The organism is Paenalcaligenes sp. GW821-LYS-B07-1, assembly GCF_058803365.1.
Genome location: NZ_CM179516.1, coordinates 3,259,844 through 3,317,514 on the forward strand (window position 1 = coordinate 3,259,844; position 57,671 = coordinate 3,317,514).

Below are 57,671 nucleotides of genomic sequence, written 5' to 3' on the forward strand. Positions count from 1 at the left end.
ATGCGCCGAAACACCCAAGGCCTGACAAATCAGCAGACCGGGCGTCACAATGGGCACAATGATGGCTAATAAGTGTTGGAGTGCAGCGAAAAAACTGATCCAAGGACGGGGCTTGTCGTACGGACCGTACACAAGCTGCGTATCGTCAACCTGAGTGGATGTAGTGGGTTGCATGGCGATAGGGGCGCAAAAGCCATGATTCTACACCACACTATAGGGGTATTGGACGGCCCCACACGCGCATGGGGCCTAACCACAACAGGCTTATACGCCTAAAAACTGAAACGGCTTACTTTCTTTAAACTCAGCATTTACCATGCCGGAGTAAATCGTAGTCTGATCTGTGCCCAGCTCCAGCTTCAGCACTTTGCCGGTTTTTTCAGACAAATCGAACTTGCTCAGGTCTACCCAGAAAGTATTGGGAGTAAGGGCTGACTCAAAGAAGTAATGCAGACGTTTTTGGTCTGCTACGGTACGCCAGCGCGTAGACGAGATATTAGGTTGATCCGGTGTAGTAATACCGTAAGGCACCGACACGTTACGAATCACGCTAAACACACTAGCGATGGTTTCTCGCTGATTAGTGGTTTTAGGAATAGCATTCACATAGAACGACGCACGTGCAAAACGGTCTGCTGCACGGTTCGTACCTGGCAACATCACTGTGCCACCAATTTGCTCCCAGTATTCGTTCATCGCCAACTGCTTGTCATAGGTAGGCGAGTTAGTCATGACTTGGTATTCAGAGCCGTGGTGAATACGTTGTTTACCGTCAATGTATTCCACAATGGCGCTATCGCCGCTAGCATCAGAAATGGCCAAATGCAGTGTCGCCAAACGCTGCTCACCTGGCACGTTATCGGTAATCAGGGTGAAAGGCTCTTTTTCTAACTCAGCCACAGCTTCAGACACTGTCGCAAAGTTATCCAATACGTACTGAGCCCATGCAGCAATAGTCAGACCTGGCTTCCCGTCATCACGCACAGGGTACTCAGACTCCACCAACCACAGCACGCTGGCTGACAGGCCCGCTTCGTTCAAACCGTCAGTCGTCGAAATATCGTAGCCCGATGCGATCACGCTGCCATACTTAGACGTCCATTCCAACGAATTACTGCCCGCCTCACCAGAACGCTTCATCCCTTGAGGGAAAATCCACAAGTTAGTATCAATGGATGTTTTCCAATCCATAGAACGCGCTGTCACAATTTGATTGTCTGCACCGTGATACACCAATCGAGTACATGCGTGTGCTGCTTCAGAAAAGACAACAGGGCCAGCAACCAGAGCTGCCGTACACAGCATGGCCGATAAAGGTTTGCGTATCATGATGAAAACTCCTTGAGAAAGGTGGGATTGCGACAGATCATGCCACAATCCCCCTTCGTGTACATCAGAAAGTTACAGAGCGTTAAGCTTTACTCAATTATTGCGCGGTATAGCCGCCATCAATCACCAGCTCTGAACCGGTCATAAACTTGGACTCATCAGACGCCAAGTACAAAATACCATACGCAATATCATCTGCTTCACCCAAATGCCCAATAGGGTGCAGACTGACCAAACGCTTGTATTTTTCGGTTTGCTCACCATCCGACAAGCCTGCCACCATAGGTGTCCAGATATAGCCTGGGTGCACCGAGTTAATGCGAATGCCATAACCTGCTTGTGCGCAATGCAGCGCTGCCGATTTGGTGAAGATGCGTACCCCGCCCTTACTTGCGTTATAGGCTGCTAAACCAGGATCGCCAATCAAACCTTCGATAGACGACAGGTTCACAATCGAACCACCGCCGCTTTTGCGTAGGGCCTCAATACCGTACTTAGTACCTAAAAACACACCATCCAAATTAATTTCTTGTACTTTGCGCCATTCAGCAAGTGTAGTGTCTTCCACCGTTTTACCTAACGCAATACCCGCGTTGTTCACCACAATGTTCAACTTACCAAAGGCTTTAAAAGAAGCATCAATCGCTGCTTTCCACTGATCCTCGCTAGACGCATCGTGCTGCACAAAAATGGCCTCGCCACCTTGTGCCTTAATGCGCGCGACCACCTCTTCGCCCTCTTTCTGCTTCACATCCGTGACCACGACCTTCGCACCTTCACGAGCCAGCAATTCAGCCGTTGCACGACCAATGCCTAAAGCGCCCCCAGTTACCAATGCTACTTTTTCTGCTACGCGTCCCATAAGACTCTCCTAGAAAGGGTATTGGATAGTGATTGCTATCATGCCCCACAAACATGACAACATCTAGCGCCCTTAGAGCGCCAGCTCAGTAACGAGCTTCTACTTACACTGTAGACCATTTGAAGTTTGTAGTACTTGCTTACTATCAAGACGGTGAGCTTCTGGGGAATTCCCATGTTAGCGACTCTTCGCCTTCACTTCATCGCTTGCCATGGTCTTTGCTTTGGTCGCTGCTGGTAGGTAGCATTATTATGCTGCAGGAATGGATGCCGAGTAACGTTGTTAACACCTCTTTGCAGCGCCGCCACCCACACCAAAGCACAGCCCAAAAAGCACCACACTTTATCCACAGCCAGCTTCTAGAAACAGCACCTACAGAAAGGGCAGTAAATCCATCAACGATCAGAACCGTCGGGGGACGGAGAGGAAACTTTTTTGATTTGGTGTCTCAAATCACAAAAAGTATTCCTGCAGTCCCCAGCATGTGCGATGAATACAGCCTTTCTACGGCAACGTTCACGGCATAAATAAGTTATCAGCATTGACTGCAGAAGCTCACTGATCAACGACTATCTGCATGAGCCTGACGCCATAAACTCTGTATAACTTGCCCAAAAGAAAACCCCCAGCCAACGACTAGGGGTTTGAGAACTACTAGGTATCAGAGCCACTTAACCAGCCGCGTAAGCACCTGCTTGTTCTGCTTGCTGATCAGCATGGTAAGACGAACGCACCATCGCACCTACCGCCGCATGGGTAAAGCCCATTTCGTAGGCAGCTTCTTCAAAAGCCTTAAATTGCTCAGGTGTCACGTAGCGCATGACTGGCAAGTGGTGCTCAGACGGCTGCAAGTACTGCCCAATGGTCAACATATCAATATTGTGGGCACGCATGTCGCGCATTACTTCCAGAATTTCTTCGTCAGTCTCGCCCAAGCCCACCATCAAGCCAGATTTAGTAGGTACTGTTGGGCAACGATCTTTGAACTCTTTCAGCAGTTTCAACGAATGCAGATAGTCCGCACCAGGTCTGGCTTGTTTGTACAAACGAGGTACTGTTTCCAAGTTGTGGTTCATCACATCAGGAGGCGTCTCTTGCATGATATCCAAGGCTTTATCCAAACGGCCACGGAAGTCTGGCACCAATACCTCAATGGAGGTTTTGGGGGACTGCGTACGAATCTCGGTAATACACTCTGCAAAGTGAGCGGCACCACCATCACGCAAGTCGTCACGGTCTACCGATGTGATCACCACATACGACAAACGCATTTTGCCGATGGCGCTCGCCAAATTACGCGGCTCGTCTTGATCTAAGGGGTCTGGTCTACCGTGGCCCACATCACAAAACGGGCAACGACGGGTACATTTTTCGCCCATGATCATGAACGTCGCTGTACCTTTACCGAAGCACTCGCCAATGTTTGGACAGGTGGCTTCTTCACACACGCTAAATAGATTACTTTCGCGCAAGATTTTTTTAATATCGTGGAAGCGCGAATTAGGCGCAGCCGCTTTAACCCGAATCCACTCTGGTTTCTTCAAGCGCTCAACAGGCACGATTTTGATAGGGATACGTGATGTCTTGGCCTGTGCTGTCTGTTTAGCCGTAGGGTCGTACAGCTCTTCACGAGCACGCACCGTAGGTTTACGTTCAGCAGTGGTATCTAGGGTAGTCATAAAGCAAGCACCGCAAGGTATACAAAAGCAAAATTATGGGTTCTGCACGCACGTGCAAAACCAACTAAAAATCTAGGGTATCATGTTCGCCGCCCTCAGGCAGAGCAATACTCATGCTGCTTTGCGGCATCGGACAAGGCTTGTTGTAAAGTCGAAACGAGCAGTTCACTTACGTTGTCCGTATTCAGTTGCAAGCCACAGTGCTGTAGATCACTGGTTTGCAGCCCTTGATATCCACACGGATTAATCCCCAAAAAGGGATTCAAATCCATATTCACGTTTAAGGCTAAGCCATGGTAACTACAGCCATTGCGGATCTTCACGCCTAAAGCCGCTATTTTCACCAACTCATCTGGCAAAGCCACCACAGGGCTGACACAACTACCTGGTACATACACACCAGGAGCGCCCACTTTTCTACATGCTTGGTCCAAGCCTACCGACGTTAACACATCGATAATGGCTTGCTCCAGCATTGCTACATACGCTTTTACGTATAAGCCTATTCTGCGTAAGTCTATAAGGCAGTACACCACGACTTGCCCAGGCCCGTGATACGTCACCTGACCACCTCGGTCTGAACGCACCAACGGAATGCCTGCTGCATTTAAGACGTGGCTTTCCATACCAGCCTGCCCCAGCGTATAGACTGGGGCATGCTCTAGCACCCACAGCTCATCCGGTGTCTCTACCGTACGCTGCTCAGTAAAACGTCGCATGGCCTGCCATGTTTCGTTGTAACTGATATTCGTACCCAAATAGCGTATCACCGGCGTGAGCATATCGGCCATTACAACACCATGGAAACCAATGGATGACCGTGCAACGCACGGTACAGGTTATCCAATTGCTCACGTGATGTGGCCGTGATGCGGAAGGTCAGGCCTACGTAATTGCCATTTTTGCTAGGACGCGACTCAATGGTTGTGATATCAAACACAGGGTCGTGCTCTAGTACCAATGCTGTCAGAACCTCTGCAAACTCCGGCACGGACTTACCCATCACTTTGATGGGGAATTCGCTGGGGTATTCAATCAGTGATTCTTCAGGAGGAATGATTCCAGTCATAATATTTACTCAAACCACATGCGGACTTTATCCGCCATACGACCAAAAAAGCCTGCTTGCGGCACAGCTTCCAAGGCCACCAAATCATCCTGACGCAAAACGGTATCACCCAGCATCAATTTCACCTGGCCCACTTTAGCGTTATCTGCAACTGGCGCAATCAGGGGTTGAGCGTACTCAGCTACTGGCTGCAACTCGCCAGCACGACCACGAGGAACTGTAATCATCACTGGTTTGGTCACGCCCAAGCCTACTGACTCGGCTTCGCCTTCCCACACACGGGCACTGACTACAGGCTGTCTGGCACCGTACAACTCTACTGTTTCAAAGTTCTGGAAGCTCCAGTTCAGCAGCTTCAAGCTGTTTTCTGTACGCGCTGCGTCGTTCGCCGTACCTACTACTACCGAAATAATGCGGCGACCATCGCGCACTGCAGTAGACACCAAGCAGTAACCAGCAGAGTTGGTGTGACCTGTTTTCAGACCATCAACCGTATTGTCCAACCACAGCAAACGGTTGCGGTTAGGCTGTTTGATCTTGTTGTACTCAAATTCTTTTTGACCGTAGTAGTGCAGGTATTGTGGGAAACGTTGCACCAAATTTTGTGCCAACGTACCCAAATCACGTACAGAGGTCAGGTGCGTAACACCAGGTAAACCACTGGCGTTCTCAAAATGCGTTTGAGTCAACCCTTGTCTAGCGGCTTCCTCATTCATCAGCGTTACAAAAGCTTCTTCGCTACCTGCAACCGCTTCTGCCAATGCGACAGTCGCATCGTTACCAGATTGCACGATCACGCCTTGCAGCAGATCATTCACGCTCACTTGAGTATTAGGCTCCACAAACATGCGGGAACCCTCTGTACGCCATGCATACTCAGAGATAGGCACCAACTGATCTAAACTCAATCGCCCTTTTTCCAAGGCATCAAATACCAAGAAAGCTGTCATGAGCTTGGTCAGTGAAGCAGGCTCTACCTGATCATCCAAACCTTGTGCGGCAATGACTTGGCCGCTGTTAGCGTCCAAGCTCAGCCACGCGGTAGCGCCCAAGGTAGGAGCAGGAATAGTAGAAAGCTGGCCTACGGTCTGCACTACACCTGGCTCAATCGCAAAAACGGGCGCAACGGCAGCAGGCAAAGAAAAGCTCAGCACGCCGATCACAGCGGCTGCAACCTTTTTGCGCATAAATAGAGGAGTAATGGGCTGAGTGCGTGCACTCAGCTTGGAACGAATTCGGGACAAAAATTTCATGAGACTGGCGTAATTTCCGGATTAATTTCTGAATGGCCACGCCGGGCGGCTGCATCCCATTATAAGCAGATGACAGGAGCGCAGCACGCTTAGCGCCTGTCACGCATACAATTTTTTACACCCTGCTTTTTCTCAGGCAAATAATTGCAATTGCTGAGCGACCAACTCACGCAGTTGTACCAACTTGCCATGGAAAAAATGAGATGAGTCAGGCAGCACGGTCAAGGCCAGATCTTGGGCTCTGGCAAAGTCCATGGCTTCGGATAAGGGCACTACCTCATCCACTTCACCATGCAACAAATAGGTATGCGCAGGAATCATCAGCTCTCGGAAACGAAAGCGCTCTACAGCGGGGCCCGTCAGAATCAATGAATCCGGTACGCGCTGCTGCTCTTCAGCCAAACAGGAATACAGTTGAGCGGCTACCGAGGTACCAAACGAAAACCCCGCCAACGCCCATTTGCCTGCAGCTAATTCTGGATAGGCAGCTTGGAATTGCTGCACTAACAAACGCATATCAGCCGTTTCACCCTTGGCGTGATCAAAACTGCCTGCCGATGCACCGACTCCGCGAAAATCGGGGCGCACTACCACCAGACCATGCTGAGTACAGGCCTTGGCAATGGTAGTCACCACTTTGTTATTCCGTGCCCCACCATGCAAAGGATGCGGGTGTAACACCAGTGCCCAACCACGAGGCGTGCCTTCTGGCCAATCTACGGCACAATCAATAGCGCCCGCCTCTCCGTTAAAAACCACGTTCCTAATCTGTGTCATAGCTCACAAAATGCCATAATAGCGATACATGTATTCTGCATTCTAACGGAACTTCTACTTCTCGCTGTCATTACCATGTCCGAACATGCGCCTTCCTTAACTTCTCCCAGTCGCATGGTGTCCCAGCTACGCCAAGCTCTGCCTCAATTCCGACGTATTGAATGGGTAGACCGTACTGACTCCACCAACGCCGATTTACTGCAATGGGCCAGGGAAGATAATCCCTCGCTACGCCCATGGCTGCGTGGCGCTCACTTGCAAGATCGCGGTAGAGGGCGTGCAGGCCGTACGTGGAAGAACCGTGAAGGTGCACACCTGATGTTCTCCTGTGCTTTTGACATTTTTGTGCCGCCACCAGCCCTAGCTACCTTATCGCCTTTATGTGGAGTAGCCACGTGCGAGGCCTTGCGTAGCTTGCTGCCAGAGCGCCACCGCGTAGCACTGAAACTTAAATGGCCCAACGATTTGCTGTGGTATGACGCGAAACTAGCGGGCATTCTGACGGAAGTCACCAGAGCCAGTACGGCTCCTGAAAGCAAAGATCATCATGTGGTTGTCATTGGCATAGGGTTGAACTTGAATGATGCACAATCACTGAGCGAATCCTTACAACGCCCTGTCGCCGATTGGGAAAGCATTAGCAACGAATGTGTAGATATGCCTGCTCATCGCCCCAGTGACCTAGTCGCCGCCATGGCAGCAGGTTTGTACACAGCGATGAATGAAGCCACCGCTTACGGCTTTGCCTCACTGCCAGAACGTTTTTCACAAGTAGATGCGTTATTAGGCCAACACATCAATATCGTGCACAACGATAAAATTCTACAAACCGGTATTGCTCAAGGCGTGAACGCCCAAGGGCAATTAATGATGCGTAATGCGCTGGGTACACAGGTAGTGTCTGTGGGTGAGGTGTCGGTCAGGCCTTCTGCACCACGCTAATGGAAATAACAAACACCATGTACGTACTGATAGACATTGGCAACACACGCGTCAAACTGGGGCTACTGGATACAGGTAGCCGTGCACGGTTGCCGTTAACCTTGGCATGTCCACATACGGATCTTAGCCCTATTGCTACATGGTTAAACCAACACCTGAGTTCCCCACCAACGGGGGCCATCGGTGTTAACGTGGCCAGCGAAGCCTTGGCTGCACAAGTACAAGCGCTACTACATGCGCACCAGGTACCTACTATTCAGTGGCAAACTGGTGATACTCCCTGCCAAACCTTGCTCAATCGTTATCAGCACCCTGAACGCTTAGGTGCAGACAGATGGGTATCCGCCATAGGCTTACAGTCACAGGCACCACACTCTGCGTTCTTACACGTCAGTTTTGGCACTGCCACGACGGTTGACGCGATTGTGCCCCACCCCTGTGGACACGAATTCAAAGGCGGCCTGATTCTGCCCGGACCACAACTTATGCAGCATGCGCTAAGCCAAAACACGGCCAGACTAGATGCTATACCAGGAATGCTACAAGATTTCCCCGACCATACTACTGCTGCTATTAGTTCGGGGATCGCTGCCGCACAAGCTGGTGCAGTAGTGCGCCAATGGCTCATCACGCTCGAGGCTGTAGGGCATGCTCCATTGCTGTTATGTAGTGGTGGAGGTAGATCTTTAGTCGAAGCCGAACTAGAGCAGACACTCATGCGTATGCGTCATATAACGGCCTTATCATTGCCTGACCCTATATGGTGCGACACCCCTACCCTAGACGGCTTAGCGATTCTTGCCAATCGTCTCGCGTAGATTCATGCGATCATAAGCGCTACAATCCCCGACATTATTCATAGTCATCACTACTCTCTGATCGCCACATGAAATACATCGCCCTGCTCTGCCTGATTGCAAACGTGGCGCTGCTGGCTTACGGTCAGGGCTTTTTTGGTGTTCAGCCTAGTGAATACGGTCGCAGCATTAGCCCCGCTCCCTTTGTGAACGAGAACGCGGTGACTGTTGGTTCGGCCTTACCTCTGTCTTAACACCACATACTCTGGATGCTGTTATCTTTATGAAACCTGTACGCAAAGCTGTTTTCCCTGTCGCCGGACTTGGTACCCGTTTTCTGCCGGCCACCAAAGCGATGCCCAAAGAAATGCTTCCCGTTGTGGATAAACCGTTAATTCAATATGCGGTAGAAGAAGCGATTGCAGCGGGTGTCACAGAACTGATTTTTATTACAGGACGTAACAAACGAGCCATCGAAGATCACTTCGACAGCATGCCCGAGTTAGAGTCCGAATTAATCAGCAAAAATAAAATTGAATTGCTGGAACGTGTACAAAACATCATTCCTCCGTACGTGAGCTGTATTTACACACGTCAGCCCGCTCCGTTGGGGCTAGGGCACGCTGTATTGTGTGCTGCACCTATCGTGGGTGATGAGCCTTTCTTGGTGTTGTTGGCGGATGACTTGATCGACGCCCAAACGCCTGTAGCACGCCAGTTGGTAGAAGCTGCCCATCAATACAACGGCAGCATTGTAGCCACACAACAAGTAGACCGCCAAGACACTAGTAAATACGGAATTGTGTCTGGTACTAGCGTTGACACCAACACTACACGCTTGCACGGTATTGTGGAAAAGCCACGCCCAGAAGATGCGCCATCCACACAAGCGGTAGTAGGCCGTTACGTACTAGAGCCCGAGATTTTTGAACATTTGCGTAAAACTCAGCCCGGTGCTGGTGGTGAGATTCAACTGACCGATGGTATCGCTAGTTTATTGAAATCTCGTAATGTATTTGCACGCCAATACGAAGGCACTCGCTATGACTGCGGAAGTAAAGATGGCTTTTTTAAAGCTACCGTAGAAATTGGTCGTAAATATCACAACCTTTAAACGCTCCTAGTATTAATACCAGTAGCCTCTATTAACAATTTTATGCGTTAATAATTGTATTCGTATACGGGTTCTGCTTGACGTCAAACAATGCCCGTAATACGATTCGATTCGTAGGTTATCAAGTTAGTTGTAAGTTCGTTCAATGCGGTATCTATATACCAGTTGCCTGATTTTTACACCTTGACAATCTTTTTTTAGAGCACAAGCTCGTCATTTTTAGGGATTGCAACAATCATGCAAACAGAAACTGGTATTGTTAAATGGTTCAACAACGAAAAAGGCTTCGGCTTCATCACTCCTGAGAGCGGTGGCAAAGATCTGTTCGTTCACCACTCCGATATCATTGGTACAGGCTTCAAATCTCTGCAAGAAAACCAACGCGTTTCTTACGAGCCAGCTGAAGGCCAAAAAGGCCCACAAGCCAAATCCGTGCAAGCTCTGTAATTTAGCCTGACACGATATTCGTAAAGAATATTAAAAAAGCCCTGAATTAAATTCAGGGCTTTTTTTATTTCTTCTTAATCTATATCAATAGATTATTATTTTATTATTTATTTTCATTTTCCTGTTTGATATTCGCAACTGTTTTCTTTGCAACTCGTGTCGATACTTTACGTGCTTTAACAGTTTTAACAGGAATAGAAGTTGGGATAGATTTAGTTTCTTCTGTAACAGTTGATGTCAATTTGGCAGCTTGTTCCTGCTTTTCCAATACCGACCCCAATATCACAATGATGCGTTCCAGAGCTTTAGCTTCTGCTTTGGACAACTGGTTCTCACTACTACGCGCCAATCCCAACAAGAACTCTGCCAGCTTACGAATAGCGTCAGGGGTCGCATCTTTCAGTAGAGTAGGAATAGCTTCTATCGCTGCATTTTCATCCATGTGCAGCAACAAGGCTTGTTCGCGCAATAACTGACGAAATGCTGGCCGTTCACTGCCTTTCAGCCAACCCGCTTGATCCATCTGCTCAGCATAGTGAAAATGCCTGTCGTCCGCTTCGCCACGCTCCTTCAATACATAGAACATAGCACGTATAGCCGCTTCTGCCAGCCCACCCTCATCCATACGTTCAGACAAGTGCCGTAAGGTCGCTTCCACATACGCTTTATGCTCTGGCCAATCACCTGGGTGTGGTCGCACATCGGACGTATCGTCTAGCGCTCTCCCTGCCAACGCCTGCATCAGCGGTGAACCATATACCGAGTCAAAGAAAGCGGCATAGCCTTGGTCGCGATTATCTCTATAGTGATTCAGAAACCGAGTAATCGCATCAGACACCTGCTCTTGCCACAACAAGAAAGGATTATCAGCACGCACAGGAGCTCTATTCTCGCGTACCTGCTCGGCTTGCTCACCCAACCATGCTGCAAAAGGATGATTGCTACTCCACCACTCATAAGACGTGCGTAGTGGGTGTAATGTCTGCATCCAGTACGCCGTATAGGGTGTTGCAAATGCACGCACCCACGGCTGCAGTAGATTGCGGTACAAGGCTAAGTTAATCTCTGACACCTTAGCCGCCGCCGCGAAGCGTTTTTCAGACTCCTGATCTGGCTGCACAATGTCACGTACTTCCGCCACACTGCTACGACGCAGTTTCAGCATGTAGGGGTCATCCACAGGGCATGCTGCACGCACCTCATCACAATCCTCTACCGAAGCGTGATAAATACCTGCCGGCAGTAAATCGATAGTGTCTATATGGCTAGTGAATTCTCGGTATTCTTTGCTGCCCACCCGTGACGATACAAAAATCCCCAAATGGCCAATACTATCGTGAGTAGCATAGACAATTGTTTGGTCGTGGCTCAGTACTTCATCGTCATTTCTGTATAAATCAGTAATCCAGCCTAAGGCCTGACCCGGAGGCGTAATATTATCGCCATATGAGCAGAAGACCAGTATAGGTGAGCGGATATTACGCAAATCAATACGCAGACCATCAGAGGTCATTAAACGCGCTGTGGACAACTTATTACCGATGAACAGCTCATCGGCGATGTACTGCATTTCCACGTCATTTAAAAACACATAGCCGCCCCAATATTTCTCAAAATCCAAATATCGAGGGCCTTCAGTATCTACCTTTGCAAATAAGTTATATTGCTTATTCCACAGCGTATTGGCGGGATCTAAATTCTCAAAATTTTCTACCAACCACGCGCCATCAAAGCGGCCATCACCCAAATCGCTGGTCATGGCAGTGAGCCAACTGCCACCCAACAATCCCCCGGTATAGCGCATAGGGTTATCACCCGCCCAGTAAGAGAGCGGCGCACCTGCCACAATAATGGGGCCAAACAGTTCGGGCCATAACGCGGCGGTCATCAGAATCTGCCAACCCGCTTGGCAATTACCGATCACAGCTGGTTTGCCACCCTCACTGTGTTCATGCAGCTTACCTACATGACGTACAAACTCAGCTTCCGCGCGAATCACATCTTCTACGGTCTGGCCGGGTACAGGATCAGGCAAGAACCCCACGAAGTAGCAAGGGTGGCCCGCACTGAGCGCAGCGCCCATTTCGCTTTCCGCCTTGAAGCCGCCAATACCAGGACCGTGCCCCGCTCTGGGATCGATAATAATGAATGGTCGTTTATTCTCATCAACCTTTACACCAGCAGGCGGAATAATACGCATCAAAGAGTAGTTAACTGGGCGTGCCAAATCTTGGCCGCACAACAGCTGTTCATACTCGAACTTCAACACAGTAGGTGCATCTTCCTCCAAGTGCTCACGGTACTGATCACCGCGCTGACGTCGCACATCGGCGTACAAGACGCTACGCTGCCAGAAATCCTTGGCGTACTCCGCTCCCGCTTCGGCGGCATTCCATGCCCAAGAAAAGGGCGTGTTTTCGGAAGGTGGAGTGGGTTTACGACTAGCCATTTTTGCTCTCCCAAAGAGTAGTAAAGCAATCTGAAAAATGCCGCTGCACGAGACACCAAGGTCCTACGTTAACAACCCGCTACACCTTGCTCCCAACGGCCTTAAGCCATCTGATTGATCGTGCTTCTGAAGCGTCGCAACGACAGCAAAAACAGAACAATCCCAATTGCTAACAGGGCTAAGAATGCAGGCCACACCACGGCAAGCCCGGCGCCGCGAAAAAGAATAGCCTGTCCAATTTCTACAAAGTGCGTAGTGGGAGCCACTAACATGATTTTCTGCACCAGCAAGGGCATACTTTCACGCGGTGTCATACCACCGGACAACATTTGCAGCGGTAATAAGATCAACACCAGCAGCAAGCCGAACTGCGGCATACTGCGCGCCAATGTCGCTAAGTAAATACCTAACGATGTCATGGCAAACACACACAAGGCAGCCCCGCACAGGAATAAACCTATGGACCCCTCTATAGGTACCTTTAACAACCCCTGTACCACTAACATCAATGAGGTAAAGGTTGCTAACACCACCACCAGACCCATGGACCAAATTTTGGACACCATGATCTCTCCTGGTGTGACCGGCATAACCAGCAAGTGTTCAATGGTGCCGTGTTCACGCTCACGAATCAGTGCCGCGCCCGTCAGAATGATGGACAGCATCGTTACTGAGTTAATCACTTCTACGATACTACCAAACCAACTGCGCTCAAGCGTCGGGTTAAAACGCTGACGAATTTCTAGGTTAATAGGCAACGCCTCTGTTTTACGGTAACGCTGCAGAAATTCCTGCACCTCGCCATTCACAATCTGTTGGATGTAGTTATTGCCCGTGAAGGCTTGGCTCATACGCGTCGCATCCACGTTCAACTGCACATCTGGACTACGCCCTGCCAACACATCACGCTGGAAACCAGGAGGGATATTCAGCACAAAGGTGTAATCGCCCCTATCCATACCGGCATCCATATCACTCAGCGTAATACGTTGTGGTGTAGTGAACTGCGGTGGATAAAATGCCGAGCTAATACGTGTGGATAACGGTGATTCATCTTCATCCACAATGGCAATCACCGCATTGTGTAAGGTTTCAGGCATGGCTGTAGCACTGGTGTACACCGACACGCTGAAGATATACACAATCAACAGCAATAACATGGGGTCACGCCATAGGCTCCACAGCTCTTTACGTCCCAGCAGAAAGATATTGCGTAACTGTCGCATCTCAATGCTCCTGCTTACGTAGTAACAGCACCGACAACCCAATAATCACCGGTACCGAAATCAACAACGGCACAAATGTAGTCGCCAGATCGTGCAGATTCAGCCCTTTACCAAATACCCCTCGGCTGATGATGAACATATAGGTAGCAGGGTAAATATCCCCCACCAAACGCCCTACTCCCTCTAACGACGACACGGGGTTCAACATACCGGCGAACTGTACAGCCGGAATCAAGGTACCGATCAACGCCAAGAACAAAGCTGCAATCTGACTACGCGTGATAGCTGAAGCTAACAGCCCCATCCCTGTGGAAATAATGGTGAACAGCAAGGCCGCCAAAAACAGTGTTACAAAGCTACCTTTCATCGGCACACCAAACACCGTCACAGCCAACAAGCACATGCACAGGAAGTTCATCAACGCCAACAATACGTAAGGAATTTGCTTACCTAGTAAGAACTCTAAGCGTGTGACTGGCGTCACGTATAGGTTAATGATGGCACCCAATTCTTTCTCGCGCACTACGGCCAACGCAGTCAACATTGCTGGGAACATCAACAGCAGCAACGGAATCACGACTGGCACCATAGCGGGCAAACTGCGTACATCGGGGTTATAGCGATAGCGCGACTCTATACCCGCAGGCAGCGTGAAGTTCACCCCTGCCTGCTGAGCCTGATCCAACAACCAGTGCTGATGTATACCTTGCACATAACCTTGAATAGTTTCTGCACGTGTAGGCATAGCACCATCTATCCACACCCCTATTTCTGCATTCTGACCACGTTTAACGCTCTGCCCAAAACCGGGTGGAATCTCAATTGCCAACGACAACTCACCACTACGCATACGTTGATCTAACTCGTCATAGTCTTGTATGGGTGGTTGCTCGATGAAGTAACGCGAACCCGCCAAGCTCAGCGTGTAGTTCTGGCTGATAGAGGTTTGATCCCTATCCAACACCCCATAGCGTAAGTCCTCTACGTCTAGGCTGATCCCGTAGCCCATGATGAACATCATGATGAGTGAACCCGCCAACGCCAACGTAGCCCGTATAGGGTCACGCTGTAATTCCAGCGCTTCACGCCATGTGTAGCTCAACAAGCGCTGTAGGCTGAAGCGTTTCTGCTTATGTAGCGTGGCAGCTGCTGGCTCGGCCACAGCTTCGTGCAACGCTTCTGCTTCACTAGGCTTGCTACCCATGGTTTCGCCACTGGCTTCTAACAAATAGCCAATAAACGCTTCTTCCAGTGTTGCCGCACCACGTTTTTCTACCAGTTTCGCAGGGGCATCACTGTCCAGCACTTTACCGGCGTGCATCATGGACATGCGGTCACAACGTGCCGCTTCGTTCATGAAGTGCGTAGAAATAAAGATCGTGACTTTATCTCTACGTGACAGCTCTACCAACAACCGCCAGAAACCATCCCTAGCTACCGGGTCCACACCGGAAGTGGGCTCATCTAGTATCAAGAGTTCTGGCTTGTGTACCATCGCCACGGCCAATGAAAGACGTTGGCGTATACCCAATGGCAAACTGGACGGTAAGCTATGCCGCACTTGGCTTAAATCAAAACGCTGCACCATCTCATCAATACGCTCGTCTAGTTCCGCTTCAGGAACGTGGAACAATTGCGCATGCAGCACCAAGTTTTGCTCTACCGTCAGCTCGCTATACAGCGAGAACGCTTGGGACATATAACCCACACGACGACGCGTATCCAAATCATGAGGATCCACCTCATGACCAAACAGCCAGGCTTGACCACGTGTTGCCGGCAACAAGCCCGTCAACATTTTCATGGTGGTAGATTTCCCGCAGCCGTTCGAACCCAAGAAACCGAAAATCTCGCCGCGGCGTATACGAAAGGACACGCTATCTACCGCAACAAAGTCACCAAAACACATGGTGAGATCTTCGGCCTCAATAGCGATATCGTCATCGTCTACGTCTAACGGTGGAATTACCACCGGTGCGTGGCCTTGTTTTTTGGACTCTGGCAGCAGCTCAATAAAGGCCTCTTCCAGATTATTTTTGCCTGTACGCTCAAAAAACTCCTCGGGCGTACCCGTGGCCAGCACCTGGCCATCGTCCATTGCCACCAGCCAGTCAAAGCGCTGTGCTTCGTCCATGTAGGCAGTAGCCACAATCACGCTCATGCTGGGCCGATCTACACGAATACTGTCGATCAAATCCCAGAACTGCGCACGCGCCAACGGATCCACACCAGTGGTGGGTTCGTCCAGAATCAGGAAATCAGGATCGTGAATTAACGCGCAACACAAGCCCAGTTTTTGCTTCATCCCACCAGACAACTTACCCGCAGGACGTGACAAAAACGGAAGCAAACCCGTGGCTGCTGTCAGCTCATCAATACGGCGTCTACGCTCGGCAGCATCGTGGCCGAACAACCGGCCAAAGAACTGCAGGTTTTCTTCTACGGAGAGTGTGAAGTACAGGTTCTTACCCAAGCCTTGGGGCATATAGGCAATATTCGGGCACACATCATCACGGTGTTCTTTGCTGGCCATATCGCCGCCCAGCACATCGATACGCCCTTTTTGGATCGCCCGCGCACCCGCCAGCAACGACAGTAAGCTTGACTTACCCACCCCGTCAGGACCCAGCAACCCTACCATGCACCCGGCAGGAATATCCAGATTCAATCCCTGCAGGGCTACCGTTTCACCGTAGTGTTGCCATACATCCCGAACCTGGGCAACCACTGCAGGGCTACCTTGTTCAGCCATGGCTTACTCCGTTACTGAAACGACATTGGATAATGAGGCAGGCCAGGATGCATCAGCATCCAGCTTGATCCACGCTACACCTGGCAAGCCCACTTTGACTTGCTCCATGTATTTACGCAGCAATTCTGGTGAGATGTGCGCACGCACGCGGAACATCAATTTTTGGCGCTCATTCGCAGTTTCTACCGTTTTAGGGGTGAACTGCGCATTGCTGGCTACAAATGATACTTTGGCAGGAATCACCATGTTCGGTGCGGCATCCAACACAATACGTACGTCAGTACCAATGGCTACACGACCGGCCACCGACTCAGGCAGGAAGAAAGTCATATACACATCTTCCAAGTCCAGCAAGTTCAGCACTTTACCGCCTGCGCCCAACACTTCACCTGGTTGCGCAATACGGAACTGCACACGACCTGCACGCGGTGCTTTCAATTCGCTATCGCGTAGATCGGCATCAATACGAGCAATGGTAGCCTCAGCTGCTTTCACAGTGGACTGTGCACCAATCAGTTGTGCCTTGGCCGCTTCTACCGCCGCATCTGACGAGGCTGCTTGTGCTTTGGTCGCGGCCAGTACAGCTTCTGCGCCACGTACTCGTGCACGGTCATCGTCCAACTCTTGCACCGAGGCAGCACCTTCTCGGGACAGTGTGCGTGAACGTGCCAATCGACGTTGTGCGGCGTCTAACTCGGCTTCACGTTGAGCAATCAGGGCTCGAGCAGCCAACACATCGCTTTCACGCAGACGTACTTGAGCTTGTGCAGCGGCTACGCCGTGCTCAGCCTGCTGATAACTGGCTACTGCTTCGTCACGCTGTGCCAACAACACATCCACTTGCATGGACGCCAACGGTTGGTCTTTAGTTACAAAATCGCCTTCGCGCACCGCGATACTGTTAATACGACCGCCCAACTTGGCAGCCACATCTACTTCTGTCGCCTCAATACGCCCGTTTCCCTTTACGAAGGCATCGCCCAACCCATCATCGTTGTACCATTCCCAGCCCTTCCAGAGCAGGCCCAGGGCAATCAAAACACCAGCTACCACCACAATTTGCTTCTTCATTGTGCATTACTCTCTTTGACTCGCAACATTCTCTGAGGCAGGCGTTGCCTTAACCTCTTCCTTGGACTGCTGTGTGCCGCCACCTAAGGCGGCGTATAACCCTACCTGGCTAGCTAACAGTTCATAACGCACTTGCACCAGTTGCTGACCTGCGGCCAACAAATCGCGCTCTGCATCCAGAACTTCTAGATACGCTGCCGAACCATTGTCGTAACGTAACTGCGCCAATCGTGCTCTCTCTGCTTGAGCCTGTTCGGCTTTGCGCTGAATAATCAGCTGCTCGCTTAACCAATACTGAGCAGACAACGCATCGGACACTTCTCTAAACGCTGTCTGAATCGTTTTTTCGTATTCTGCCACCTGCATAGAATGTCGTACCTCGGCTATATCAAGGTTTGCTTGTCTACGCCCGGTATCGAAAATAGGTAATGAAATAACTGGCACAAATGTCCATGCTCTACTGCCGGATGAAAACAAATCATCTAACTCAGCACTCGCCGTACCCAAGCTGGACGTCAGCGCAATACGGGGCAAGAAAGCAGCACGTGCAGCACCAATATCGGCATTAGCAGCACGTAGCTGGTATTCTGCCGCCATGATGTCAGGACGATTCAGCAATAAATCAGATGGTAGACCAGGCGTGAGGGCCACCATTGCATTTTGTGTGTCTAAAGGTGGCAACGACCCAGGCAAACTAATGTCTGTGCCCACTAATTGATACAGAGCATGCCATTGTGCCGCACGCGCTTGTTGCAAACTTACATGCAATGCCTGAGCTTGGTGCAACAAGGTTTCTACTTGCGTCAGGTCTAGGCGTGAGGTTGCCCCCTCTTCATAGCGACGCTTAAAAATTCGGTACGACTTTTCGCGGGTTTCCACAGTGCGCTGCGCTAACGCTTCACGCTCATCCAGCCCACGCAATTGAAAATAGCCGTCAGCCACTTGCGAGATTAACGCCACACGAACGGCTTGCTGTGCGGCTTCTGTGGCTAACCAGCGTTGTAATGCTGCATCTTTTAGGTTGCGTACACGCCCCCAAAGATCGATTTCCCAACTATTAAAGCCAACTTCAGCACGGTACTCACTACCTACACGTGACCGCCCTGTTGGTGATAGGTCAGCAGGCACTCGCCCACGAGCACCTTGCCCACCGACGTTTACTGTTGGTAATTGGTCTGCACGTTGTATGCGAAAAGCAGCTTGTGCTTCTTCCATACGCAGGATAGCCAAACGTAAATCACGGTTATTTTCTAATGCAACCTGAATGAGCTGTTGCAGTTGAGGGTCCGTAAAGTAGCTTTGCCAAGGTAAACTAGCGGCTACCGAGGCGTTTAGATTCTGATCAGACTTCGTGTCTACAGGCCACTGAGCGGGTATGGGAGACGGTGGAGCTTCATAGTTAGGAGCCAGTGACATGCACCCACTTAGAGCCAAAACTGCCAACACCACTGTAGGTCGTTGCAGCCATTTAGCAGTGCCCGTACTCAACACAGGCTTTATTGTGTAAACCATGCTCTGTTTCACAGTATGAAAAGATTTGATAGAATAAAACGTCCGGTCGGTTGTTTTGTATTATACAGAAGTTCAGCATTATTATGATTACCAGCCACCATCCTTGTACGCCCAACCCTGACTCCTGTGCTACTTCGCCTACAGAAGAGGCGAAAACCACAGAGAAAAAGCCGCGTCGGCGTTATCTACCTGCTGCCAAGCGCAAGCAGGAAATTTTGGATGCTGCTCTCACTGAGTTCGCCAGCAATGGGTACTCTAGTACCACCATGGAAAGCATTGCGGCTACGGCCAAAATATCCAAGGCGGGTATTTATGCCCATTACCGCAGCAAGGAAGAAATCTTCCAAGCGCTGATGATGACGGTGCTTACGCCTGTTAAGCCTGTGGATTCTTCATGGATGCCAGAAAACGAAAATCCATCAGTTGAAGAAATTGTGGATGCCTTTCTGGCACAGCAATACGACAAACTGGAAGATCCAGCCGTACTGACTACCTTTAGATTGCTGATCTCTGAAAGTGTGCGTGTGCCTGAGTTGATTCAACACTGGCACTCTCACATCATTGATAGACGTGTTCAGCGAGATCAAGAGATTGTGGATGAATGTGTGCGTCGTGGCTTGCTACGTAAAAGCCCTATTACCGACAACTTCTTCTTGGCTGCAGCACCGTCCCTACAATGGGTAATTCTGGCCGTGCTGTTTAATGACACAGATACCGAAAGACTGCATAACCTGCGTCATGCACACCGCGAACTGCTGTTAGAGCTGTTACGACCTTTAGCAGTTTAAGGCTGTTGGCGCTGCAGGATCTCGTTAATCCCGCCAATCACACGCTGTACTGATCCCTTATGCTGCTGCACCCAGTGCAGCCCAGCATCGGACATGCTTTCTAGCTTGTGTCGGTCTTCTAGTAGCTCCATTGCCTGTTTAACCGCCATCGCTGCATTCGCTGCACGCAACGCCGCACCTTCCAAGATGGCATCGGTCACAGCTTGCTCAAAATTACGCGTATTGGAACCCACAATCACCGGCACGCCCAACGCGCATGCTTCAATGAAGTTTTGTCCGCCCAAGGGTGCAAAACTGCCCGCCACAATAGCCACTTGCGCCTGTGCATAATACCAAGGCATTTCGCCTAGGCTATCGCCCAAGACCACATCTGCCTCTTTGCACATAGTGACGGCAGAACTGCAACCATCGCCCGCTTTCAGCAAATCAGTACGACGACACACATTCAACCCTTGTGCATTCAACAAATCAAAGGCTGACTCAAAGCGCTGTGGGTGACGGGGAATTAAATAAAATAAGGTGCGCTGAGCGGGATCCAAATCCATCTGCTGCTCTTTGCGTATTTGGCGAGTAAGTTCGGGGATGAACATATCATCTTCACCCTCACGTGTACTCGCCACCAACACCACACGTCTGCCTACACTGCTTGCAAAGCTGCGACCTCGTTTGACTTGTTCCTCTGACAACTGCACATCAAACTTGAAGTTGCCTGATACCCGCACCGCATGGCCGCCTGCCTGCTCCAAACGCTGAGCATCGTGCAAGGTTTGCGCATAAATCTCAGTAAAACGTGAATACGCAACGCGCATCATGCTGCCTATACGCAAGCTTTGGCGCAATGACTGATCTGAAAAGCGTGCACTAGCCAGCACCACAGGCAAACGCGCTTTACTCGCGGCATACATCAAGTTCGGCCACACCTCACGCTCAATCATGACGGCAATGGCGGGTTGATAATGGCGTATAAACCGCTTGCACGCCCCAGGGAAATCGTAAGGCAGCCACTGCTGGAACAGACGCCCCTCTTCGATTTCCTGAGCAAACATACGCTTACCTTCGGCCCTACCTGTGTAGGTCAAATGCGTGAGCAAAATAATGTGATCCTGCTTTAGCAACGCAGCAATCAACGGCTGAGCCGCACGGATTTCACCCAAGCTAACCGCATGAATCCAAATAGGCTTGGATTGCCAGTGGGGCCCACGGTAATAGCCAAAGCGCTTAGCACCCAAGATGTCCCAACGTCCGCCTACACGCCGCGCCCGTAGCCCCATCCATCCCAACAGCAATGGTGAGAACAAACGCAGCAGTAGAGTGTAGAAAAAACGATTCACAGTTGGGTAATCATCGTGGATTTATGGCGTATAGAAGCCATCGGCTCCGGTGAGCATCTCATTTCTAGGCGAGCTTAAGGCTTGATTGATTGCACTTAAGACTGTTTCCGCAGAAGGCTCTCTGCCACGTTCGCCCAAACTTGCCGTATACGCTGATCCCTCTAGGGGAGTGCGTACTGGTGTAGACGCTTTATAAATACCAATAGTAGGGCGACCCAACCCCGCAGACAAGTGTGTTAGGCCACTATCCAAGCCTACCATTAAGGTTGCGCCTGCTAGTTGGTCCGCCACCTCAGACAACGCCATACGCGGCATTACCTGCGCATCTGGTCTGCCTTTAATGAGTGCTTCAGCTCTAGCACTTTCCGCCGGACTACCGGCCAACAAACGCAGCGATAACCCTCGGTTTTGTAAGTCGTCAAACACGCGCAACCAATTCGCGGGTGCCCACAACTTATCATCCCTACTGGCTGAAGGCATGATAATGGCATACGGCTGCACTGGCACACGTTTGCTAATGGCTTGCAACCCAAAGTCTGGGGCACCCTCGTATTGATAGCCAAATGTTGCGGCAGCCAACGTACGTTGACGTATAACCGCAGGTTGCCAGAATTCGACCCTATGCTTTACGTTATAAAACAGTGACGCTAAAGGCTCACGGGCAGATTTCCAATCCAAACCATGACGCACCCCATGCGTTTGGCGCACGATCCAAATGGATTTCATTAATGCCTGCATATCCAGCACGATGTCGTAACGCTTGTTAGCCAACTGCTGCTTCAACTGCTGACGCTCGGCGCGTACTTGAGCTGACCACCACCCTTTACGCCAGCGTCTATGCGCCACTGTGATGACATTACGCACAGCCGGATGCCAAGCAGGGATTTCGGCAAACGCCTCTTCCGCTACCCAGTCAATACGGGCGTCTGGCACATGCCTTGCTATGTCAGAGATAGCAGGCAGCATATGCACTAAGTCGCCTAGCGAAGAAGTGCGTACGATTAGAATTTCACAGGTCATCTTTGCATTATAGCGTAGGGGAAATGCAGCGATTCAACGTCCCTGCATTTCTTTTTCTCAACGTTTTTTCATCTTTTACAACATTCCCCACTCTTTTTACTAGGACCTCGGACAAGGTGTAGCAAACAAGGGATAATCATTTACATAAATAATAATTTCCACGACGAGACACCGCAGGAATCGCTTCATGGCTGCACCCAATCCCATCTTTGGCATTTTGCTTTTGATTCTTTCCTCTTGGTCGCTTTCTGGCCTTGACGCCAGTGGAAAGTGGATTATGGGGGCCGGCGCCTCGCTAATCTTACTCTGCTGGGTGCGCTATACCGTGCATTTGGGGTTGATTTTAATGATCACCCTACCCTCTAAAGGCTTGTCGGTCTTGCGTATACGCTACCCAGGGTTGCAGATGCTGCGCGGCACGGTCGCACTGGTAGGTACTTTTACCTTTTTCACTGCCTTACATTACCTGCCCCAAGCGGAAGCCACGGCTATCAATTTTCTGTCGCCATTACTGATGCTGGCGGTAGCACCGTGGGTATTAAAAGAACCTATGCGCATTTCTCGCTGGGTTGCAGCAGCAACGGGGTTTGCTGGTGTGTTGATTATTATTAGACCCAGTTCTGGCTTAGATATGGTGGGTGTAGCGTGGGGATTAACTACCGCCTGTTTGTTCGCAGTGCAGCATATCGTGACGCGTAAACTCGCCTTGGATGACGCGTTTAGCACCTTAATCTGGGGTGGTATTACAGGCTCTGTACTCAGTGCGGTGCTGGTGCCCTTTCACTGGCAAGAAATCAGCGGCATTTTGGCAGGCTTTGATCTCACCCAATGGCTGATTCTGCTCTCTACCGGTTTCTGGGGTGGGTTGGGCCACTTATTGCAAATACAGGCCTATCAACGCGCCCCCGCCTCGATGCTGGCACCGTTTTTATACCTGCAGATTGTGAGCGCTGCCACCTTAGGTTGGTTGGTGTGGGGACACTTCCCTGATGCACTAACCTGGTTGGGTATCGCCATTATTTGTAGCAGCGGCATTGTGATTGGCATCATTGAGTGGCGTCGCCAAGCACAAAGCTAAGGCTTATAGATAATGCCGCACCACCAGTTCAGGTAACGGTTCTGGGTAATCCCAGAACGCCTGATCCAACTCGTACATGAGGTCGTTATCTTCCTCTGTGATCAGCACCGGTAAATCGCTAAGCGCTACATTAGCGTCGGCTTGCCCATATGGCACCACTAATGCATACATCTGCTGCACTATGTGCAACATATCGCTAGAACCAATTACCTCCAACGCCCGGATGGCTGTTAGACAGTTTTCTTCGCCCCAATTACAAAAGAACTGCAAAAAACCACCATTATTCACGTCAGCCTCTAAACGCCACAACGCTACTAATTCCTGATCACGTTGAGGAAGTCGAGTGACATCCCACTCGTTATTGGCTACTTGCTTCAAGGCAGCATCGTACAAAGAGTCTTGCAACAGATCCCACACCGACACCATGCCCGTAGGAAAAGGCTTCCAGAGTTGCGGCCAATTCACACCATAACCGTCCTCGGTCAGCGCCCATTCTAGACGCTCTGCTGGTGATGCTTTCTCTACCCGTACATAGCGTTGTATAGGCGTACTGAGCGTACTCCCATTGTGCAAACTCAACACAATATCGCTATCTGTAATCTGAACCTCTGAAATGCCGTACGCGTCCATGCTTAGTCCTATTGCGGTATCCATACGCTGTTGGGTAGTGCCCTGATTATAAAGCGCGGTAATACGGATGCTGCTCACACTTAGGCATCGGGCATACATACACGTAATCTGTGCCCATCCAGATCCAAAGCCACAAATGTTTGGCCAAACACCGCTTGCATCAAAGGTTGCTCTATCACTACGCCCAACGCCTGCCATCGCGCAAACAGGGCTTGTACCTCTGCTTCCGTATCCACCATAAACGCCATTTCTGAGCGATGGCCTTGCCCACCCGAGACGAAATCCCTCGCACTTGTAGACCACAATCCAATGCTTACCCCATGAAACGAAAATGCTGCATACGTAGGAAACACGGCGTCTGGGGCCTGCTCAAACAGTTTTTCGTAGAACGTACTGCTACGCACTGGGTCGTTCACATACAAGATCAATAAATTTGGTATTAGCATACTGATGTCCTCAAAGACGCTGAAAACATCATGCTACTAGCTACTACTGCCAAAAAATGTCAGTATTGAATTATGCATAGATCTGAACGACTACTCGCCTTGCTGCAAGCCTTACGCCGCAGACGTCATCCAGTGAGCGGCCATGTACTAGCCCTCGAACTGGGCATTAGCCTGCGCACACTTTATAGAGACATTGCCTCACTACAAGCACAGGGTGCAGATATCCAAGGTGAAGCGGGTGTGGGCTACGTATTACGCCCCGGCTTTATGCTGCCACCGCTTATGTTTTCTCAGGCAGAGTTAGAAGCCCTATTGTTAGGGGTACGATGGACGGCCAAGTTCGCAGATGCTCAGTTGGTAGACGCCGCACACAATGCGCTTGCCAAAATATCCGCTGTACTCCCTGACAACCTTCAACACGAACTAGACAGCACGACGCTCTTGGTAGGCCCCCGCCACATCGACGATACGGAGGTTGTGGATATGGCAGCCATTAGAACTGCCATCCGGCAAGAACAAAAAGCGGTACTGCACTACCAAGACGCCGCTGGCATTCGTAGTAGCAGAATCGTCTGGCCCTTTGCGCTTGGCTATTTTCCCACCACTAGGGTGCTGGTAGCCTGGTGCGAAAAACAAAACGATTTCCGCCATTTTTCTACCCACAAAATTCTGAGCTTTGAAGCAATAGAGCTTCGTTTTCCTCAACATCGCTCAGCCCTGCTTAAACAATGGAGACAACGCGGCCTAGATGTGCGCCGCTCTCCGTAATCTCGCCGGTCATCACGCTATGAACCCTGTTTCGTACTTTGAAATCCCCGTACTGGATCTACATCGAGCCATGCAGTTTTACAGCACTGTTTTTGGCTCGCAATTCGAACAAGCCTCGGTAGACGGCAATGAAATGGCCTTCTTCATGTATGACGATGCGCTACCCGGCGCAAGCGGAGCATTAGCTCAGGGTGACAGTTATGTGCCCAGCCAATCGGGGGTGCGCCTCTATTTCAATGTCTCTGACATACAGCAAACCGTAGAACGTGCTCTCTCTGTAGGTAGCACATTGCTGTATCCCATTACGCCTGTAGGTGAGTTTGGTAGCGTCGCGGAAATTACAGACTCTGAGGGTAACTGCATAGGCCTACACGCTGCACCATAAAAAATAGCCCGTTTAACGGGCTATTTTCTTCTGCGAGTCTATGCGCTTACGCTCTGGACCAGCCTTGTACAAAGCTGCTCACTGGCTGACGCTTGCTGCCAGGACGCTGTAGTTCGGTAATACGCAAAACACCCTCTGCGGTGGCTACATCAATGCCGTCTGCTGTCGCCGCAAGAATCTGACCTGGTTCAGCAGCACCGTTAGCCACGGCAGGCAATGCTTGAGCACGCCACACCTTAACCAAGCCCTCTATGCCATCCAAGGCCATGGTAGAACCCAGCATAGGATCAAAAGCTCGTATGCGACGCTCCAATGCCACAGCAGATTGCGTGAAGTCCAAAGGCGCTTCGGTTTTCAGCAGTTTTTCGGCGTAGGTAACGCCCTCTTCAGGCTGCTTCACCGCTGTAGGTGCTGTGCCATCTGCCAGTTGCTGCAGTATTTCTACGATGCATTCCGCGCCCATCTGGGTAAGCTCGTCTTGCAAGCTCGCACCTGAGTGATCGGGGCGTATATCCATAGCGCGCACCAGCAACATGTCGCCTGTATCTAGCCCGGCATCCATTTGCATGATGGTGATACCAGTTTGCGCATCACCCACTTCAATCGCACGCTGAATAGGTGCAGCACCACGCCAACGCGGCAGCAAGCTCGCATGAATGTTCAAACACCCATACTTAGGCAAGTCCAACACCCATTGCGGCAAGATCAGGCCATAGGCAGCCACAACCATGACATCGGGCTGAACAGCTTGCAGCGTACGTAAAGCAGCTTCGGCGTCTTCGGGATATTTACCATCCAAACGCAAACTTTGCGGCTGGGCGACCTCTATGCCATGTGCCAATGCTGCTTCTTTCACAGGGCTTGGGCGCAGTTTCATGCCACGCCCAGACGGGCGATCGGGCTGCGTCATCACCAGAGGAACCTCGTGGCCTGCAGCCAAAATAGCCTCTAGCGCCTGACGCGCAAACTCGGGGGTGCCCGCAAATACAACGCGCATACTGATTTATACCTTCTCTGCTTCGCGTTTCTGCTTGCGTAGACGGGTACGAATGCGGTCTTGCTTCAGGTTAGACAAATATTCCACGAACACCTTGCCCAGCAAGTGATCCAGTTCGTGCTGCACACATACAGCCAGCAAACCATCGGCCTCGAACTCGTAGCTTTCACCTTTTTCGTTCAGAGCACGTACACGCACTTGTGCGGCACGTTCTACTTTGTCGTAAACGCCAGGCACAGATAAACAACCCTCTTCGTACACGCGACCTTCGTCGCTGCTCCAGATAATTTCAGGGTTAATCAGTACGTGTAAGTCATTACCCTCTTCGGATACGTCAATGACTACCACGCGCTCGTGCACGTCTACTTGGGTCGCCGCCAAGCCCACGCCAGGAGCATCGTACATGGTTTCAGCCATGTCCTTCACCAATTGGCGAATGCGATCATCCACTTGCGCAACAGGTTTTGCCACGGTGTGCAAACGAGCATCAGGATATTGGAGTATAGGAAGTAAAGCCATTTAGTCGGTACACAAAAACGATACTTAAAAAGGTATTTTAAGCCATCATGCGTTATGTAGACAGTCATTGCGTAGGTAACAGGCGCTACATCCTTACAAATACATGGATAATGGCAACACTTATGGCCATTTTTTGTGCTGATTTCATGGCACACTTCGCTACATGATGTCCACCACCGACCTTTCAAATTCCGAACTGTATTACTGGCTGCGTCTCAGTTTTGAGCCGTCTATAGGCCCAGCACAAGCACGTGCATTGCTGGCCCATTTTGGACTACCGCCCGATATTTACAGCCAGCCAATAGGTATGCTGAGCAAGCTACTGCCCAGCAATCTGGCCGCACAATTGAAAGCCTCGGCCAGTGCTGAAATAGAAGATCACATTCAACACGCCTTGGAATGGGCTACCACCACGCCCAATCACATCATCACCTTGGCTGACCCTGACTACCCACAAGCCTTGCTGGAAAGTCATGACCCACCGCTATTGATTTACGCCAAAGGTAACAAGCAACTGTTGAACGTGCCTAGCTTGGCCATTGTGGGCGCTCGCAGCGCCACACAAGCAGGCAATGAAAACGCCTATGCCTTTGCCAAACACCTCACGGAACTAGGCTGGAGCATTGTCAGTGGTTTGGCCAGCGGCATTGATGCCGCCGCCCACGCAGGCAGCTTGGATGCTGCTAACCCGCACGCCAGCACCATCGCCGTACTAGGCACTGGGCTAGATATTATTTACCCGGCACGCAATCGTGATCTGGCGCATCGTATTGCCCAACACGGCGTGCTACTCAGTGAGTTTCCATTGGGTACGCGCGCACTTCCCTACCATTTTCCACAACGCAATCGCATTGTGGCAGGGCTAGCCGCAGGTGTGTTAGTGGTAGAGGCAGCCTTAAAAAGCGGCTCATTAATCACTGCCAGACAAGCTCTGGAAATAGGTCGCGAAGTCTTTGCTATCCCCGGCTCTATACACTCCCCCTTAGCCAGAGGGTGCCACCAGTTGATACGCCAAGGAGCAAAGCTGGTGGAATCTGCCGAACATATACAAGAAGAAATCGCGCATAAAAACCCTAGCCTTTCCCAATACGCCATGCCGATTAAACCTCGCGCTCCTGCTCCTGTTCTACCCTCAGCACAACAGCAGATTCTGGATGTCATGGGCTTTGACCCCATCAGCCCAGAAGCCATCCAACAACTTACTAGTATGGACCTGGCTACGCTCGCCACCCATTTACTGGAACTAGAGCTGGCAGGTAATATTGCCCTGTCGCAAAGCGGCCATTACCAACGTATCACCGCTGATTAATCCCACTACACCTTTTTAGCTTTTTGCCTGAGCCGCCTCATGACCTCTCCTATTCCCGCTACCTTACTCGCTGAACTGGGCCCGTTACCCATACAAGGCAGAGCATGGCCCAAAGCCATCGCTTGGTTGGCATGTTTAGTTGTTATCGGGATTGGTGTACGGTTGGTGCTGACGGCATCTGGCCCACACGGCCAAGGTGTTAGCCCTATGATCATCGCAGCGATTGTGATGGCGTATGCGGGGATTATTGTGATGGCCTGGTACATGTACCATGGTCAGACACGCATCACTGAAGAAGGAATTAGCCAAAGCTGGCTATTCAAACGCCACATTGCATGGCAAGACATTCGACACGCCAAATTCGTGCCTATGCTGTTCTCTAAACGATTGATCTGCTTTCCTGTACGCGGCAGACCCGTCACATTTCAAGGCAGTGACCAGGACGTGCAAATCGCTTTTGCTCGCATCGCCCTGGCCTACCGACATAAGGCTTAGCGCACAGGCAAGCCGTACATCAAACCACCGTCAGTCCACAACGCGTTCAAACCGCGTTTGATCTGCAATGGGCTACCTTCACCTACAGTGCGGTTAAAGCTTTCGCCGTAGTTACCCACTTGTTTGATGATGTTGTATGCCCAGGTTTCGTCCAGACCCAAGTTTTTACCTGAACCTGCTGTCACGCCCAACAAACGTTGAATATTTGGGTTTTTGCTGTCCAAATGTGCATCTACGTTTGCGGAAGTTAGGCCCAGCTCTTCAGCATTCAGCATCGCTTGCAGTGACCATTTCACAATGTTCAGCCATGGATCGTCGCCTTGGCGTACGAAAGGACCCAGAGGCTCTTTGGAAATGATTTCTGGCAATACCACGTACTCTGCAGGGTTAGCTGTGCGTGAAATACGGATGGACGCCAAGCCGGATGCATCGGTCGTGAACACATCACAACGGCCAGATACGAACGCGTTAACCACTTCGTTGAACTGGTCGTACACCACTGGTGTGTACTCTACGTTGTGAGCACGAGCCCAGTCAGCCATGGTGTTTTCGTTAGACGTACCAGTCTGCATACATACTGTGGCACCGTTCAAATCTTTAGCGCTCTCTACACCTAAAGATACAGGCACCAAGAAGCCCTGACCGTCGTAGAAGTTAATACCAGCGCTGATCGCACCTACAGACGTATCACGTTGCTGTGTCACGGTTGTATTACGCGCCAGCACATCAATCTCGCCGGACTGCAATGCTGTAAAGCGCTGTTGCGCGTTCAATGGCACTGCTTTAAATTTTTCCGCATCACCCAAGGTTGCCGCAGCCACGGCACGACATACATCAATGTCTAGACCTTCCCATTCGCCCTTGTCGTTAGGAGCAGAAAAACCAGCAAACCCTGTGGTCACACCGCATGCTACGTAGCCGCGTGCTTTCACCACATCCAGTGTTCCTGCCTGTGCTGCCGACATCCCCACAACTGCTGTGGCTACTGCTGCCACAATCTGTTTTAAATGCATCTCTGATCTCCTTTCTTACCATAATGGTGTGCAAGCAAAATAGTACCGCAGCCTATGCGTCATTGCGGAAGTATTAGTTTATGGCTAACGGGTATTTATACGTAGTCACGATGCCCGAATAACGCCGATCCAATACGTAGCTCGGTACTGCCTTCCTCTATAGCCAGCACGTAGTCTTGACTCATGCCCATAGACAGCCTGTGCACGGCGTACCCTGCATCTAAGGCCAACTGTTGCGCCAACCTAGCGGCTCTAAAACAACGACGCACTTCCGCTTCATCATCGGTTTGCGTAGCCATGGTCATTAGACCCTTCACCTGCAAACATGGATAGTCTGTTTTCAGCTTCTGCAAAAAAGCGATTAACTCTGCGGGTTCCAAACCTGTCTTGCTCGCTTCGGCAGCCGTTTTAAGTTGCACCAGCACATCTAGCGTGCGCCCTTCTTGTTCCAAACGTTTATCTAGCGCCTCGGCTAAAGATTCTCTGTCCAGCGACTGCAACTCACTGACGTAGCGAGCTACATCGCGTGCTTTGTTACTTTGCGCGTGCCCAATCATTACCCATTCAAACTGCTGATCGGGCATGTTTTCACAACGTTGGCGTATATCCGGCAAACGATTTTCACCAAAGCGACGCAAGCCCAGCGCGGCTGCCTCTAGTACTTTAGTGTCATCAAAGGTTTTGCTGACCGGCAATAACGTCACTTCAGACGCATCACGACCAACGTTATGACAAGCTTGCTCAATATTGTGCCTAATGGCGGCAAGACGTTGCTGCATAGTGCTTTACCAAGAATATGTGTAATCAAATAACAGGACTGACCATGACTATTGAATCATAGGTCTGGGGTGTACGTATCTTGTACAGGGTTGCGACACACCACAAATGGCGTAAAAATGAAGCACTGCCCAAAGAGGCAGATCACAATCTTTACAACAACACTATTTATAGCACCGTAATGTCGCAACTTCCTTCTTACTTATCGCCAGATAATCCCGGCCCTTGGGCTGTGTATCTGGAACAGGTAGAGCGTGTCACGCCCTACCTAGGCAAACTATCCCGCTGGGTAGACACTCTAAAACACCCTAAACGCATTCTGACGGTAGATATTCCTGTCGAGTTGGACAATGGCACCATTGCCCACTTCGAAGGCTATCGCGTACAGCACAACATGGCACGCGGCCCTGGCAAAGGCGGCATACGCTTTCACCAAGACGTAACCTTGTCTGAAGTGATGGCACTGTCGGCGTGGATGTCCGTGAAATGCGCGGCCGTTAACGTACCATTCGGTGGCGCCAAAGGTGGGATTCGCATCGACCCACGCAACTACTCCAAACGCGAGCTGGAGCGTGTCACGCGCCGCTACACCAGCGAAATCACTGACATTCTTGGCCCTAACCAAGACATTCCTGCACCAGATGTCAACACCAATGCCCAGACCATGGCCTGGATTCTGGACACTTACGCCCAGAAAACCGGCCAGCTCAGCACCGGCGTCGTAACGGGTAAACCGCTGGCATTGGGTGGTAGCCTAGGCCGCGTAGACGCTACTGGCCGTGGTGTGTTCACTGTTGCCGCCGAAGCCGCACGCGATCTGGGCATCAACCTAGAAGGCGCACGTATTGTTGTGCAAGGCATGGGTAACGTGGGTGGTACCGCCGCTAAACTATTCGCCGAAGCGGGCGCTAAAGTGATTGCAGCACAGGATCACACAGGTACTATCTACAACGCTGCTGGCTTAAACGTCACCGCCGTTTTAGAACATGTACGTAGCACGGGGGGTGTCGCCAATGCGCCCGGCAGCGAAGCCTTAGCCAATGACGACTTCTGGACACTGGAAAGCGAGATATTAGTGCCTGCCGCTCTGGAAGGCCAAATCACCGCTAAAAATGCTGCCTCTATTCGCACACGTATCGTCGTGGAAGGCGCTAACGGCCCTACAACTCCTGAAGCCGATGACATACTCACCCAGAATGGTGTGTTTGTAATCCCTGACGTGCTGGCCAATGCGGGGGGTGTCACCGTGAGCTATTTTGAGTGGGTACAGAACTTCTCCAGCTTTTTCTGGGATGAAGAGCTGATTAATCGCCGCTTAGAAAGCATGATGCGCAATGCCTACAAAGATATCTCTACTATTGCCCGTCAACATGCCATCAACCTGCGTACAGCCTCATTCATTATGGCCTGTTCACGCATCTTGGAAGCCCAAGAGTTACGTGGTCTATATCCCTAAATAGCCACTGCAAAAGCGGTGCTTTCGCTGCATCTGAGCATGAAAGCACCGTAATTTCGGCAATAATGCCCCAGACTCTTTATAATTATCTGTTTGGCATTTATTTTCCGCCCGAGATTATCACGTGAGTACCCCTTCTAGCCCCTATGCCGTACAGGTTCATGATGTGCATAAAGCCTTTCAAGACAATGAAGTCCTGAAAGGAATTTCGTTTACTGCACAAAAAGGTGAAGTGGTTTCCATCATCGGTGCATCGGGTTCCGGAAAAAGCACGTTGCTACGTTGCATTAACCATTTGGTGGTCCCCGATCAAGGCGACATCCACATTGGAAATGACGTATTGCGTAGCAAACGTTTGCGCAACGGCACTATGGTGAGCGCGGACCCCAAACTGTTGGAGCAAGTACGCCGCCGCTTGGGCATGGTGTTCCAAAACTTCAATCTATGGTCACACCGTACTGTGCTGCAAAACGTGATAGAAGGCCCTGTGCATGTAAAAAGCATGCCCAAAGCCCAAGCACAGCGCTACGCCATGGAGTTACTCGACAAAGTAGGCCTTGCCGACAAAGCGGCGTCCTACCCAGCACAATTGTCTGGCGGTCAGCAGCAACGCGTAGCCATTGCCCGCGCGCTGGCAATGGACCCTGAAGTCATGCTGTTTGATGAACCCACTTCGGCCCTAGACCCAGAAATGGTGGGTGAAGTGCTGCGCGTCATCAACGATTTAGCACGCGAAGGCCGCACCATGATTCTGGTCACACATGAAATGCAATTTGCGCGCAATGTGTCTGGCCATGTCATCTTTATGCACAACGGTCGTATTGAAGAATACGCGCCGCCAGAGGAACTGTTTGAGAACCCGAAATCCGAGCGTTTACGTCAGTTTCTAACACCATCGCACTAAACAGTGGGTGCGATGGCATTCACCCTTTACAATGCCTTTTCGCCGTGGACGTCCCACTGCGCCTTTCAAGGGAGACTACACTCATGAAAATTCTGAAAAAAGCGGCCGTTTGCGCCAGCTTTGCCCTTTTGGGTCTGGGCAGCGTCAACGCCGCCACCATGAAAATCGGTACAGAAGGTGGTTACCCACCATGGAGCATGGTTGATGCTACTGGTACCGTAACGGGTTTTGATGCAGACGTGGGCGCAGCCCTCTGCGCACAGTTGGGTAACGACTGTCAATTTGTGGTTCAAGCTTTCGACAGTTTGATTCCATCCCTGAACGCTAACCGTTTTGATTTGATCATCTCGGGTATGTCTTACACCCCTGAGCGTGCAAAACGTGTGAACTTCAGTATCCCTTACGCTGTAGAAGACGCGATTTTCGTTTTGCCAGCTAACAGCGACCTGATCAAAGCCACTGACAGTGAAAGCATTTTCAAAGGCTTGGACGGTAAAACCATCGGCGTACAAGGCGGCACAACACACGGTGCGTACCTGAACAAAGTGGCTCCTAAAACCACCGTTCGCAACTACGAAACACTGGATCAGATGCAAATCGATTTGGACGCTGGTCGTCTAGACGGTACGTTTGCTGATCTGACATCGCAATCTCGTTTCCTGCACAAAATGGATAACAACGAGTACGCGCTAACTGAATACGTTATCAAAGGCTCTTCCGATCCTGAAACACTGGGCTACGGTATTGCGGTGGGTATTCACCCTGACAACGCAGAGCTGAAAGCTAAAGTCGACACCGCACTGTGCGAACTGATCAATAACGGCACCATGAAGACCGCAAGCGAAAAATGGTTCGATATTGATATCGCTAACTACGACGTCTGCAAAAAGTAGGTCTGAATTACCATGCTGGACACCATGCTGCGCATTTTGCAGGAAGGCTGGGGCACTATGCTAGTACGCGGTGCCATCATGACTGTATTCATTGCCTTTTTTGGCATGTTGTTGGGTACAGTGATAGGCATAGCGGGTGCCAGCATCAAAGTTCGAGGGCCACGGTGGTTAAGTTGGCTGATTAGCCTGTACACCACCGTGGTACGCAGCATTCCTGAGCTGCTGATTATCTACCTACTGTTCTTTGGTAGTATTCAAGCCGTTTCTGATTTGGCTGCTTTCCTACACTGGCAAGAAACCGTTAATAAGTGGTTCCCTGCCTTAGTAGGTATCTTGGCCATAGGCTTAATTGCCGGTTCCTATAGCGTTGAGGTCTTTAGGGGTGCGTTACAAGCCATTCCTGAAGGTCAGCTCGAAGCAGCACGCGCCATAGGCATGTCGGCCCGCAAACGCCTATTTCGCATTACCTTGCCGCAAATGTTCTGGTATGCCCTACCGGGCGCCAACAACGTGTGGCAAACCGCTCTCAAAGATACTGCATTGATCTCCCTAGTGGGATTGATCGAGTTGATGCGTGCCGCCGTATTAGGTGCTGCCGCCACACGCGAACCCTTAGCCTTATACCTAATGGCCGCTGTACTGTATTTCTTCATTGGTGCCGCAAGCCAAGGTATGTTTGTCTGGGCTGAGCGCCACTTTGGCCGTGGTATGAGGACAGTCGCATGATAGACATGGAACTGTTTGACTACACCGTCACCAATCTGCTGAAAGGCTTTGGTACCACCCTGCAAATTGGGTTACTTGGTATTGCCTTATCGCTATTAGTGGGTATGGCTCTGGCATTAATGCGTGTGTCTGGTAACAAGCTTGCCGTGGGTTTTGCCTTTGGCTACAGCACCGTATTCCGTGGCACCCCCTTGTTGGTGCAGCTGTTTATTCTCTATTACGGTTTGGGCACGCTGGGCTTCATCCGCCACACCCCTGCCCTATGGTGGATATTCAGTGATGGTACGCGTTGTGCCATCTTAGCGATTGCACTAAACAGTGGCGCCTATATTGGTGAAGTGTTTAGGGGCGGCTTTCAGTCCATCCCTAATGGCCAAATTGAAGCCGCCAAAGCCATAGGTATGCGCCCGTTCAAACGCTTCTGCCGGGTGAGCTTCCCTTTGGCCATACGCCAAGCGCTGCCTGCTTACAGTAATGAAATCATCTTGGTCATCAAGGGCACAAGCTTAGCATCCACCATCGCCGTGATGGATTTAACCGGTCACGCCAAACGCTTGATGAACCAAAGCTATGCCATCATCGAAACCTTCATGATTGCTGGTTTGCTGTATTTGGCCATCAACTTCACCCTGCTCGCCATTGTGCATGTCATCGAACGTTGGCTACACATTGCCAAGCGTTAAGCACACTTAACGCTTAGGTAACGCCTCTAACTGTCGCTGACTACGGAATTCCCTGTATTCACCATCCACAGGGTCTACAAACGCGATGCGACGTGCCAGTAACTGCAACGGCAGACTGTAATCGTCTATAGGTCTGGATTGATCCCAATACGGGTAGTAGCTGTCATTCAAAATAGGACTACCTAGACTACTCATGTGCATACGCAATTGGTGCTTACGCCCTGTAGTGGGCTGCAAACGGTAATGGCACCACCACGACCCATCTTCCATCTGCCAGCGTGATAACTCCTCTATGTAGGTCTCGCTGTTTGCCTCTAAGTCATCACGCTCACGCACTAGGAACACCCCTTTCAAGGCCTCTATATGGCTGCAATAGTGGCTGGGTAAACTAAGCTTTAGCCCTGCTGGTGCAATAGCCTCGTATTCTTTCTGTACATCACGGCTCTGAAATAAGCTTTGGTACAACCCTCGATACTCCGGCTGCACACAAAACAGCAGCACCCCTGCCGTATCCCTATCCAGACGATGTAGCGGCGTAATATCGGGGTTATCAAATTGTGCACGCAAACGCACCAAGGCTGTTTCTTTCAGGTAGCTACCAGACGGTGTAGTCGCCAAGAAATGCGGCTTATCGACAGCGATTAAGCGGTCATCCGCATACAGTATAGGCATCTCGAAAGGCACGATCGCCTCATCCGCCACCTCGCGGTAGTACCACAACCATTGACCCGGCATATAAGGCGCATCTAGTGCTTGCGGCTCGCCGCTATCGTTCACCACATCGCCACGTTCAATACGCTGCTGTAAGGCGTCGGGATCCAAGTATTCAAAACGCTGCAGCAAAAACTCACCCAAGGTGAGCCATGCACCTTCAGGCAACCACACTCGACTTGGAGAAACGCCTTCTTTAGTAGGTAAAGGCGCAATAGGCGCACGACGTCGTGGCCCATCGCGCGTAGTGTTCAGGTCCTGCATAACTTAGTTCTTCACCCAGCCTTGTTCGCGGAAATAACGTAATGCACCAGGATGCAAAGGCATGGACAAACCATCTTTAGTCATACGTTGCTTATCCAAATATTCTAAAGAGGGGTGCAGGCGTTTGAAATTATCCAAACCACCAAAGATCGCTTTGGTCATATCATAGACGCGCTGTTCCTCTACATCGGCACGTGTGACCACCGTCGATAACACACCGTATGTAGGTATATTGGCGGGGTTATTGGCATAAAGACCGCCCGGAATATCTACCTTGGCGTAGTAGGCGAAAGTATCCACCAATGTGTCTACCACCTCGCCTGTCACTGGTACCACTTGCGCACCACACAACGCAGCCGGGTCTTGTACCGAAGCAGAGGGATGACCCACACTCAAAATGAAAGCATCAATTCTGCCGCTACATAAGGACTCTGTCAGTTCGTCAGCACGCAGTTCAGTGGTTCTAGCAAAGAACCCATAATCTGTGCCCATAGCACCCAGCAGTTGGTCCACCGCAGCACGTGCCACCGACCCAGGGTGACCGATGTTGACACGCTGACCTTGTAAGTCTTCGAAGCTCTTAGCTTCTAACTCCTTACGCGCCACAATCGTGACTGACTCGGGGTGCAGCGAAAACATGGCGCGCAATGGCTCATAGGGCCCAACGGCCACAAACTGTGCATCGCCCACATAAGCGTGGTTCGCAATATCTGACTGCACCATCGCAAAGTCTAACTCGCCGGTTTTCAGGGCATTCATGTTAAATACCGAGCCGCCCGTCGCGTCCACTTTGCAGATGTATGGTGTTTCTAGTATGGCCCGGCTCAACATTCTGCACATTGCACCGCCCACAGCGTAATATACGCCCCCAACACCACCCGCACCTATACTCACCACTACCGCGGGTGTGGGCTGTGATGTAGCCTGCGAAATCACTGCTATGCCACTCAGAATGATGGCGAGTCCAAACCTTAAAAAACCGCTACTAAATCGTTGCACCATGATCTTTATCGTATTTGAAAATGCTGGTATCGTCTGTCATCGTATGAACGTATAACCTGTACATGCTCTACTCGCGCGTGCTCTGGGCCTTGGTACAGCCATGACAGTAACCTATCAATTTTGTCCGTCCCACCTTGTAACAGTAACTCCACTGAACCGTTCGGAGCATTACGAACCCAGCCAGTCAATTTGTGTAAATGTGCATGTCGCGCAGTGGCGGCACGAAAGCCTACGCCTTGCACCTTGCCCGTTACCACTACCTCTACTGTTTCACTATCCAGATCCGACTCAGACATTATCTCTACCCTTTTACTGCGCTTACGGTGATCGCTATTCCTACCACCATTAAATCCATACTTTACAGCGTATTATTATGCTTTAGTAGCGCATCCTGGGCCACTGCAGGCGATGCAGCGCACTCACATGTCTGGCTCTGGGGAGCCTGCCTAGTTTTAGGGGCTCTCTTTGTAGTCAGTACGTTTTTACTGCTGCTACAACACCGTACCTTACGCTGGGCACAAGCCGAGTCCAATAGCAATCTACAGCTAAAAGGCATTCTGGATAACATCGACGCCCTGATCACCATCAAAGACGCCAACCTGGAATATCTGCATGTAAATAAAAAAGCCTGCGACTTTTTTAACATTACTGCGACACAAGCCCTAGGTAAACGCTTTGATGATATTTATGCTTCGACGCAAGAGCAAACTAAAAACCGTAAAAGTGATCTACAGGTGTTGCTACACGGTGATCACCTGAGCATGGAAGAGCAGTTCATTAATGCACACGACAAGCGTATTAGTACCTTCTTGTCGGTGAAATTCCCGCTACGCGATAAGCACGAACATATTACTGCTGTCTGCAGTATTTCGACAGACATTACCGCTTACAAAGCCATACGTGATATCAATCATCAGCTGATTTTCTATGATCTGCTGACTGAATTACCAAATAGACGCCTGCTCTTGAACCGTTTGGAAAATCTCTTACTTACCGCTCGCAGAGATCAACAAACCAGTGCTATTTTGTTCATTGACTTGGATAATTTCAAACACATCAACGACGCCCGTGGTCACCATATAGGTGACGAACTGCTGAAAAAAGTGGCGCGACGCTTGATGCGCATGATGCGCCAAGATGACTCCGTCGCCCGCATTGGCAGTGATGAGTTTGTGGTAGTGCTCACCAAGCTTTCGGCAGACCCCGATGCCTATTACAGTACCACCGAAGAAGTCAGCACCCGCATACGTAGCGCGTTGGAAGCACCCTATTTTATTAATGGCCAAGCCTACCTACTAAGCGCTTCTATAGGGGTGGCATTTCTGACGACTCACAGTGTAGGTACGGAAGACGTATTGCGTGAAGCTAACGTTGCCATGCACCGCGCCAAAGATAACGGTAGAAATCAGGTCACTTTTTACGAACCCACCATGACGCAAGAAGCTGAATACCGAGTCAGCATAGGCCGTGACCTCAGCTACGCCATTGGCTCTGATCAGCTAAAAGCCTATGTGCAACCTCAATTCAATGCACAACAAGAAACCGTCGGTGTAGAACTACTGCTGCGTTGGCATCACCCTGAGCGTGGCTGGATTACACCTGAGCGCTTTATTCCCTTAGCAGAAGAAAGCCAGTTGATCTCTAAATTAGGCGACTGGTTACTGGAACAAGCTTGCGCATTACTGTTGGCGTACCCCACACACCATTTCACTGTCTCGGTGAATATCAGCCCATCGCAGTTTCGTGATCCCAGCTTATTGCAACGCATAGAACGCACGTTGGATGCGCGCAAAGCACCTGCCCATAGACTGATCTTTGAAATCACCGAAGGCATGTTAATGCAGGATCCCTACCAAACCACCACCTTGATGAATAGGCTGGTACAACGTGGGATTCGTTTTGCTATTGATGACTTTGGTACTGGCTATTCCAATTTGGCCGCCCTAAAACGCCTGCCATTGTACGAGTTGAAAATAGACCGCAGCCTCATTCATGATGTGGACACTGACCCTGATAGCGCCGCCATCGTTAGGGCCGTCTTAGCCCTAGGCCAACAACTGCGTTTGCATATTGTGGCCGAAGGGGTAGAGACCCAAGCACAAGCAGATTTCTTAGTTCAGCATCAGTGTTCGGCTTTACAAGGCCACTTATACGCAGAAGCCATGCCTCAAGAACAATGGCGTGAACTCTTATCTAGTAAACCGCAACCCTAACCCTGCACTATTACGCCCTATCATCGCCTTCTGGTGCACCAGGCTCTGGCTCAATACTGTCTAAACGGTAAAGCTCCACATCATGCTGTTGGCTATCTAACGCTGGCAGCATCTTGGTGCTACGCGCTGATAACTCTTTGAATCGCTGCAGCTTGCCATACACCCCTTGCTGCCCAGACAACGCCGTCACGGTACTGTTGAAATGGCCATTCATTTGGCGCAGACTTTCGCCCATACGCTTGAACCTATCTGCCAACAACACCACTTGGTCGTGCAAATCAGCAGCACGTAACCCTAGCTCATGCGCTTGTTCATTGCTACGCACAATCATCCACAAGTTCGCCACCGTACGCAGCACCGGTAGCAACGTGGCATGCGATACCAACATCACATGGCGTTTCATACCATACTCAAATAGCTCAGGCTGATGACGCATAGCCTCTATGTACGCCCCTTCAACAGGCACGAACATAAAAACAAAATCAGGGCTACTCAAGCCTGGCAACTGGTCATAGCGCTTGCCAGACAAATCATCCATGTGATGACGCATCGCCCGCAGCAAGTTATCCATATGCTGTCCACGCTCTGCATCGTCTTCAGCACGTACGGCACGCTCGTAGTCCACCAACGAGGTTTTGCTATCTAAAACCATATGACGATTTTCAGGCAGCTTGATCAAGAAATCAGGGAAGCGCTTATGCCCATATTCTGTTTGCAAAGCAGCTTGGCTAAGAAAATGCTCACCACGCACCAAACCTGCAGCTTCTAAGGTACGTTCTAACTGTAACTCGCCCCAAATACCGCTCAGCTTTTTATCCCCTTTTAAGGCTTTGGATAAATGCTTTGCCTCAGACGACATCTGTAAGCCTATATCCAGCACACGCCGAATTTCCGCTTCCAGATTTACCTGTCCTTTAAGTGACTGATCGTGCAGTTGGTTAACCCGCTGCTGAAACGACGAAATTTGTTCCCTGAAAGGTTGCAAAAGTGCCTGCAATGCTTGCTGGTTGCTCTGCTGAAAACGTTGGCCTTTTTCTTCCAGAATCGTGTTCGCCAGATTCTGGAACTCGGTTTGCATCAGTTGCTTGGATTGCTCCAAGTTGTGCTCCAACCGTTGATAGGCCTGTTCTTTTTCATCATGTCTAACTTGCAGCTCAGCGAGCTGCTTGTCTAACTGTCGCGCATCTGACTGGCTTTGCTGCCACTGCGCTTCCAGATACGCCGCCCTATCTAGGCTTTCATCCAGTCTATCTTGTACATGCTGAGTTTGTTGTCTGGCCAAGCGCAGGGCTGTGTGTCGTCCATACAGTAACAACAGTGCTATCACCAGCCCCACGCCTAGCAATGGAGTCCAAAAAGGGGCTAATGTCGCCAACCAACTACTCACGCTTATTCACTCACTGATAATTCAGGAAACGGATCATGTTCCTGCGGCAACCCACTATCATCACCAATAATAAAGCGCGGCACGCTTTCCACCACAAACTGGCGTAAGGCCTCGATCAATACAGGCGCTTCCGCATGTAAGGGCCTATCAATATGACTGATCACCCCTATCATGGCAGGAATGTAGTTTTGTATTTCTCGCACCACCACGCCATCCATGGGGTAGCAGGCAGCCAAATAGGGGTCCAATATACCAACACCCAGCCCCACCCGTACCATGCTCAATACGTTGACCGAACTTGCAGTTTCTATACGGCGCAGTTCGTTAGGATTCGCATGAGCACGCATCAATGCGGTAGCTTGTCGGTAACGCATACGATAACGATGGAACACTGACACCACCATCTGATCTTCAATGGTGGATAAATCAATCACTTCGTGATCCGCCAGCACATGCCCCTCTGGCAACGCCAGCATATATGGTGCTTGCCCTGACCAATGCAAACGGTTGGTGCCCAAATCTACTGGTAGGCTGGTCAACCCTATATCGACTTTGCCTTCGCTTACCTGTTTAATCACCTCATCAGGCAACAAACTATCTATAAACAGTTTCTGCTGGAAGAAAGGTTGTTGTTGCTCTAACAAAGCAATCACCTGAGGCAACACACTCAGAGACAGGGACGGTGTAGCCGCCACCCGTAACGGACGGCTTAACCCTTGTGCAATATCTCGTGCCCTAGCGTCCAACACTTCCAGACCTGCTAGGATTGGCCTTACTTCCTCATAGAACTCCCTGCCCTTTTCCGTCAGTTTGACGTGGGGACGGGTACGATGAAACAAGGTAAAACCCAGTCTTTGCTCTAAGTCTTGAATCTGACGGCTGACTACCGGCTGCGAACGCTCTAAGAGACGTCCCGCAGCCGTGACACTACCCGCCGTCAAAACCGCAGCAAAAGCCTCCAGTTGACGTATTTCCATGCGTTGATTGTCTCACCCTGACGGGTGATCATAGTTATTCAGCGTTACGTTTCACGCCAAAGCAATTTTCCAGCCCAGGGAAGCTGCCATTACGTACAGAATCTGCGTAGGCTGCTGCTGCACCACGAATTACCGCACCCGCATCAGCGAATGTTTTGGCAAAACGTGGAATATGCCCATCACCTAAGCCCAGAATATCTTCCGTTACCAGAATCTGACCATCACATGCTGGTGATGCGCCAATCCCAATAGTAGGAATGCGTAGATCTTCTGTCAGGCGACGCCCCAATGCTTCGGCCACCCCTTCCAACACTACTGCAAAAGCACCTGCTGATTGATGGGCCAACGCATCGTTATAAATACGCTGCGCAGCTGTATCGCTCATACCTTGAGCCTTGAAACCACCCATGGTGTTGACGTACTGCGGCATCAAGCCTACGTGCGACAACACGGGAACACCACGCTCCACTAAAAAGCGAGTGGTTTCTGCCAATGCTTCTCCACCTTCCATTTTAACGGCGGATGCGCCGCTATGTGCCAACATATATGCCGCGTTACGGAATGCCTGCTCTGGCGACTCTTGGTACGAGCCGAAAGGCATGTCTACCACCACACATGCATGTGAAGTGGAACGTACCACCGCACGTGCATGGGCAGTCATCTGCTCAACGGTAATGCTTAGGGTGTCATCCATGGCGTAGCCAACCATCGCTGTGGAATCCCCCACTAGGATCATATCCATGTAAGGGTCTAGCTGTCGGGCTATAGGCGCAATATAAGCCGTTAATGAAACTAGCTTCTGGCCTCCTTTGCAAGCCATTAGTTCGGGAACTGTACGACGCTTAATTTGGCTGTGTACACTCATGAATAACTCCTGTTGACTACATGTTTCTTGTTAATAGTGCCGATGCAAACCAGCTTCTGGTTTCGGCAAACAGTGCCATATTTCCGAAGAAATATGGCACTGCACAATACAAACCATAGCACCAAATTTGCAATACGACACGCACTCTCTACATCATGGGTGCCATGGTTAATCTCAGTCGCTCATATCCAACATTCACAGCAGGCTGCGCAATACAAACTGCATAATGCCTCCGTGGCGGTAGTAGTCTGCCTCGGTAGGCGTATCAATACGTACCACCGCCTCAAAAGAAACCTTGCCCGCTTGTACGTGCACTGTTTTAGGGATACGGCCCTCGTTCAATGCCCCTACACCGGTGATGCTAAATACTTCTTCACCAGTCAGACCTAGCGATGCAGCATTTTGTCCGTCAGGGAACTGCAGCGGCAACACGCCCATACCAATCAGGTTGGAACGGTGAATACGCTCGTAGGATTCGGCAATCACAGCACGCACACCCAACAATGCCGTACCTTTGGCTGCCCAGTCACGTGAAGAACCTGAACCATACTCTTTACCTGCCAAAATCACCAATGGTGTATTGGCAGCCAAGTAATGCTCAGAGGCTTCGTAAATGGTACTGACCGGCCCGCCAGCTAAAGTGAAATCACGCGTAAAGCCGCCTTCGGTACCCGGAGCCAGTTGGTTACGCAAACGTACGTTAGCAAACGTGCCCCGAATCATAACTTCATGGTTGCCTCGGCGGGAACCATACGAGTTGAAATCCTGCTGTGTCACGCCATGCGCCAACAAGTACTCACCTGCTGGAGACACTTTGCTGATGTTACCGGCTGGACTTATGTGGTCAGTCGTTACCGAATCGCCCAACAAAGCCAATACGCGTGCGCCCTGAATTTCTTGCACCGGAGACGGTGTCTTAGGCATATTCTCGAAATAAGGCGGATTACGTACGTATGTTGAAGCAGGGCCCCACTCAAACTGTTTGGTTTTTGGCGTAGGCAGATCACGCCAGCGCTCATCACCAGCAAACACATCGGCATAGCCTTTGCGGTACATGTCGGTCGCGATGACAGCACTTACCACCTCTTGAATCTCAGCAGTGCTAGGCCAGATGTCTTTGAGGTACACCGGATTCCCTGATTTATCCACAGCCAGAACGTCGTTCATCAAGTCGATGTTCATGGTACCAGCAATGGCATAAGCCACCACCAGCGGTGGAGACATCAGGTAGTTCATTTTCACCTCGGGGTGGATACGACCCTCGAAGTTACGGTTACCCGACAATACCGATACCACGGTGAGATCGTGCTCATTCACGGCTGCACTAACTTCTGGAATCAGCGGACCAGAGTTACCAATACATGTAGTACAGCCGTAACCCACCAAGTTAAAGCCCAACGCGTCCAGCGAATCGGTAAGTTTGGCTTTATCTAGGTAATCAGTCACCACTCTGGAGCCAGGTGCCAAACTGGTTTTCACCCATGGCTTACGTGTAATACCCAGCGCGTGCGCTTTTTTCGCAACCAAACCAGCTGCCACCATCACACTAGGGTTAGAGGTATTGGTACACGAGGTAATCGCCGCAATCACTACTGCGCCGTCATCCAGCTGGAAGGACTGACCATCTGCCAATTTCACAGGTGCATGACGAACCTCAACAGCCTGATTACGTGACTGATACAGTGCAGTCAGATCTTTGTGGAACGCAGGTTTTACGTTGCTCAACACAATACGGTCTTGCGGACGTTTAGGGCCTGCAATAGATGGCACTACTGTGGACAAGTCTAGCTCCAGACGCTCGGAATAACGTGGCTCGTGCTGAGGGTCGTGCCACAGACCTTGAGCCTTAGCATAGGCTTTCACCAGCTCAATTTGCTCGGCTGAACGCCCTGTCAGCGCCAGGTATTGCAGTGTGACGTCATCAATAGGGAACATAGAAACGGTAGAGCCGTATTCGGGGCTCATGTTCCCGATGGTGGCACGGTTAGCCAACGGCACCGCTCCCACGCCAGAACCATAAAACTCTACAAACTTACCCACCACACCATGTTGACGCAGCATATCAGTGATGGTCAGTACCAAGTCGGTAGCAGTCACACCATCTTGCAGTTGGCCCGTTAACTTAAAGCCCACTACTCGAGGAATCAGCATAGAAATAGGCTGGCCCAACATGGCTGCTTCAGCCTCAATACCACCAACACCCCACGCCAATACACCCAGACCGTTCACCATAGGGGTGTGCGAGTCTGTACCCACACAGGTGTCTGGATAGGCTTCTTGTATGCCATCTTCGGTACGGCTAAACACCACACGCGACAAGTACTCCAAGTTCACTTGGTGGACGATACCGGTACCTGGGGGAACAACACGGAAGTTATCAAAAGCACTTTGGCCCCAGCGCAAGAACTCGTAGCGCTCAAGGTTGCGATGGTATTCAATTTCTACATTACGACGGAAAGAATCATTGTGGGCAAAGTCATCCACAATCACCGAGTGGTCAATCACCAGTTCTACTGGTACCAGTGGATTAATACGCGTCGCACTACCGCCCAAGGCCGACATGGCTTCGCGCATTGCGGCCAAATCCACTACAGCAGGCACACCAGTGAAATCCTGCAGCACCACACGGGCAGGACTAAACGCAATTTCCTTATCGGGTTCGGCACTAGGATCCCAGGAGGCCAATGCTCGTATGTCTTCTGCTCGTACGTTCACACCATCTTCGGTACGCAACAGGTTTTCCAGCAATACCTTCAAACCGTATGGCAGGGTTTTGACGTCCAAACCGTCGCCCTTTACGGCATCAAGTCGGTATATACGATAATCCTGATCATTCACACGCAACGAGGCTTGCGCGCCAAAGCTGTTCACGTTACTCATACCGCATCTCCAATTTCTGGTTACACACTACTGGAAACCCTGAAATGTTCTGCTGCATAACACCACAACCGTGGTCGCTCAGGGCATGGTGATACCCAGAACTTGCAGGGCCAGCCTATGGCCACCGTTACTGCCGTAAGAACAACTGCATACTGTACGCACGTAATGCCACATCATGCTTGTTCAGACATAACAGAATCATCGCCACACGCTACAAAGTCTGGCTTGGACTACACCTCATCAACACGACTGTTACCCTACAGCCGTTTGTGGGTACATAACACCAAGCTATTCCTATATAGTTTATAGAAAAAACGGAGTTCTGCCCAAATGCCATACGCAAATATATGGGTTCTACCTGAGAGCTAACATGGAAATTATTACTTTTTAATACAATAAGTTAGTGCACCCCACCTAAAAACAAACGCCATACCCTTGCCACTGTCAGGGTATAGCGCTTGCTCTGCCATTTCCTACTCAGGTTCCGTCACACTGAACAAGGTATGCAAAGTCTGTAAAGTTACTCAAATGACAGCTTCGCTACGCTTTCGTTGCTACCTTTGCCTGCTTGCTCACCGTTTTTAATACTGACGTATACCGCACCAGTTTGAGGGTCCAACCGTGGTGTATTCGGGAAATCTGGCACAGCCACACTGTGTAGCTCCCTATCATTGTCGTTACGGTCGTATACCGTCACCGTGCCAGACACGCGGTTAGTCACGAACAGGCGTCCACGCTCTTCATCCAGCACCAAGTTCACTGGACCAGTACCTGTAGGAATGCTTTTCTCAACTTCACCCGTAGTTGGGTTAATCACCACCACACGGTTGCCCGTGCCACGCGGTTTGTAATCCAGCTTAGCAAGATTCGTACGCACACCATCTACGTTAGAACCGCCTTGGTCAATCGCCAAAATACGGCCTGCCTTGTTATCAAACACCATGTTCAACAACTGGTCGGCTTGTACTTCCATCACACGATCCAGCTCCAAGGTTTTGGCATCCACCACAAAGACTTGGCCTTGCATGTTGGCGACATAAACTTTGCCCAGTTTAGGGTCCATCGTCACGCCTGCTGCACCAAAGCCAAAGCCTGGCATCACTTTTTCTACTGCCAAGGTTTTGAGGTTCACCACGTACAGCGAGCTGTCATCAATCCAAATACCCGGTGCGAACAAACGACCTGTGGTGTTATCTACCAGCAGTTCACGCAGGTTGTGTGGATAACGTACGGTAGGTTTGCCATCAAAGCCCAGCGCACTCACTTTTTCAGCCAACTTGGCCACACCCACTACATGGTTAGTACGTGTATCAATCACCGTTACGGCAGCATCAAAGGCATTGCCTACGTATAAGCGGTTATTGTCATCATCCAGGGTGACGCCCAAACCGGGGAAATCCAACGCAATTTCAGCCTCTACCGCCAACGTATCCGGATTCAAACGGAAAATCTTCGGGGTGGCTGCACCTTCGCCCTGACCGCCCACCGATGCCACAAACACAGCACGCTGTTTAGGCGAGTAGGCCAATTCGTATAACGCTGGTGCAATGGCTGCACGCACCACTTTAGGAGCTGCTACTTCTGCCGTCATGGCACTTCCTTGTACTGAGGTGGCACGAAAATCTTTAGACCCCGCGCATCCTGCTATTAATGCTGCTACCACTACGGTAGAAATCATTGCTACTTTCATGTTTACCTCGATGTTTTGTTATGTCACCAACTGATCAACGCCTTTTCAGGCGTTCAATCAGAACAAAAAAATACAGAACCAACCCCGCCGCTACACTGGTATGCCCGCTATACGCCGCCAAACCTTTTCCCCATCCCAACTGCTGCACAGCCACTACCGCCGCTACGATCAACAGCAACCACCCCACACTGCGTAATGTACGCGTCACGCTAATGGGCATTTCGCGCTCAAATACGTCTTCTTGATGTCTGACCATGGTAAAACCCAAGCACAAAAATCCCAGCCAAGACGTCAGCAATAACACCACATGCGTACCCCACCATGCCTGACTCATCATGACTCCTGCGTGGTTAGTGCTGGCGCGGCAACAGGCGACCGTTTTTTCGCCACGGGACGCGGGCGAGGCGGTTGATGCTTGGCTACCCGCCATGCCATCGCCGCATGCACAATCGCCAATAGCCACAGGCTTAAATCAAAGCTTAAGAACAGCCAACCTGCTTGAGCCAAACTGGATTGCATGCCCTGCCCCAACCCCAACATATTCGCGATAGGAAGCAAAAAGCACAGCCCTGCAGCCATCGCTAGCAACTCAACCCAAGCTCGCTTAGCTGGCCGCACTAAGGCCCAGACCAAGGTTGCTAGCCACACTAAGAAGAAGCCATGTATTTCCCACTGCGCTCGTTCTAGCATCTCTACAGGCAACCAACGGTTGAGCCAGAAAAAAGCCACCATGGCGACCGATAACCCTGCAATGGAGGCAATATTGAGCCGCTCTACCAACCTAAAGCCAAAATATGGTTTTTCTGGATCAGGCAATTTGCTGCGACGTTTTACTGTCCACAACACGAGTCCCGACCCCACCATCGCAGTACCCACCAACCCCACAATGAAATACAACCATCGTGTTTCTATGTCAGCAAAACGCCCCAAATGCAGCCCGTAGAGCACGCCCTGTGTTGTCGCCACCGCGCCGGAGCCATCTTTGGCGTGCAATAGCTCACCCGTTACGCCATCAAAGACCACGTATTTAGGTGTTGTAGACACTTGTGCTGTCTGGCTTTGCACCATAGCCACGCGAGCATTGGCATCATTAATATTGCTCACTTGCACGCTACCAATGGTGGATTGCCCCCATCGTTGTTCAGCTTGCTCAACTAATGGTGCTAGTGCCACTAAGGTAGCGGGTACGCCAGCAGGCTTCGGTGCGGCCGGCTGCATAAAACGCATCTCACTAGTCACCGCTGCTTTATCGGCTGGAGTAGGTAAGCTTTGCAGCCCCCACGGCATATACAGCACCATTAGGGTGACCAAGCCACTCCACGTAATCATGAAATGAAATGGCAGCCCGAATACTGATAATGCGGCATGCGCATCCAACCACGAACGCTGCCCTTTTCTACGTCTAAAGGTGAAGAAATCCGTGAATATTTTCTTGTGTGTGATCACTCCACTAATGATGGCCACCAGCATGAACATGGCACAAAAGCCAATAATCCATCTGGCCCATAAGCCCGACATATAGTGAAAGTTGAAGTGAAAGGCGTAGAAGAAATCCCCACCACGCGTTGCCCTCGCACTGACTTCTTGCCCACTAACGGGGTCCAGCGTGACGCTTTTGAACCCTCGCCCACCGGCATTAGGGTCCCGCCACGATGCTGTGATCGTAGGCTTACGCTCTGTGGGCAACTGAATGCTGACTTGGGTTAACGCAGGCTGTTGTTCGCGTATGCTATCTACCGTACGCTGCACCAACGCAGACACATCACCAGAGTGATGCGGCACGGCCAACTCTGGCCGCATATATTGCGAGATTTCTTCCCGAAAAAATGAGGCTGTACCAGTTAGAAACACGGCATAGAGCACCCACCCCACTAACAGCCCTGTCCAAATGTGCAGGTCAGACATGGTTTGGCGAATACCACGAGGTTTGGGCGGTGCTTTCTTGATGACATCACTCATAGCATTGCCCCCAGATCAGGCCAATTTGCCATAGGCCATAGCACCACCACAGGAACAATTACCCCCAACCATGCGCGTTTTGCCGAACGTACAGCAAACACCCAAATCACTACCGCCGCATACACTAAAAAGCTATACAACATACCAAACATGGCCGCCTCGGCAGGCTCTTGTGGCAAGCGCAACATGGCAATAGAAAAGAAGGCAGCCACCACGTACCCTCCTACGATAGCTGCCACACACCGCGACATCAGCGGCAAATAACGCAATGCTTGCATGCCGCTTAGAAGTCCACGCTAGCCGAGAACATAATGGTACGAGGTGCGCCTAAACCGCTGCCCAATGAACTGGCCCAGTATGCTTTATTGCCTACGTTCAACACTTGCGCACGCAAAGTCACATCCCTACCCGCAATCACAGTGTTGTAGCGCGCACCCACGTCAAAAATGGTACGACCTGCCACAGACATCGAGTTATCTGCATTGATATATTGCTTGGACGTTGCCACTGCATTCGCCGTTAACGTCAAACCATTGAGGTAAGGGATATCCCATTCCACACCTGCTTTGGCCTGCCATCTTGGCGTAGAAGTTGCATAACGCCCTTGGTTCACGCCACCTGCTGTGCGTGTCAGTTTGGCTTGGGTATATGCCACGCCCCCTAACAAACGTACACCCTCACTTGGTTCACCCATAAAACCAAACTCTAAGCCTCGGTTACGCTGCTCACCATCAAACGAAAAAACATTCGTGACAGGGTCTGTATAGCTGCTGGGGCGTTTAATTTCAAAGGCACTCAGTGTCGTAATCAAGCTGCCACTGTCCCACTTCACACCCACTTCGTGCTGTTTGGTTTTGTACGGTGCAAAGACCTCGCCCGCGTTGGCCGCAGTCACTGGGGCAGTAGCGCCTTGGCTTAAACCTTGGATGTAGTTACCGTAAATCGAAACCTGATCCGTGACTTTAAACAATGCCGCTACCGTCGGCGTAAATGCCCCTTCGTCGTAGCGATTCGTGCGTCGTCCGCTATTAGCATCAAAAGTATCACTCACAATATTCTGATGACGCACGCCTACGGTTAGCTGTAAGCGATCATCAAAAAACGACAGCATGTCAGCCACACCAAAACTGGTGATTTTGACTTCACCCGTTTTAGGCAGGCTAGCGTATCTAAAACTTGTATCTACTTTTGGCCCCCACTGTGGATCGTAAATGTTCGTGATCCAATCGTTTGACATCATATTACGTTGAAAACCAAAGTAATAATCGTGATGATAATAAGATGCATTAAAAGCCAGTTCATGACCAATAGGCCCCGTATTGAACTGCGTGCGTATCCCTGCATCAGCGGAGTCTTTCTTGTAGATCATGCGCTGAAACGAGAAGTTATTCTTAAAGTCACCTTCTTCATTAAAGAGAGTGTTGGTAGAGCTGGCTAAGGAGTTGAACTTGGTTTTGCTATGACCAAAATTGGCATAGGCCATAGTTCTATTCGTAATGTCCACTTCCGCATGCAGCAAAGCAGCTTTGTCTTCGGTGGTCGTAAACGTCCAATCCGGCGCTAATAGCGTATCTGGCTTAGGCGGCTCGGGCACCTCCATGCCTTTGCCTAACGAAATGCCTCGATTCAGACCACTAATATGGTCTTTGTTCGTGTATAAATCGGCAGAAATACGTACGCGATCAGTACGCCAATCCAATCCCAACGATGCTAAATCTGCACGCTTAGACTGCCCTTTCACTGCGCTGTCACCATCTCTATACATGGCATTAAAACGTATACCGAACTGCTTATCTTCACCAAAACGTCTACCCAAATCTATGTGGGTGCCAAACTGTGATTTCTCTGCATACGTACCAGTCAGACGTGCCAGTGGCTCATCTCCTGCACGTTTAGGCACCAAGTTAATACTACCGCCTACCGACCCACCGGGAGGCATACCATTTAGCATGGCCGCTGGACCTTTTTGTACTTCTACCCGCTCAACGAACTCAGGGGTAATGCGCCAGTAAGGCACCATGCCATACAGCCCGCCCAACGCGATATCACTATTGCTAACAGAGAAGCCTCGCAAACTGAAACTGTCCCCAATCATGCCGGTAGAACCATTACTAAACACGCCTGGGTCTGTAGCCGCAATGATGCTAGACAGTTCTTGAGCTTGCTTGTCTTGTATGTAGCGATCGGTATAGCTGACTACGTTAAAAGGCGTATCCATAACGTCTTTATTACCTAGCAACCCCATACGCCCACCCGTGGCAACTTGCCCACCAGCATACGCCGGCTCTACATCTGTCGCTGCCTTACCGGCTACCCGTATCGCGCTTAATTGCGTAGTTTCACCTGCTGCTGATGTAGCAGCGCGTGACAAGGTCACATTTCGGCCTTGTCGACGATATTGCACAGACGTACCCGCCAACATGCGTTGCAAGGCTTGTTCTGGGGTCATGACCCCTTTCACAGCCGCAATTTGAATGCCGCTTACCACGTCTGGTGTATAGAAAAACTGTAACGACGTTTGGCGACCCAGTTCTATTAAGGAGTCGTCCAGCGAACGCGCAGGAATATCAATGGATACTGCAGCATCTTGCGCCTGCACCGTGGCTGCCACCCCCATCATCCCTACCGACATCACGGCAGCAGTAACTAACCTCAAACTTAAGACAGAACGACATGCCAAGCGGCGCGGTGCAATATTATTAGCAGTATGACGACTCACGATTCTACGCATCCTTAATGCTGCATGAAGGCACGACTGCTATCACAGCCATGCACAGTAAACAGATACGAGGTCTTCACAACCTCTTCATGCATACAGACGCTTTAGCCTCCCCAAAACCTGAATGAGATTTATTCTTATTTTGTTACTAATTGTAAATTTGATGTAGTGGGAAGACTTCAAACACCCGCTGTTGGACATTTTCTTTCACACCAACAGGAACAATATGGGGCAATGCCTCTAAGAAGGCGTGGGGGTCATCCACTCTGAATACACCCGACACCTTCAACTGACCCAATTGAGCAGTAGTCAGCCGTACAGACACATCACTATACCGTTTGAGCTCTTGAATGGCATCGCGTAGCGGCGTGCCCCTGAACACGACTTTACCCTCGCTCCATGCCACTGCTTTATGCGCATCGGCCGGCACTGCAGTTAAGGTTCCTTCTGTGACGCGCAATGCACTACCCGCTGCTAACGCTTGTTGCGCGCGATGCCAACGCGGCCCTGTTTGTACCTGTACAGAGCCTTCCAACACCGTCACGGTGAAGCCTTGATCCGCTTGATAAATATTGAACTGTGTACCCGTCACCTGCACAGAGCCCATCGCCATCTGCACCACAAATGGCGCATTCTCTACGGTTTGCACATCAAATAAAGCTTCACCCTGCTGCAACTGCACCAGGCGTTTGTTTTTACTGAACTGCACTTCGGCCACTGTATTGGTATTCAGCATCATGCTGGAACCATCGGGCAAAACGACATTACGCTGCTCACCTTGTGCCGTGGTAAAAACTTCTCGGTAGGTAATAGCACCGCCCCACTGCCATGGGCCTACCACTACGGCCACACCTGCTGCACCCGCCAACGCTACGCCATAGCCTAAAAATGCCCTGCGAGAGCGTGGTTGCTTCACTGGTTTCTGTGCGTTGCTAGCACGAGGTGTCGCATAGGGTTGCAGTGCCTGCTCAGTAGCCATCCACAACGCCTGAATACGGTCATACTGAGTTCTATGCTGTGGATCTTGCCTCAACCAGGCCTCAAACTGTTGCTGTTCTTCAGGCGTTACCGTGCCCGAGCGGAAACGCTCATACCAATACGCCGCAATATCGCGCGCATCTGTCAGGGTATTGGGGTCTAGACGGTCACTCATGGGCTCTGCCACCTCTATCAATACAAGACATCAAAACACTCATAGATGATCTTGTAAATGTCGGATGGTACGCATCATATAACGCTCTACCATATTGAGTGACACACCCATTCTCTGGGCTATTTCGCTATTACTGAGCCCTTCTATCTGGCGCAGCCTGAAAGCCTCTTGGCAAGACTCTGGTAACAATGCCAAAGCACGCTGCATGGTACGCATCAATTCGCCTGCCTCAAAGTGTTCCTGCGCGCTGGCAGAAGTAGGTACAGCCTCTTCGGCTAAGTCATCCACACTCTGCGCTTGTCGCACTTGCTCAGATCTATAGATGCTCACCGACTGATTCATGACGATGCGGTGAAAGTAGTGCGTGGAATTTCTGGGTGTTACTGACCCCATTTCCAACATTTTGAGTGCTGCATCTTGTACAGCGTCTTCGGCATCCTGCTGAATGTTGGCGCGCTTAACCCATCCTCCTAATAATTCAGCATAACGAAGAAGCCAGTTTTTCTCTGGCACCACAGGCTGGGTCATGGCCGCACACAATCACACTCAAAACATATAACGATAATAATTATCATTTATTAATGAGAAAAAACCAAGAACAACCCATTTCCGTCTCACTAGGCAAACAAAAAACAGCCATGGCAACTGGCGCCATGGCTGTTTGATACAACAGTAATAGAATGCGTAGGTATTACTCGGCTGGCGTAATTGCCTTTTTAGCTTGGCGACTTGCCATCCATTTACCTATCGCCACGATCAACACAGCACCAGCGATGTGTGCACCGTAGAAGACCACATTGCTTGGCTCACCAAAACGCTCGGTGTAGGCAATATCGGTCACCATCAAACCACCGGCAATCCAGCCCAGCAACGCAGCACCCAACGTCACAATGACGGGGAATCGGTCAATCATCTTCAGAACGATGGTGCTACCCCAAACAATGATAGGAATACTCACCAACAGGCCAAAAATCACTAGGCCCAACTGGTGACTAGGATCAGCCATTTGTGCTGCACCCGCAATCGCGATCACGTTATCCAAGCTCATCACAAAGTCAGCAATGATGATAGTTTTAATGGCGCTCATGATAGACACACCACTTTTGATATTGCCGTGCTCGCCTTCCTCAGGAATCAGCAGACGAATCGCCACCCATGCCAACAGCAAGGCACCTACAATTTTCAGATATGGGATAGCCAACAAGGTCAACGCAAAGGCGATCAGTATCACACGCAGGATAATTGCACCTGCTGTACCCCATAACACCCCTTGCAGACGCTGTTTAGCGGGCAAGTTACGACACGCTAGCGCAATCACTACTGCGTTATCCCCGCCCAGCAAGATGTCGATCATGATGATCTGAAAGACAGCCGCCCAACTAAGCGTTTGCAGAAATTCCAACATAAGCACTCCAAAAACAAAAAAAGCCTGATCCAAAAGGACAGGCTTTCTCGAATTGGAGTCGTACCTTGCCCTTTAACGGCAAGGTCTTGCTTGTAACAGTACAGCCAAAAGTCTGTGTGTTACCCGTGCACCGGGAGTACTCATGGTACTACCGTGATGACGATGCAGCGGAAATTAAGCTACTCCCCTTGATGGAGGAATTATAGCGAAGATTACTGGAAATAGTCATTTCCAGTGCGGCAATACACGAATAAAGACGCATGGCACTTGGTAAGACTACAACATATACCGTCAAACAGCCTGTTGTCAGCGCTTTCTTTGTACTCCAGCACCTAAACCGTACGCGCTGAAAAGCCATGAACTCAACCACATACCTAGAAAACATATCAGCCAGCGTCGCTACATAGCCGTCAGGTATAGTCTGATGCTTTTTTGATTCATAAATATATTGCCCATTCCAATCATACTTATTGATTAATTTATTATTTTTATATAGATAAAATTTCATTAGATAATCAACTATTCAATTCATTTACTTATTATTTGAGTCTACATTTTTAAATATAAATTACTTCTTATCTGAAATAATTTTATTCACCTAATATAAAAAATCAATTTTCCAAACCATGGAGTTTTTTATGTTGGGTACGTTCTTAGTCCGAGGGATCCTCCGCACATTCCCCTTGCTTATCAGTCTAGGATTCGCGACCGTCGCGCCTAGCCTCGCTGCCGAAACCCCTAAAGCCATACGCATAGGCGTTGCTACCGCAGGTGGCGGAGACCCCATCACATGGGGCGGATCCCCTGGCAGTGTAGTACGCGAAAACAAATGGTTGGAATCTGCCTTTGGCGATACCGAGGTGCAATGGTTTTTCTTTAAAGGTGCGGGCCCTGCTGTCAATGAAGCACTTTCTAATAAACAAATTGATTTTGCTTATTTAGGTGACCTACCCACTATTATTGGCGTTTCCAATGGCTTAAACACTAAAATTTTACTTGCTAGTGGGCAACGCACTAATTTGTATTTAGCTACGCCTAAAGATTCAAACATTAGCAACATTCAGGATCTTAAAGATCGCAAAGTCGCGATTTTCAAAGGCACCAATGGGCACTTAGTCGCTAATAATCTTTTGCTAGATAACGGCATCAAAGAAAGTGACCTGCGCAGCATTAACCTCGATACGGGCAGCGCCCAAGCCGCGCTGGTATCCGGCAGCATCGATGCAGCTTTTGGTGGGTTTGAATACATACGTTTACTGAACGACGGCTTAATCGCCGTGCCCTACTCTACCCACGGCAAAGATCCAAAATTTACGAGACAAACCTCACTGGTAGGACGTGAAGACTTCATCACCGATCACCCGGACCTCACCCAAAAAGTGGTGAATGAGTTTGTACGTGCTTCGCATTGGGCATCGCAAGAAGAAAACCGTGATGCCCTGCTACGTATCTGGGCCAAAAGCGGAACGCCCTATGAATCCTTCGTCGTAGAGTTCGAGGGCACTCCTCTCACACAACGTAATAGTCCTCTTTTGGACGAGTTTTTCCGCACCCGCTATCAAGTCGTCGCTGATGGCGCAAAAGATCTGCAATTCATCCGCCGCCCCGTCAACGTAGAACAAATCTTTGACGACCGCTTCTTGCAACAGGCATTGCAAGAGCAGCAGCTCACTGATTTTTGGGTAGCGTATGACGCCGATGGTGTGACTCCTAGCGCTAAGAGCACGCCATGAGCCTACTCCCACAGGAAAAACTGGCGCAACAGGTGGGTGGCTATCGCGCTAATCGTTACCCCTTTGCTTCCCAACTGAGTCGTGCCGCTACGGTGTATGCCCAAGCGTTGTTAGTACCTGTACTGCTCTTTGCCGTTTGGGTAATCAGTACAGAGCAAGGCTGGGTGTCGCCCCAAGTACTGCCCCCACCTGTGTATGTACTGGAAGCCTTACTGGATTTAGTACAGAGCGGTGAGCTCTGGCTACACATAGAAGCCAGTATGCAACGTGTGTTTGTGGGTTACCTAGCTGGGTCCGTCATTGGGATAGCAATAGGCATCGCGGTGGGGGTATCCAAACACGCCGAACGCCTACTCATGCCCTCCCTCAACGCACTGGTGCAAATCCCAGTCTTGGCCTGGTTGCCCTTTGTGATGCTGCTAGTGGGTATAGGCGAAGCGCTCAAATATATCTTGATCGCTAAAGCGGCTTTGGTGCCTACGCTCATGAGCACATTCCAGTTACTGCGCCAACAACCTCAGCGATTGCGAGAAGTTGCGTTGGTGTACGGCTACAGCCCATCGCAGCGCTTTCTACACCTGAGCTTGCCCGCTGGTATTCCTATCCTCTTTACCGGGTTGCGTCTGGGCTTCACCAAGGCGTGGCTCTCATTAGTGGTCGTCGAACTGGTGGCCTCTAGCGAAGGCTTGGGCTATCTCATTGTTTACGGACGCCAACTGTTTCAACTGGATTTGGTCATGGCAACCGTATTCATCGTGGGGCTGATTGGTCTACTTATAGACCGCCTGCTAGATGGCGTAGAACGACGTGTGTTGACGTCCTCTACCCCGAAAACAAGGATTGTGTAATGCGTCATTCTACAACGTGGTTACAGCACTCTCTGTATCGCCTTGAGCCGTGGATACTGCCGCTATCCCTACTATTTCTGTGGCAGTGGGCATCCACTCAACAGTTGTGGCATTCATCACTGTTAGTGTCTCCCTCTAGCGTCTGGCAACAACTGGTGGAGCTGTGCCGCACCGGCCAACTACAACGCGCTATTACCGCTAGCCTTACGCGGGAACTTAGCGGGTTCTTCATAGGCTCTGTGCTGGGTTTAGCCTTGGGTATCACGTTGGGCTTATCCACACGTTCTAGACAACTGCTAGGGCCTAGCTTCAATACCTTCAAACAGATCTCATTGTTTGCGTGGATTCCACTGATTTCTGTCTGGTTT

At 50.4% G+C, this 57,671-nt stretch carries 56 protein-coding genes (2 of these 56 running past the window's edge); 20 read left to right on the forward strand and 36 right to left on the reverse strand.

All coding sequences use genetic code 11. The features are described from left to right. The 8 genes from AC3QL0_RS15680 to AC3QL0_RS15715 form a co-directional block, all read right to left on the reverse strand. Nucleotides 1-174 carry the start of a nucleobase:cation symporter-2 family protein gene (locus AC3QL0_RS15680; RefSeq protein ID WP_493009312.1) on the reverse strand. The gene continues 1,200 nt to the left of window position 1, outside the view, so only the first 174 of its 1,374 coding nucleotides appear in the window; its start codon is at nt 172-174; its stop codon lies off the left edge, out of view. Nucleotides 175-264: 90 nt separating this feature from the next. After that, the gene (locus AC3QL0_RS15685; protein ID WP_493011010.1) at nt 265-1,305 is read right to left on the reverse strand and encodes a linear amide C-N hydrolase; all 1,041 of its coding nucleotides are present in this window, start codon (nt 1,303-1,305) and stop codon (nt 265-267) included. A 121-nt stretch (nt 1,306-1,426) separates the two neighbouring features. Continuing rightward, nucleotides 1,427-2,191, reverse strand: coding sequence for an SDR family oxidoreductase (locus tag AC3QL0_RS15690; RefSeq protein ID WP_493009313.1), 765 nt, complete (start codon nt 2,189-2,191; stop codon nt 1,427-1,429). A gap of 671 nt (nt 2,192-2,862) precedes the next feature. Next, nucleotides 2,863-3,870: a lipoyl synthase gene (gene lipA / locus AC3QL0_RS15695; protein WP_430221242.1), complete on the reverse strand. Its 1,008-nt coding sequence runs from the start codon at nt 3,868-3,870 to the stop codon at nt 2,863-2,865. A 95-nt stretch (nt 3,871-3,965) separates the two neighbouring features. Then, nucleotides 3,966-4,640, reverse strand: coding sequence for a lipoyl(octanoyl) transferase LipB (lipB, locus tag AC3QL0_RS15700; protein WP_493011011.1), 675 nt, complete (start codon nt 4,638-4,640; stop codon nt 3,966-3,968). 20 nt (nt 4,641-4,660) lie between these two features. Then, on the reverse strand, nt 4,661-4,939 hold the full coding sequence (locus AC3QL0_RS15705) for a DUF493 family protein (protein ID WP_135866118.1): 279 nt from the start codon (nt 4,937-4,939) through the stop codon (nt 4,661-4,663). Between the two features lie 5 nt (nt 4,940-4,944). Next, a complete protein-coding gene (locus AC3QL0_RS15710; protein ID WP_493011012.1) occupies nt 4,945-6,126 on the reverse strand; it encodes a D-alanyl-D-alanine carboxypeptidase family protein in 1,182 nt (393 codons plus the stop codon). 198 nt (nt 6,127-6,324) lie between these two features. Continuing rightward, nucleotides 6,325-6,969 (reverse strand): alpha/beta hydrolase, encoded by a 645-nt coding sequence (locus tag AC3QL0_RS15715; RefSeq protein ID WP_493009314.1) that lies wholly within the window; start codon nt 6,967-6,969, stop codon nt 6,325-6,327. A gap of 75 nt (nt 6,970-7,044) precedes the next feature. On the opposite strand from AC3QL0_RS15715, the gene AC3QL0_RS15720 reads away from it, so the two are divergent. From AC3QL0_RS15720 to AC3QL0_RS15740, 5 genes are all read left to right on the forward strand, one after another. Continuing rightward, nucleotides 7,045-7,911, forward strand: coding sequence for a biotin--[acetyl-CoA-carboxylase] ligase (locus AC3QL0_RS15720; protein ID WP_493009315.1), 867 nt, complete (start codon nt 7,045-7,047; stop codon nt 7,909-7,911). Beyond that, entirely contained in the window at nt 7,911-8,729 is an 819-nt protein-coding gene (locus AC3QL0_RS15725; protein ID WP_493009316.1) for a type III pantothenate kinase, read from the forward strand. The genes AC3QL0_RS15720 and AC3QL0_RS15725 overlap by 1 nt, the downstream gene beginning before the upstream one ends. Before the next feature lie 68 nt (nt 8,730-8,797). Continuing rightward, nucleotides 8,798-8,962, forward strand: coding sequence for a hypothetical protein (locus AC3QL0_RS15730; protein ID WP_493009317.1), 165 nt, complete (start codon nt 8,798-8,800; stop codon nt 8,960-8,962). A 29-nt stretch (nt 8,963-8,991) separates the two neighbouring features. After that, the gene (gene galU, locus AC3QL0_RS15735; protein ID WP_493009318.1) at nt 8,992-9,822 is read left to right on the forward strand and encodes a UTP--glucose-1-phosphate uridylyltransferase GalU; all 831 of its coding nucleotides are present in this window, start codon (nt 8,992-8,994) and stop codon (nt 9,820-9,822) included. Nucleotides 9,823-10,059: 237 nt separating this feature from the next. Further along, a complete protein-coding gene (locus AC3QL0_RS15740; RefSeq protein ID WP_135867225.1) occupies nt 10,060-10,269 on the forward strand; it encodes a cold-shock protein in 210 nt (69 codons plus the stop codon). A gap of 103 nt (nt 10,270-10,372) precedes the next feature. Here the strand turns inward: AC3QL0_RS15740 and AC3QL0_RS15745 are convergent, their stop codons facing one another. From AC3QL0_RS15745 to AC3QL0_RS15765, 5 genes are all read right to left on the reverse strand, one after another. Next, nucleotides 10,373-12,718 (reverse strand): DUF3141 domain-containing protein, encoded by a 2,346-nt coding sequence (locus tag AC3QL0_RS15745; protein WP_493009319.1) that lies wholly within the window; start codon nt 12,716-12,718, stop codon nt 10,373-10,375. A 101-nt stretch (nt 12,719-12,819) separates the two neighbouring features. Continuing rightward, nucleotides 12,820-13,944, reverse strand: a complete 1,125-nt coding sequence (locus AC3QL0_RS15750; RefSeq protein WP_493009320.1) for an ABC-2 transporter permease — start codon at nt 13,942-13,944, stop codon at nt 12,820-12,822. Nucleotide 13,945: 1 nt separating this feature from the next. After that, the gene (gene rbbA, locus AC3QL0_RS15755) at nt 13,946-16,696 is read right to left on the reverse strand and encodes a ribosome-associated ATPase/putative transporter RbbA (RefSeq protein ID WP_493009321.1); all 2,751 of its coding nucleotides are present in this window, start codon (nt 16,694-16,696) and stop codon (nt 13,946-13,948) included. A 3-nt stretch (nt 16,697-16,699) separates the two neighbouring features. Continuing rightward, on the reverse strand, nt 16,700-17,767 hold the full coding sequence (locus AC3QL0_RS15760; RefSeq protein ID WP_493009322.1) for an HlyD family secretion protein: 1,068 nt from the start codon (nt 17,765-17,767) through the stop codon (nt 16,700-16,702). Nucleotides 17,768-17,773: 6 nt separating this feature from the next. Continuing rightward, on the reverse strand, nt 17,774-19,279 hold the full coding sequence (locus AC3QL0_RS15765) for an efflux transporter outer membrane subunit (RefSeq protein ID WP_493009323.1): 1,506 nt from the start codon (nt 19,277-19,279) through the stop codon (nt 17,774-17,776). An 83-nt stretch (nt 19,280-19,362) separates the two neighbouring features. On the opposite strand from AC3QL0_RS15765, the gene AC3QL0_RS15770 reads away from it, so the two are divergent. Then, the gene (locus tag AC3QL0_RS15770; RefSeq protein ID WP_493009324.1) at nt 19,363-20,067 is read left to right on the forward strand and encodes a TetR/AcrR family transcriptional regulator; all 705 of its coding nucleotides are present in this window, start codon (nt 19,363-19,365) and stop codon (nt 20,065-20,067) included. On the opposite strand, the gene AC3QL0_RS15775 is transcribed toward AC3QL0_RS15770, so the two are convergent. Further along, entirely contained in the window at nt 20,064-21,398 is a 1,335-nt protein-coding gene (locus AC3QL0_RS15775; RefSeq protein WP_493009325.1) for a 3-deoxy-D-manno-octulosonic acid transferase, read from the reverse strand. The two genes, AC3QL0_RS15770 and AC3QL0_RS15775, sit on opposite strands and share 4 nt — an antisense overlap. A gap of 21 nt (nt 21,399-21,419) precedes the next feature. Further along, a complete protein-coding gene (gene waaC / locus AC3QL0_RS15780; protein ID WP_493009326.1) occupies nt 21,420-22,418 on the reverse strand; it encodes a lipopolysaccharide heptosyltransferase I in 999 nt (332 codons plus the stop codon). A 187-nt stretch (nt 22,419-22,605) separates the two neighbouring features. Between waaC and AC3QL0_RS15785 the strand changes: the two genes are divergently transcribed. Then, complete coding sequence (locus AC3QL0_RS15785) at nt 22,606-23,496, forward strand: DMT family transporter (protein ID WP_493009327.1); 891 nt, start codon at nt 22,606-22,608, stop codon at nt 23,494-23,496. A gap of 3 nt (nt 23,497-23,499) precedes the next feature. On the opposite strand, the gene AC3QL0_RS15790 is transcribed toward AC3QL0_RS15785, so the two are convergent. Both AC3QL0_RS15790 and AC3QL0_RS15795 read right to left on the reverse strand, forming a co-directional pair. Continuing rightward, the gene (locus AC3QL0_RS15790; protein WP_493009328.1) at nt 23,500-24,126 is read right to left on the reverse strand and encodes a DMP19 family protein; all 627 of its coding nucleotides are present in this window, start codon (nt 24,124-24,126) and stop codon (nt 23,500-23,502) included. Between the two features lie 80 nt (nt 24,127-24,206). Continuing rightward, nucleotides 24,207-24,572 (reverse strand): VOC family protein, encoded by a 366-nt coding sequence (locus tag AC3QL0_RS15795; protein ID WP_493009329.1) that lies wholly within the window; start codon nt 24,570-24,572, stop codon nt 24,207-24,209. A 72-nt stretch (nt 24,573-24,644) separates the two neighbouring features. Here AC3QL0_RS15795 and AC3QL0_RS15800 point away from each other — a divergent pair, with 72 nt between their 5' ends. Further along, a complete protein-coding gene (locus tag AC3QL0_RS15800) occupies nt 24,645-25,340 on the forward strand; it encodes a helix-turn-helix transcriptional regulator (RefSeq protein ID WP_493009330.1) in 696 nt (231 codons plus the stop codon). A gap of 19 nt (nt 25,341-25,359) precedes the next feature. Beyond that, complete coding sequence (locus AC3QL0_RS15805; protein ID WP_493009331.1) at nt 25,360-25,725, forward strand: VOC family protein; 366 nt, start codon at nt 25,360-25,362, stop codon at nt 25,723-25,725. A gap of 46 nt (nt 25,726-25,771) precedes the next feature. Here AC3QL0_RS15805 and fmt read toward each other — a convergent pair whose 3' ends face one another. Both fmt and def read right to left on the reverse strand, forming a co-directional pair. After that, a complete protein-coding gene (gene fmt, locus AC3QL0_RS15810; protein WP_493009332.1) occupies nt 25,772-26,722 on the reverse strand; it encodes a methionyl-tRNA formyltransferase in 951 nt (316 codons plus the stop codon). Between the two features lie 6 nt (nt 26,723-26,728). Next, nucleotides 26,729-27,241, reverse strand: coding sequence for a peptide deformylase (gene def / locus AC3QL0_RS15815; RefSeq protein WP_135863966.1), 513 nt, complete (start codon nt 27,239-27,241; stop codon nt 26,729-26,731). Between the two features lie 163 nt (nt 27,242-27,404). On the opposite strand from def, the gene dprA reads away from it, so the two are divergent. Both dprA and AC3QL0_RS15825 read left to right on the forward strand, forming a co-directional pair. Further along, the gene (dprA, locus tag AC3QL0_RS15820; RefSeq protein ID WP_493009333.1) at nt 27,405-28,550 is read left to right on the forward strand and encodes a DNA-processing protein DprA; all 1,146 of its coding nucleotides are present in this window, start codon (nt 27,405-27,407) and stop codon (nt 28,548-28,550) included. A 39-nt stretch (nt 28,551-28,589) separates the two neighbouring features. Then, nucleotides 28,590-29,045 (forward strand): hypothetical protein, encoded by a 456-nt coding sequence (locus tag AC3QL0_RS15825; RefSeq protein ID WP_493009334.1) that lies wholly within the window; start codon nt 28,590-28,592, stop codon nt 29,043-29,045. Here the strand turns inward: AC3QL0_RS15825 and AC3QL0_RS15830 are convergent. Further along, entirely contained in the window at nt 29,042-30,058 is a 1,017-nt protein-coding gene (locus AC3QL0_RS15830) for an amino acid ABC transporter substrate-binding protein (RefSeq protein ID WP_493009335.1), read from the reverse strand. The genes AC3QL0_RS15825 and AC3QL0_RS15830 overlap by 4 nt on opposite strands. Nucleotides 30,059-30,153: 95 nt before the next feature. Next, nucleotides 30,154-30,837 (reverse strand): YggS family pyridoxal phosphate-dependent enzyme, encoded by a 684-nt coding sequence (locus AC3QL0_RS15835; RefSeq protein WP_493009336.1) that lies wholly within the window; start codon nt 30,835-30,837, stop codon nt 30,154-30,156. 179 nt (nt 30,838-31,016) lie between these two features. Between AC3QL0_RS15835 and AC3QL0_RS15840 the strand changes: the two genes are divergently transcribed. The 5 genes from AC3QL0_RS15840 (at nt 31,017) to AC3QL0_RS15860 (ending at nt 35,497) form a co-directional block, all read left to right on the forward strand. Beyond that, nucleotides 31,017-32,291 (forward strand): Glu/Leu/Phe/Val family dehydrogenase, encoded by a 1,275-nt coding sequence (locus AC3QL0_RS15840; RefSeq protein WP_493009337.1) that lies wholly within the window; start codon nt 31,017-31,019, stop codon nt 32,289-32,291. A 124-nt stretch (nt 32,292-32,415) separates the two neighbouring features. Further along, the gene (locus tag AC3QL0_RS15845; RefSeq protein ID WP_493009338.1) at nt 32,416-33,195 is read left to right on the forward strand and encodes an ABC transporter ATP-binding protein; all 780 of its coding nucleotides are present in this window, start codon (nt 32,416-32,418) and stop codon (nt 33,193-33,195) included. An 83-nt stretch (nt 33,196-33,278) separates the two neighbouring features. After that, nucleotides 33,279-34,088, forward strand: a complete 810-nt coding sequence (locus AC3QL0_RS15850; RefSeq protein WP_493009339.1) for a transporter substrate-binding domain-containing protein — start codon at nt 33,279-33,281, stop codon at nt 34,086-34,088. A gap of 12 nt (nt 34,089-34,100) precedes the next feature. Next, nucleotides 34,101-34,814, forward strand: coding sequence for an ABC transporter permease (locus AC3QL0_RS15855; RefSeq protein WP_135864759.1), 714 nt, complete (start codon nt 34,101-34,103; stop codon nt 34,812-34,814). Further along, a complete protein-coding gene (locus AC3QL0_RS15860) occupies nt 34,811-35,497 on the forward strand; it encodes an ABC transporter permease (RefSeq protein ID WP_493009340.1) in 687 nt (228 codons plus the stop codon). The genes AC3QL0_RS15855 and AC3QL0_RS15860 overlap by 4 nt, the downstream gene beginning before the upstream one ends. A 6-nt stretch (nt 35,498-35,503) precedes the next feature. Here AC3QL0_RS15860 and AC3QL0_RS15865 read toward each other — a convergent pair whose 3' ends face one another. The 3 genes from AC3QL0_RS15865 to AC3QL0_RS15875 are packed head-to-tail and all read right to left on the reverse strand — an operon-like array spanning nt 35,504 to nt 37,770. Continuing rightward, nucleotides 35,504-36,472: a pseudouridine synthase gene (locus AC3QL0_RS15865; protein WP_493009341.1), complete on the reverse strand. Its 969-nt coding sequence runs from the start codon at nt 36,470-36,472 to the stop codon at nt 35,504-35,506. Nucleotides 36,473-36,475: 3 nt separating this feature from the next. Beyond that, complete coding sequence (locus tag AC3QL0_RS15870; RefSeq protein ID WP_493009342.1) at nt 36,476-37,474, reverse strand: TAXI family TRAP transporter solute-binding subunit; 999 nt, start codon at nt 37,472-37,474, stop codon at nt 36,476-36,478. A 5-nt stretch (nt 37,475-37,479) separates the two neighbouring features. Further along, the gene (locus tag AC3QL0_RS15875) at nt 37,480-37,770 is read right to left on the reverse strand and encodes an acylphosphatase (protein ID WP_493009343.1); all 291 of its coding nucleotides are present in this window, start codon (nt 37,768-37,770) and stop codon (nt 37,480-37,482) included. Nucleotides 37,771-37,797: 27 nt separating this feature from the next. Here AC3QL0_RS15875 and AC3QL0_RS15880 point away from each other — a divergent pair, with 27 nt between their 5' ends. After that, entirely contained in the window at nt 37,798-39,687 is a 1,890-nt protein-coding gene (locus AC3QL0_RS15880; RefSeq protein WP_493009344.1) for a putative bifunctional diguanylate cyclase/phosphodiesterase, read from the forward strand. Between the two features lie 10 nt (nt 39,688-39,697). Here AC3QL0_RS15880 and rmuC read toward each other — a convergent pair whose 3' ends face one another. The 12 genes from rmuC to AC3QL0_RS15940 all read right to left on the reverse strand — a co-directional run bounded on the left by rmuC (nt 39,698) and on the right by AC3QL0_RS15940 (nt 54,722). Further along, nucleotides 39,698-41,074: a DNA recombination protein RmuC gene (gene rmuC / locus AC3QL0_RS15885; protein ID WP_493009345.1), complete on the reverse strand. Its 1,377-nt coding sequence runs from the start codon at nt 41,072-41,074 to the stop codon at nt 39,698-39,700. A gap of 2 nt (nt 41,075-41,076) precedes the next feature. Next, nucleotides 41,077-42,051 (reverse strand): LysR family transcriptional regulator, encoded by a 975-nt coding sequence (locus AC3QL0_RS15890; protein ID WP_493009346.1) that lies wholly within the window; start codon nt 42,049-42,051, stop codon nt 41,077-41,079. Between the two features lie 34 nt (nt 42,052-42,085). Then, nucleotides 42,086-42,916 (reverse strand): 3-methyl-2-oxobutanoate hydroxymethyltransferase, encoded by an 831-nt coding sequence (gene panB, locus AC3QL0_RS15895; protein ID WP_430221275.1) that lies wholly within the window; start codon nt 42,914-42,916, stop codon nt 42,086-42,088. 195 nt (nt 42,917-43,111) lie between these two features. Continuing rightward, on the reverse strand, nt 43,112-45,796 hold the full coding sequence (gene acnA, locus AC3QL0_RS15900; protein WP_493009347.1) for an aconitate hydratase AcnA: 2,685 nt from the start codon (nt 45,794-45,796) through the stop codon (nt 43,112-43,114). 520 nt (nt 45,797-46,316) lie between these two features. Further along, complete coding sequence (locus tag AC3QL0_RS15905; RefSeq protein WP_493009348.1) at nt 46,317-47,486, reverse strand: YncE family protein; 1,170 nt, start codon at nt 47,484-47,486, stop codon at nt 46,317-46,319. 34 nt (nt 47,487-47,520) lie between these two features. Next, nucleotides 47,521-47,823: a DUF3325 domain-containing protein gene (locus tag AC3QL0_RS15910; RefSeq protein ID WP_493009349.1), complete on the reverse strand. Its 303-nt coding sequence runs from the start codon at nt 47,821-47,823 to the stop codon at nt 47,521-47,523. Beyond that, nucleotides 47,820-49,445, reverse strand: a complete 1,626-nt coding sequence (locus AC3QL0_RS15915) for a PepSY-associated TM helix domain-containing protein (RefSeq protein ID WP_493009350.1) — start codon at nt 49,443-49,445, stop codon at nt 47,820-47,822. Before AC3QL0_RS15915 ends, AC3QL0_RS15910 begins: the two co-directional genes overlap by 4 nt. After that, on the reverse strand, nt 49,442-49,723 hold the full coding sequence (locus AC3QL0_RS15920; protein WP_493009351.1) for a DUF3649 domain-containing protein: 282 nt from the start codon (nt 49,721-49,723) through the stop codon (nt 49,442-49,444). The genes AC3QL0_RS15915 and AC3QL0_RS15920 overlap by 4 nt, the downstream gene beginning before the upstream one ends. Nucleotides 49,724-49,728: 5 nt before the next feature. After that, nucleotides 49,729-52,164, reverse strand: coding sequence for a TonB-dependent siderophore receptor (locus AC3QL0_RS15925; RefSeq protein ID WP_493009352.1), 2,436 nt, complete (start codon nt 52,162-52,164; stop codon nt 49,729-49,731). A gap of 148 nt (nt 52,165-52,312) precedes the next feature. Further along, nucleotides 52,313-53,317: a FecR domain-containing protein gene (locus tag AC3QL0_RS15930; protein WP_493009353.1), complete on the reverse strand. Its 1,005-nt coding sequence runs from the start codon at nt 53,315-53,317 to the stop codon at nt 52,313-52,315. A gap of 39 nt (nt 53,318-53,356) precedes the next feature. Continuing rightward, complete coding sequence (locus AC3QL0_RS15935) at nt 53,357-53,845, reverse strand: RNA polymerase sigma factor (RefSeq protein WP_493009354.1); 489 nt, start codon at nt 53,843-53,845, stop codon at nt 53,357-53,359. Nucleotides 53,846-54,008: 163 nt separating this feature from the next. Continuing rightward, the gene (locus tag AC3QL0_RS15940) at nt 54,009-54,722 is read right to left on the reverse strand and encodes a TerC family protein (RefSeq protein WP_493009355.1); all 714 of its coding nucleotides are present in this window, start codon (nt 54,720-54,722) and stop codon (nt 54,009-54,011) included. 683 nt (nt 54,723-55,405) lie between these two features. Here AC3QL0_RS15940 and AC3QL0_RS15945 point away from each other — a divergent pair. The 3 genes in view from AC3QL0_RS15945 to AC3QL0_RS15955 are tightly spaced (each overlapping or abutting the next) and all read left to right on the forward strand, a layout consistent with a single transcriptional unit that may run on beyond the window. Next, the gene (locus AC3QL0_RS15945) at nt 55,406-56,455 is read left to right on the forward strand and encodes an ABC transporter substrate-binding protein (RefSeq protein ID WP_493009356.1); all 1,050 of its coding nucleotides are present in this window, start codon (nt 55,406-55,408) and stop codon (nt 56,453-56,455) included. Further along, nucleotides 56,452-57,303 (forward strand): ABC transporter permease, encoded by an 852-nt coding sequence (locus AC3QL0_RS15950; RefSeq protein ID WP_493009357.1) that lies wholly within the window; start codon nt 56,452-56,454, stop codon nt 57,301-57,303. The genes AC3QL0_RS15945 and AC3QL0_RS15950 overlap by 4 nt, the downstream gene beginning before the upstream one ends. Next, on the forward strand, nt 57,303-57,671 hold the start of the coding sequence (locus AC3QL0_RS15955) for an ABC transporter permease (RefSeq protein ID WP_493009358.1). It continues 411 nt past the right edge of the window; the window shows 369 of its 780 coding nt (coding positions 1-369); the start codon lies at nt 57,303-57,305; its stop codon lies off the right edge, out of view. Before AC3QL0_RS15950 ends, AC3QL0_RS15955 begins: the two co-directional genes overlap by 1 nt.

Excerpts from the sequence above, each read along its gene's own strand:
- def (WP_135863966.1), bottom strand. The coding sequence starts at position 27,241 with ATGGCTTTACTTCCTATACTCCAATATCCTGATGCTCGTTTGCACACC.
- AC3QL0_RS15745 (WP_493009319.1), bottom strand. The coding sequence starts at position 12,718 with ATGGCTAGTCGTAAACCCACTCCACCTTCCGAAAACACGCCCTTTTCT.
- lipA (WP_430221242.1), bottom strand. The coding sequence starts at position 3,870 with ATGACTACCCTAGATACCACTGCTGAACGTAAACCTACGGTGCGTGCT.
- AC3QL0_RS15760 (WP_493009322.1), bottom strand. The coding sequence starts at position 17,767 with ATGAAGAAGCAAATTGTGGTGGTAGCTGGTGTTTTGATTGCCCTGGGC.
- AC3QL0_RS15840 (WP_493009337.1), top strand. The coding sequence starts at position 31,017 with ATGTCGCAACTTCCTTCTTACTTATCGCCAGATAATCCCGGCCCTTGG.
- AC3QL0_RS15850 (WP_493009339.1), top strand. The coding sequence starts at position 33,279 with ATGAAAATTCTGAAAAAAGCGGCCGTTTGCGCCAGCTTTGCCCTTTTG.
- AC3QL0_RS15690 (WP_493009313.1), bottom strand. The coding sequence starts at position 2,191 with ATGGGACGCGTAGCAGAAAAAGTAGCATTGGTAACTGGGGGCGCTTTA.
- AC3QL0_RS15795 (WP_493009329.1), bottom strand. The coding sequence starts at position 24,572 with ATGCTAATACCAAATTTATTGATCTTGTATGTGAACGACCCAGTGCGT.
- AC3QL0_RS15790 (WP_493009328.1), bottom strand. The coding sequence starts at position 24,126 with ATGGACGCGTACGGCATTTCAGAGGTTCAGATTACAGATAGCGATATT.
- AC3QL0_RS15935 (WP_493009354.1), bottom strand. The coding sequence starts at position 53,845 with ATGACCCAGCCTGTGGTGCCAGAGAAAAACTGGCTTCTTCGTTATGCT.
- AC3QL0_RS15910 (WP_493009349.1), bottom strand. The coding sequence starts at position 47,823 with ATGATGAGTCAGGCATGGTGGGGTACGCATGTGGTGTTATTGCTGACG.
- AC3QL0_RS15835 (WP_493009336.1), bottom strand. The coding sequence starts at position 30,837 with ATGCAGCAACGTCTTGCCGCCATTAGGCACAATATTGAGCAAGCTTGT.
- AC3QL0_RS15930 (WP_493009353.1), bottom strand. The coding sequence starts at position 53,317 with ATGAGTGACCGTCTAGACCCCAATACCCTGACAGATGCGCGCGATATT.
- fmt (WP_493009332.1), bottom strand. The coding sequence starts at position 26,722 with ATGCGCGTTGTATTTGCGGGCACCCCCGAGTTTGCGCGTCAGGCGCTA.
- AC3QL0_RS15875 (WP_493009343.1), bottom strand. The coding sequence starts at position 37,770 with ATGTCTGAGTCGGATCTGGATAGTGAAACAGTAGAGGTAGTGGTAACG.
- waaC (WP_493009326.1), bottom strand. The coding sequence starts at position 22,418 with ATGACCTGTGAAATTCTAATCGTACGCACTTCTTCGCTAGGCGACTTA.
- AC3QL0_RS15890 (WP_493009346.1), bottom strand. The coding sequence starts at position 42,051 with ATGGAAATACGTCAACTGGAGGCTTTTGCTGCGGTTTTGACGGCGGGT.
- AC3QL0_RS15830 (WP_493009335.1), bottom strand. The coding sequence starts at position 30,058 with ATGCATTTAAAACAGATTGTGGCAGCAGTAGCCACAGCAGTTGTGGGG.
- AC3QL0_RS15855 (WP_135864759.1), top strand. The coding sequence starts at position 34,101 with ATGCTGGACACCATGCTGCGCATTTTGCAGGAAGGCTGGGGCACTATG.
- AC3QL0_RS15800 (WP_493009330.1), top strand. The coding sequence starts at position 24,645 with ATGCATAGATCTGAACGACTACTCGCCTTGCTGCAAGCCTTACGCCGC.
- AC3QL0_RS15865 (WP_493009341.1), bottom strand. The coding sequence starts at position 36,472 with ATGCAGGACCTGAACACTACGCGCGATGGGCCACGACGTCGTGCGCCT.
- panB (WP_430221275.1), bottom strand. The coding sequence starts at position 42,916 with ATGAGTGTACACAGCCAAATTAAGCGTCGTACAGTTCCCGAACTAATG.
- AC3QL0_RS15940 (WP_493009355.1), bottom strand. The coding sequence starts at position 54,722 with ATGTTGGAATTTCTGCAAACGCTTAGTTGGGCGGCTGTCTTTCAGATC.
- AC3QL0_RS15870 (WP_493009342.1), bottom strand. The coding sequence starts at position 37,474 with ATGGTGCAACGATTTAGTAGCGGTTTTTTAAGGTTTGGACTCGCCATC.
- rbbA (WP_493009321.1), bottom strand. The coding sequence starts at position 16,696 with ATGGCTGAACAAGGTAGCCCTGCAGTGGTTGCCCAGGTTCGGGATGTA.
- AC3QL0_RS15920 (WP_493009351.1), bottom strand. The coding sequence starts at position 49,723 with ATGCAAGCATTGCGTTATTTGCCGCTGATGTCGCGGTGTGTGGCAGCT.
- dprA (WP_493009333.1), top strand. The coding sequence starts at position 27,405 with ATGATGTCCACCACCGACCTTTCAAATTCCGAACTGTATTACTGGCTG.
- AC3QL0_RS15805 (WP_493009331.1), top strand. The coding sequence starts at position 25,360 with ATGAACCCTGTTTCGTACTTTGAAATCCCCGTACTGGATCTACATCGA.
- AC3QL0_RS15715 (WP_493009314.1), bottom strand. The coding sequence starts at position 6,969 with ATGACACAGATTAGGAACGTGGTTTTTAACGGAGAGGCGGGCGCTATT.
- AC3QL0_RS15720 (WP_493009315.1), top strand. The coding sequence starts at position 7,045 with ATGTCCGAACATGCGCCTTCCTTAACTTCTCCCAGTCGCATGGTGTCC.
- AC3QL0_RS15750 (WP_493009320.1), bottom strand. The coding sequence starts at position 13,944 with ATGCGACAGTTACGCAATATCTTTCTGCTGGGACGTAAAGAGCTGTGG.
- AC3QL0_RS15765 (WP_493009323.1), bottom strand. The coding sequence starts at position 19,279 with ATGGTTTACACAATAAAGCCTGTGTTGAGTACGGGCACTGCTAAATGG.
- AC3QL0_RS15905 (WP_493009348.1), bottom strand. The coding sequence starts at position 47,486 with ATGAAAGTAGCAATGATTTCTACCGTAGTGGTAGCAGCATTAATAGCA.
- galU (WP_493009318.1), top strand. The coding sequence starts at position 8,992 with ATGAAACCTGTACGCAAAGCTGTTTTCCCTGTCGCCGGACTTGGTACC.
- AC3QL0_RS15915 (WP_493009350.1), bottom strand. The coding sequence starts at position 49,445 with ATGAGTGATGTCATCAAGAAAGCACCGCCCAAACCTCGTGGTATTCGC.
- AC3QL0_RS15825 (WP_493009334.1), top strand. The coding sequence starts at position 28,590 with ATGACCTCTCCTATTCCCGCTACCTTACTCGCTGAACTGGGCCCGTTA.
- AC3QL0_RS15725 (WP_493009316.1), top strand. The coding sequence starts at position 7,911 with ATGGAAATAACAAACACCATGTACGTACTGATAGACATTGGCAACACA.
- AC3QL0_RS15705 (WP_135866118.1), bottom strand. The coding sequence starts at position 4,939 with ATGACTGGAATCATTCCTCCTGAAGAATCACTGATTGAATACCCCAGC.
- AC3QL0_RS15770 (WP_493009324.1), top strand. The coding sequence starts at position 19,363 with ATGATTACCAGCCACCATCCTTGTACGCCCAACCCTGACTCCTGTGCT.
- AC3QL0_RS15730 (WP_493009317.1), top strand. The coding sequence starts at position 8,798 with ATGAAATACATCGCCCTGCTCTGCCTGATTGCAAACGTGGCGCTGCTG.
- acnA (WP_493009347.1), bottom strand. The coding sequence starts at position 45,796 with ATGAGTAACGTGAACAGCTTTGGCGCGCAAGCCTCGTTGCGTGTGAAT.
- AC3QL0_RS15950 (WP_493009357.1), top strand. The coding sequence starts at position 56,452 with ATGAGCCTACTCCCACAGGAAAAACTGGCGCAACAGGTGGGTGGCTAT.
- AC3QL0_RS15740 (WP_135867225.1), top strand. The coding sequence starts at position 10,060 with ATGCAAACAGAAACTGGTATTGTTAAATGGTTCAACAACGAAAAAGGC.
- AC3QL0_RS15685 (WP_493011010.1), bottom strand. The coding sequence starts at position 1,305 with ATGCTGTGTACGGCAGCTCTGGTTGCTGGCCCTGTTGTCTTTTCTGAA.
- AC3QL0_RS15710 (WP_493011012.1), bottom strand. The coding sequence starts at position 6,126 with ATGCGCAAAAAGGTTGCAGCCGCTGTGATCGGCGTGCTGAGCTTTTCT.
- AC3QL0_RS15785 (WP_493009327.1), top strand. The coding sequence starts at position 22,606 with ATGGCTGCACCCAATCCCATCTTTGGCATTTTGCTTTTGATTCTTTCC.
- AC3QL0_RS15860 (WP_493009340.1), top strand. The coding sequence starts at position 34,811 with ATGATAGACATGGAACTGTTTGACTACACCGTCACCAATCTGCTGAAA.